This is a genomic window from Mesorhizobium sp. M0830, assembly GCF_040319965.1.
Taxonomy (GTDB): Bacteria; Pseudomonadota; Alphaproteobacteria; order Rhizobiales; family Rhizobiaceae; genus Mesorhizobium.
On the sequence record NZ_JAMYOR010000051.1, the window covers coordinates 1 to 48594 of the forward strand.

At 63.0% G+C, this 48594-nt stretch carries 47 protein-coding genes and 2 pseudogenes; 17 read left to right on the forward strand and 32 right to left on the reverse strand.

Features of this window, described 5'->3' with window-relative positions; translation table 11 throughout:
* Positions 1 to 208 precede the first annotated feature (208 nt).
* The 4 genes and pseudogenes from NKI20_RS24820 to NKI20_RS24835 form a co-directional block, all read right to left on the reverse strand.
* A pseudogene (locus tag NKI20_RS24820) lies at positions 209 to 457 on the reverse strand (ATP-binding cassette domain-containing protein); the annotation flags it as partial.
* A complete protein-coding gene (locus NKI20_RS24825) occupies positions 454 to 1284 on the reverse strand; it encodes an ABC transporter permease (protein WP_352835282.1) in 831 nt (276 codons plus the stop codon). The gene NKI20_RS24825 and the pseudogene NKI20_RS24820, both read right to left, overlap by 4 nt.
* Complete coding sequence (locus NKI20_RS24830; RefSeq protein WP_352835285.1) at positions 1281 to 2267, reverse strand: ABC transporter permease; 987 nt, start codon at positions 2265 to 2267, stop codon at positions 1281 to 1283. Before NKI20_RS24830 ends, NKI20_RS24825 begins: the two co-directional genes overlap by 4 nt.
* A 282-nt stretch (positions 2268 to 2549) precedes the next feature.
* The gene (locus NKI20_RS24835) at positions 2550 to 4160 is read right to left on the reverse strand and encodes an ABC transporter substrate-binding protein (protein ID WP_352835288.1); all 1611 of its coding nucleotides are present in this window, start codon (positions 4158 to 4160) and stop codon (positions 2550 to 2552) included.
* 375 nt (positions 4161 to 4535) lie between these two features.
* Between NKI20_RS24835 and NKI20_RS24840 the strand changes: the two genes are divergently transcribed.
* Positions 4536 to 5726: a M24 family metallopeptidase gene (locus NKI20_RS24840; RefSeq protein WP_352835290.1), complete on the forward strand. Its 1191-nt coding sequence runs from the start codon at positions 4536 to 4538 to the stop codon at positions 5724 to 5726.
* Between the two features lie 29 nt (positions 5727 to 5755).
* On the opposite strand, the gene NKI20_RS24845 is transcribed toward NKI20_RS24840, so the two are convergent.
* The 3 genes from NKI20_RS24845 to NKI20_RS24855 are packed head-to-tail and all read right to left on the reverse strand — an operon-like array spanning position 5756 to position 8251.
* Positions 5756 to 6175, reverse strand: coding sequence for a cupin domain-containing protein (locus tag NKI20_RS24845; RefSeq protein ID WP_352835293.1), 420 nt, complete (start codon positions 6173 to 6175; stop codon positions 5756 to 5758).
* Positions 6172 to 7044 (reverse strand): phosphoenolpyruvate hydrolase family protein, encoded by an 873-nt coding sequence (locus tag NKI20_RS24850; RefSeq protein ID WP_352835296.1) that lies wholly within the window; start codon positions 7042 to 7044, stop codon positions 6172 to 6174. Before NKI20_RS24850 ends, NKI20_RS24845 begins: the two co-directional genes overlap by 4 nt.
* 10 nt (positions 7045 to 7054) lie before the next feature.
* Complete coding sequence (locus tag NKI20_RS24855; protein WP_352835298.1) at positions 7055 to 8251, reverse strand: Tm-1-like ATP-binding domain-containing protein; 1197 nt, start codon at positions 8249 to 8251, stop codon at positions 7055 to 7057.
* An 83-nt stretch (positions 8252 to 8334) separates the two neighbouring features.
* Between NKI20_RS24855 and NKI20_RS24860 the strand changes: the two genes are divergently transcribed.
* The 7 genes from NKI20_RS24860 (at position 8335) to NKI20_RS24890 (ending at position 15041) form a co-directional block, all read left to right on the forward strand.
* On the forward strand, positions 8335 to 9030 hold the full coding sequence (locus NKI20_RS24860; RefSeq protein WP_352835300.1) for a TetR/AcrR family transcriptional regulator: 696 nt from the start codon (positions 8335 to 8337) through the stop codon (positions 9028 to 9030).
* Positions 9031 to 9389: 359 nt separating this feature from the next.
* The gene (locus tag NKI20_RS24865; protein WP_352604474.1) at positions 9390 to 10706 is read left to right on the forward strand and encodes an ABC transporter substrate-binding protein; all 1317 of its coding nucleotides are present in this window, start codon (positions 9390 to 9392) and stop codon (positions 10704 to 10706) included.
* A gap of 68 nt (positions 10707 to 10774) precedes the next feature.
* On the forward strand, positions 10775 to 11680 hold the full coding sequence (locus tag NKI20_RS24870; protein ID WP_352604476.1) for a carbohydrate ABC transporter permease: 906 nt from the start codon (positions 10775 to 10777) through the stop codon (positions 11678 to 11680).
* A gap of 1 nt (position 11681) precedes the next feature.
* Positions 11682 to 12641: a carbohydrate ABC transporter permease gene (locus NKI20_RS24875; RefSeq protein WP_352604478.1), complete on the forward strand. Its 960-nt coding sequence runs from the start codon at positions 11682 to 11684 to the stop codon at positions 12639 to 12641.
* A complete protein-coding gene (locus tag NKI20_RS24880) occupies positions 12638 to 12859 on the forward strand; it encodes a hypothetical protein (protein WP_352604480.1) in 222 nt (73 codons plus the stop codon). The genes NKI20_RS24875 and NKI20_RS24880 overlap by 4 nt, the downstream gene beginning before the upstream one ends.
* Positions 12856 to 13959 (forward strand): ABC transporter ATP-binding protein, encoded by a 1104-nt coding sequence (locus NKI20_RS24885; RefSeq protein WP_352835305.1) that lies wholly within the window; start codon positions 12856 to 12858, stop codon positions 13957 to 13959. The genes NKI20_RS24880 and NKI20_RS24885 overlap by 4 nt, the downstream gene beginning before the upstream one ends.
* Positions 13959 to 15041 (forward strand): ABC transporter ATP-binding protein, encoded by a 1083-nt coding sequence (locus NKI20_RS24890; RefSeq protein ID WP_352835308.1) that lies wholly within the window; start codon positions 13959 to 13961, stop codon positions 15039 to 15041. Before NKI20_RS24885 ends, NKI20_RS24890 begins: the two co-directional genes overlap by 1 nt.
* A 39-nt stretch (positions 15042 to 15080) precedes the next feature.
* On the opposite strand, the gene NKI20_RS24895 is transcribed toward NKI20_RS24890, so the two are convergent.
* The gene (locus NKI20_RS24895; RefSeq protein ID WP_352835311.1) at positions 15081 to 15992 is read right to left on the reverse strand and encodes an AraC family transcriptional regulator; all 912 of its coding nucleotides are present in this window, start codon (positions 15990 to 15992) and stop codon (positions 15081 to 15083) included.
* Positions 15993 to 16207: 215 nt separating this feature from the next.
* On the reverse strand, positions 16208 to 16555 hold the full coding sequence (locus NKI20_RS24900) for a GFA family protein (protein ID WP_352835314.1): 348 nt from the start codon (positions 16553 to 16555) through the stop codon (positions 16208 to 16210).
* Positions 16556 to 16666: 111 nt separating this feature from the next.
* Between NKI20_RS24900 and NKI20_RS24905 the strand changes: the two genes are divergently transcribed.
* Positions 16667 to 17962, forward strand: a complete 1296-nt coding sequence (locus tag NKI20_RS24905) for an amidase (RefSeq protein ID WP_352835317.1) — start codon at positions 16667 to 16669, stop codon at positions 17960 to 17962.
* A gap of 19 nt (positions 17963 to 17981) precedes the next feature.
* On the opposite strand, the gene NKI20_RS24910 is transcribed toward NKI20_RS24905, so the two are convergent.
* The 5 genes from NKI20_RS24910 to NKI20_RS24930 are packed head-to-tail and all read right to left on the reverse strand — an operon-like array spanning position 17982 to position 22236.
* On the reverse strand, positions 17982 to 18371 hold the full coding sequence (locus NKI20_RS24910) for a hypothetical protein (RefSeq protein WP_352604496.1): 390 nt from the start codon (positions 18369 to 18371) through the stop codon (positions 17982 to 17984).
* 42 nt (positions 18372 to 18413) lie between these two features.
* Entirely contained in the window at positions 18414 to 19394 is a 981-nt protein-coding gene (locus NKI20_RS24915) for a hydroxyacid dehydrogenase (RefSeq protein ID WP_352835321.1), read from the reverse strand.
* A 5-nt stretch (positions 19395 to 19399) separates the two neighbouring features.
* Positions 19400 to 20116 (reverse strand): FadR/GntR family transcriptional regulator, encoded by a 717-nt coding sequence (locus NKI20_RS24920; protein WP_352604500.1) that lies wholly within the window; start codon positions 20114 to 20116, stop codon positions 19400 to 19402.
* A gap of 2 nt (positions 20117 to 20118) precedes the next feature.
* Positions 20119 to 21288: a mandelate racemase/muconate lactonizing enzyme family protein gene (locus NKI20_RS24925; protein ID WP_352604502.1), complete on the reverse strand. Its 1170-nt coding sequence runs from the start codon at positions 21286 to 21288 to the stop codon at positions 20119 to 20121.
* Between the two features lie 60 nt (positions 21289 to 21348).
* Entirely contained in the window at positions 21349 to 22236 is an 888-nt protein-coding gene (locus NKI20_RS24930; protein WP_352835324.1) for a sugar phosphate isomerase/epimerase family protein, read from the reverse strand.
* A gap of 387 nt (positions 22237 to 22623) precedes the next feature.
* Between NKI20_RS24930 and NKI20_RS24935 the strand changes: the two genes are divergently transcribed.
* The 3 genes from NKI20_RS24935 (at position 22624) to NKI20_RS24945 (ending at position 25906) form a co-directional block, all read left to right on the forward strand.
* Positions 22624 to 23679 (forward strand): sugar phosphate isomerase/epimerase family protein, encoded by a 1056-nt coding sequence (locus tag NKI20_RS24935; RefSeq protein ID WP_352835327.1) that lies wholly within the window; start codon positions 22624 to 22626, stop codon positions 23677 to 23679.
* Between the two features lie 151 nt (positions 23680 to 23830).
* Complete coding sequence (locus tag NKI20_RS24940) at positions 23831 to 25018, forward strand: Gfo/Idh/MocA family protein (RefSeq protein ID WP_352835329.1); 1188 nt, start codon at positions 23831 to 23833, stop codon at positions 25016 to 25018.
* A 36-nt stretch (positions 25019 to 25054) separates the two neighbouring features.
* Positions 25055 to 25906, forward strand: a complete 852-nt coding sequence (locus NKI20_RS24945) for a sugar phosphate isomerase/epimerase family protein (RefSeq protein WP_352835332.1) — start codon at positions 25055 to 25057, stop codon at positions 25904 to 25906.
* 367 nt (positions 25907 to 26273) lie between these two features.
* On the opposite strand, the gene phnE (NKI20_RS24950) is transcribed toward NKI20_RS24945, so the two are convergent.
* The 12 genes and pseudogenes from phnE (NKI20_RS24950) to phnG all read right to left on the reverse strand — a co-directional run bounded on the left by phnE (NKI20_RS24950) (position 26274) and on the right by phnG (position 36774).
* On the reverse strand, positions 26274 to 27641 hold the full coding sequence (gene phnE, locus NKI20_RS24950; RefSeq protein WP_352835334.1) for a phosphonate ABC transporter, permease protein PhnE: 1368 nt from the start codon (positions 27639 to 27641) through the stop codon (positions 26274 to 26276).
* Entirely contained in the window at positions 27642 to 28598 is a 957-nt protein-coding gene (gene phnE, locus NKI20_RS24955; RefSeq protein WP_352835336.1) for a phosphonate ABC transporter, permease protein PhnE, read from the reverse strand.
* 55 nt (positions 28599 to 28653) lie between these two features.
* The gene (gene phnD / locus NKI20_RS24960) at positions 28654 to 29562 is read right to left on the reverse strand and encodes a phosphonate ABC transporter substrate-binding protein (protein ID WP_352835338.1); all 909 of its coding nucleotides are present in this window, start codon (positions 29560 to 29562) and stop codon (positions 28654 to 28656) included.
* Positions 29563 to 29654: 92 nt separating this feature from the next.
* Entirely contained in the window at positions 29655 to 30512 is an 858-nt protein-coding gene (gene phnC / locus NKI20_RS24965; protein WP_352835341.1) for a phosphonate ABC transporter ATP-binding protein, read from the reverse strand.
* Between the two features lie 277 nt (positions 30513 to 30789).
* Positions 30790 to 31407 carry a DapH/DapD/GlmU-related protein gene (locus NKI20_RS24970; protein ID WP_352835344.1) on the reverse strand — a complete coding sequence of 206 codons (618 nt, stop codon included), beginning with the start codon at positions 31405 to 31407 and terminating at the stop codon, positions 30790 to 30792.
* Complete coding sequence (gene phnL / locus NKI20_RS24975) at positions 31404 to 32111, reverse strand: phosphonate C-P lyase system protein PhnL (protein ID WP_352835347.1); 708 nt, start codon at positions 32109 to 32111, stop codon at positions 31404 to 31406. The genes NKI20_RS24970 and phnL overlap by 4 nt, the downstream gene beginning before the upstream one ends.
* A gap of 322 nt (positions 32112 to 32433) precedes the next feature.
* Positions 32434 to 33210 (reverse strand): phosphonate C-P lyase system protein PhnK, encoded by a 777-nt coding sequence (gene phnK / locus NKI20_RS24980; protein ID WP_127259763.1) that lies wholly within the window; start codon positions 33208 to 33210, stop codon positions 32434 to 32436.
* Between the two features lie 137 nt (positions 33211 to 33347).
* A pseudogene (locus NKI20_RS24985) lies at positions 33348 to 34175 on the reverse strand (alpha-D-ribose 1-methylphosphonate 5-phosphate C-P-lyase PhnJ); the annotation flags it as partial.
* Positions 34172 to 34591: a FosX/FosE/FosI family fosfomycin resistance hydrolase gene (gene fosX, locus NKI20_RS24990; protein WP_352835351.1), complete on the reverse strand. Its 420-nt coding sequence runs from the start codon at positions 34589 to 34591 to the stop codon at positions 34172 to 34174. The gene fosX and the pseudogene NKI20_RS24985, both read right to left, overlap by 4 nt.
* Entirely contained in the window at positions 34588 to 35700 is a 1113-nt protein-coding gene (locus NKI20_RS24995) for a carbon-phosphorus lyase complex subunit (RefSeq protein WP_352835354.1), read from the reverse strand. Before NKI20_RS24995 ends, fosX begins: the two co-directional genes overlap by 4 nt.
* Before the next feature lies 1 nt (position 35701).
* On the reverse strand, positions 35702 to 36313 hold the full coding sequence (gene phnH / locus NKI20_RS25000; RefSeq protein ID WP_352835356.1) for a phosphonate C-P lyase system protein PhnH: 612 nt from the start codon (positions 36311 to 36313) through the stop codon (positions 35702 to 35704).
* Entirely contained in the window at positions 36313 to 36774 is a 462-nt protein-coding gene (gene phnG, locus NKI20_RS25005; protein WP_352608749.1) for a phosphonate C-P lyase system protein PhnG, read from the reverse strand. Before phnG ends, phnH begins: the two co-directional genes overlap by 1 nt.
* Before the next feature lie 121 nt (positions 36775 to 36895).
* Here phnG and phnF point away from each other — a divergent pair, with 121 nt between their 5' ends.
* A complete protein-coding gene (gene phnF / locus NKI20_RS25010) occupies positions 36896 to 37645 on the forward strand; it encodes a phosphonate metabolism transcriptional regulator PhnF (protein WP_352835358.1) in 750 nt (249 codons plus the stop codon).
* Between the two features lie 328 nt (positions 37646 to 37973).
* Here phnF and NKI20_RS25015 read toward each other — a convergent pair whose 3' ends face one another.
* The 6 genes from NKI20_RS25015 to NKI20_RS25040 form a co-directional block, all read right to left on the reverse strand.
* Positions 37974 to 38993: a zinc-binding alcohol dehydrogenase family protein gene (locus NKI20_RS25015; RefSeq protein WP_352835361.1), complete on the reverse strand. Its 1020-nt coding sequence runs from the start codon at positions 38991 to 38993 to the stop codon at positions 37974 to 37976.
* A gap of 67 nt (positions 38994 to 39060) precedes the next feature.
* A complete protein-coding gene (locus NKI20_RS25020) occupies positions 39061 to 40026 on the reverse strand; it encodes an ABC transporter permease (protein ID WP_023760803.1) in 966 nt (321 codons plus the stop codon).
* A complete protein-coding gene (locus NKI20_RS25025) occupies positions 40023 to 41576 on the reverse strand; it encodes a sugar ABC transporter ATP-binding protein (protein WP_352835364.1) in 1554 nt (517 codons plus the stop codon). The genes NKI20_RS25020 and NKI20_RS25025 overlap by 4 nt, the downstream gene beginning before the upstream one ends.
* 170 nt (positions 41577 to 41746) lie before the next feature.
* Entirely contained in the window at positions 41747 to 42739 is a 993-nt protein-coding gene (locus NKI20_RS25030) for an ABC transporter substrate-binding protein (RefSeq protein ID WP_023760801.1), read from the reverse strand.
* 329 nt (positions 42740 to 43068) lie between these two features.
* Positions 43069 to 44067 carry an aldo/keto reductase gene (locus NKI20_RS25035; RefSeq protein WP_352608744.1) on the reverse strand — a complete coding sequence of 333 codons (999 nt, stop codon included), beginning with the start codon at positions 44065 to 44067 and terminating at the stop codon, positions 43069 to 43071.
* 61 nt (positions 44068 to 44128) lie between these two features.
* Positions 44129 to 45634 (reverse strand): UxaA family hydrolase, encoded by a 1506-nt coding sequence (locus tag NKI20_RS25040; RefSeq protein ID WP_352608743.1) that lies wholly within the window; start codon positions 45632 to 45634, stop codon positions 44129 to 44131.
* Positions 45635 to 45864: 230 nt separating this feature from the next.
* Between NKI20_RS25040 and NKI20_RS25045 the strand changes: the two genes are divergently transcribed.
* The 4 genes from NKI20_RS25045 (at position 45865) to NKI20_RS25060 (ending at position 48468) form a co-directional block, all read left to right on the forward strand.
* Positions 45865 to 46767 (forward strand): GntR family transcriptional regulator, encoded by a 903-nt coding sequence (locus NKI20_RS25045; protein ID WP_352608742.1) that lies wholly within the window; start codon positions 45865 to 45867, stop codon positions 46765 to 46767.
* Between the two features lie 149 nt (positions 46768 to 46916).
* Entirely contained in the window at positions 46917 to 47273 is a 357-nt protein-coding gene (locus NKI20_RS25050; protein ID WP_352608764.1) for a DUF2946 family protein, read from the forward strand.
* A gap of 97 nt (positions 47274 to 47370) precedes the next feature.
* On the forward strand, positions 47371 to 47910 hold the full coding sequence (locus NKI20_RS25055; protein WP_352608741.1) for a copper chaperone PCu(A)C: 540 nt from the start codon (positions 47371 to 47373) through the stop codon (positions 47908 to 47910).
* A gap of 39 nt (positions 47911 to 47949) precedes the next feature.
* Positions 47950 to 48468 carry a YcnI family copper-binding membrane protein gene (locus NKI20_RS25060; RefSeq protein ID WP_352608740.1) on the forward strand — a complete coding sequence of 173 codons (519 nt, stop codon included), beginning with the start codon at positions 47950 to 47952 and terminating at the stop codon, positions 48466 to 48468.
* The last annotated feature ends 126 nt before the right edge of the window (positions 48469 to 48594 follow it).

Here is a 48594-nt window from a genome sequence, read left to right on the forward strand (position 1 = left end):
GAGAGAAGACGGACAAACCCCGTTTTACGGGGCATGCACATGCGGCATTTCGATTCACTCAAAACTTTCCCCGGACAGCCCTGCCCTCAAGGGGGGAGATTGTGCCCTTATCTCTGCTTTCGCCAACTACGCTGGCAGTAGGGGAGGAACCGACAGTGGAACTGCCAATCTCCCCCCTTGAGGGGGAGATGTCCGGCAGGACAGAGGGGGGTGCCTTGGCACCAGCGGATTGCGACGATGGCAAAAACCAATCGATGCGGCCTCCAATACTGGCGCTTGCCGGCAACAGCCCCGCAATGCCCAGCGCCAGCGTGCTCTTGCCGGAGCCGCTTTCGCCGATGATGGCGAGGCGTTCGCCAGCGGCGATGTCGAGGCTGATACTCTTCAGCGCCGCCACCTCGCTGCCGTCTCGGCGGTAGGTCACCGTCAGGTCGCGGATCGAAACGAGCGCGGTCACGACAGGCCTCTTCTGACCGCTGTCGTCTCGACGATGCCTTCACCGGCGAGATAGACGCCGAGCACGGTCAGAACCAATGCTATGCCTGGGACGATCGACAGGAAGGGCGCGGTGCGCAGCACGGCGCGGCCTTCCGATATCATGCCGCCCCAGGTGACCCGGTTGGGGTCGCCGAGACCGAGGAAGGACAAGGCCGCTTCGGTGAGGATGGCGGCGGCGACGATCACCGATGACATCGCCAGCACCGGAGGCAAGGCATTGGGCAACACCTCGCGAAAGGCGATCGCCATAGGGTGCATGCCGATGACCCTCGCTCCGGCGACGTAGTCGCGTTCACGAATGGAGAGGACCTCCGCGCGGGCAACTCTGGCCGGTCCGGTCCAGGTGCCGAGCGCGATGGCAATCACGACGACGCCAAGGGAAGGCCCGACGACGCTGACGAAGGCCAGCGCCAACAAGAAACTCGGCACGGTCTGGAAGGCGTCGGTGATGCGCATCAGCACTTCGTCGACGAGGCCGCCGGCAAAGCCGGCCAGCGTGCCGATCACCGCGCCGACGACAAGTGCGGCCGCCGCTGCAGCGAGCCCGACGGCCAGCGATGTGCGGGCGCCATGAAAGAGCTCGGCCAGCACATTGCGGCCGAGCCGGTCGGTGCCGAGCGGCAACGACCAGTCCTGGAACGGCGGCAGCAGCGCCGGGCCGGCGATGGCCTGCGGATCGCCAGGGAACAGCAGCGACGCCGACAGCGCCATGGCTATCAGCGCCGCCAGGAGGATGGCGCCGGCAACCGCCTCACGCGTGCGCAGAAACCTGCGGAGCGAACTCATGTGCCGGTCTCGCTGGCGCCGACGCGCGGATCGAGGAAGGCATAGGCGATGTCGACGAGAAGGTTGATGACAATGACCAGGACGGCGCTGGTGAGGATAATGCCGAGCAGAAGCGGCGTGTCGCGGGAGGCGACCGCCTCTTGCGCCAGCCGGCCGAGGCCGGGCACGGAAAAGACGCTCTCGATGACGACGCTGCCGCCGAGCATCTGCGCCGATTGCAGGCCGAGCATAGTGACCAGCGGCAGTAGTGCGTTGCGGGCGACGTGGGCGAGAACGATGCGCCGGCGGGATAGCCCCTTGGCGCGGGCGGCCAAGACGAAATCCTGCCGCCAGACCTCGGCCATGCCGGCGCGCATCATGCGTAGATAGAGCGCCAGATAGATGAAGCCGAGAGCAGCAACGGGCAAGACGAGATGGACGGCGATGTCGGCGGCGCGATCAAGGCCGGTCTTGTCCGAGGCCAGGGTTTCGATGCCGCCGATCGGTAGCCAGCGCAGGTCGACGGCAAAGACGACGATCAGCACCAGTGCGAGCCAGAAACCCGGCACGGCATAGAGCGCCAGAGAGCCGATCGACAGGAAGCGGTCACGGAAACTGCCCGGCCGCGCGCCGGCATAGATGCCGAGTGCCGAGCCGAGCCCGAAGGAAAGTGCGGTGGCGCTGACCATCAGCAGCAAGGTGTTGGGCAGGCGCTCCAGGATCACGTCGCGGATCGGCCTGGAGAACGTCACCGATTGGCCGAGATCGAGATGCAGCAGCGCCCAGAGATAATTGGCCAGTCGCGTCAGTTCCGATTGGTCGAGGCCCCAGCGATGGCGAAGCAGTTCGATCATGCCGGCATCGCCGCCGGTCGAGACGATGTAGGCGTCGACCGCATCGCCGAGGGCCGCTTCGAGCAGCAGGAAGGTGCCGACGACGACGATCAGCAGCACGAAGATGCTGCCGACGAGGCGACGGCGGATGAGGGTGAGGGCGCGGGTCATGGTAAAGACTTAACGCCGGCCTGGCCGTTAGAGGTGTGGTGTCTAGGCACCCCCCTCTGTCCTGCCGGACATCTCCCCCGCAAGGGGGGAGATTGGATGTCGTTGCTGCTTCCGCCAATCTCCGATGCGGTGACGCGGAAAGGGGGGTGCGGTTGGTGACGCTGCTGATCTCCCCCCTTGCGGGGGAGATGTCCGGCAGGACAGAGGGGGGTGTGAAGGAACGCGGCCTTAGGCCATGTCTCGACACCGATTTCCTCGCGAACTCTCATCCGCGCAAATGTGTCACGATTCCAGATAAGTGTCCGCCCAGTTCGACACCGCCCAACGCGGGTTGTTGGCAATATTCCCAACGGTGTCGCGGGCGACGCTGATAAAACTCCATTCGGCGACGTTGATCAGCGGCAGGTCGGCGGCCACCTCCCTCTGGAACTCCTTGTAGAGATCGGTGCGGGTAGTGGTGTCGAGCGTCTCGGATGCCTTGGCGATGAGGGCATCGAGCGCGTCGTTCTTGTAGCCGCCCTGGTTGGAGAACGGCACGCCGTCGGGAATACCGCTCTGTACCAGGATGGTGGTGGAGATCGCCGGATCGCCGCGGAACACCGGCGGGCCGACGGCGAGGTCGAAGGCATGATCGGTATAGACGGCCTTGATGTGCGCGGCCGAGTCGTTGTTGACCAGCTCTGCGTCGATGCCGATGGCGGCGAGCGCCTGGCGCAGATAGTCGCCGAACTGCTTGGTCTCGTTGAAATAGGGCGCGGGCAAAAGCTTCAGCGAGAAGCGGTTGCCGTCGGCGCCTTTCTTGTAGCCGGCCTCGTCGAGCAGCGCGTTGGCCTTGGCGACGTCGAAGGCGTAGGTCGGCACGTCTGCGGTGTAGAACTGCGGATCGTTCTTCGGCACTGGACCGGTGGCGGTGGCAGCATAGCCGAGGAACACCGTCTTGACGACGAAATCCTTGTCGATGGCATGCGCGATCGCCTGCCGTACTTTCACGTCGGCCAATTCCTTGCGGCGATGGTTGATCTCGACGACGAGCTGATAGGTGAGCCCCTCATAGCCCTTGGAGATCACCTTCAGGCCCGGCACCTTGGAGATGCGGTCGAGATCGGCCAGCGGCACGGCGGAAAACGCTGCGAGCTGGATCTCTCCAGCCTCGAGCGCGCTCGCCGCGGATGTGCGATCCGGCAGCACCTGATAGATGATCTCGTCGAGATAGGGCTCATCCTTGCCCCAGTAATCGGTGTTCTTCGTCAACCGGTAGTACTGGCCGGCCTTGTACTCGCCGAACTTGAACGGCCCGGTGCCGATCGGCGCGTTGTTGGCCGGGTTGTCCTCGATCTTGCCGACCTCGTAGATGTGCTTCGGCACAACGCTGCTCAGCGCCGGCAGCGCGTTGCGGATCAGCTGGAACGGTGTCGGCTTGGCGAATTTGAACACGGCGGTGAGGTCGTCCGGCGTGTCGACGCTGGCCAGATCCTTGAACACGGTGCGGCCGAGGTTCTGCAGCGGCTTCCAGATCTGCAGCGCCGAGAACGCAACGTCGGCCGAGGTGAACGGCTTGCCGTCATGCCATTTGACGCCGTCGCGCAGTTTGAACGTCGCCGAGAGCCCGTCGGCAGACCCTTCCCAGCTCAGCGCCAGCCGCGGCGCGAGCCCGTCCTTGCCGTCGAATGAGGCTTCGGCCAGCGTTTCGACGATCTTGCTGGAGATGAAGAAGACGCCGTTGGAGGCGACGATCGCCGGGTTGAGGTTGCGCGGTTCGGAGTCGGCGGCAAGCACCAGCCGGCCACCCTTCTTCGGCGTCTGCGCCCAGCCTGATATCGGCATGGCAGTGGAGGCCAGCAGCATGGCCGAGCCGGCAAGCATGGTGCGTCTCGAAATCGTGAAACCTGACATGATCGAACTCCGTCCTCTCGGCGACCAAATCAGGTGCGCCAGTACCCCTCGCACGCTGACAAGCCCGCCAGCATCCGTGCGGTGGCGATTATGGGCCTTGCCGAGGGTTTCGCCAGAGACGGAATTGGCGCATCCTCGCTTGGCTTTGAAATTTTCATCCGCTGGACCAGTTTGGTGCAAGTGGCTCAATTCGCTCCATCTGGTAGGACCAGAACGATCTGATATGCGACCGATGATGGTATGGTGACATCGAACGGTGCTGTTTTTGCCATTTCTGGCTGGACCAGAGTGGGCAGAATGGTGCAGATTTGATCCGAGGCCAAGGGATCGGGAGCGGAACAGTCCGGCGATCCCGGGCAATTCAGGGAGAGAGAGATGAACATTGCTCCGGGCAAGAATGCCGTCGGCACTGTCCCGTTCGACCAGGCGCGGGTCGACCGGCTGATGGAGGAGGCCGGCATCGATGTGCTGCTCGCCACCTCCAAGCACAACACGCAGTATCTGCTGGGCGGCTACAAGTTCATCTTCTTCGCCGCCATGGATGCGATCGGCCACAGCCGCTACCTGCCGATCGTCGTGTACGAAAAGGGCGGGCCGGACCATGCCGCCTATATCGGCAACCGCATGGAGGGTGGCGAGCACCAGAACAACCCGTTCTGGACGCCGACATTGCACGCCGCCTGCTGGGGCACGCTCGATGCCGCCAACCTCGCTGTCGAACATCTGCAGAAGATCGGTAAGGCCGGCGCCCGCATCGGCATCGAGCCGGGCTTCCTGCCGTCGGACGCCTACACGCTGATCCGCAAGGCGCTGCCGGACGCCAAGCTGATCGATGCGACGGAGATGCTGGAGCGCATGCGCGCCATCAAGACCGATGCCGAGCTGGAAAAGCTGCGCACGGCCTCCGAACTGATCACCGATTCCATGCTGGCGACGATCGCGTGGGCGCGCGAAGGCACGACCAAGAGCGAGATGATCGAGCAGCTGCGGCGCGAGGAGACCAATCGCGGCGCGCATTTCGAATATTGCCTGCTGACACTGGGCTCCAGCCACAATCGCGCCGCCTCGCCGCAAGCGTGGAAGAAAGGCGAGGTGCTGTCGATCGATTCCGGCGGCAATTATTACGGCTATATTGGCGACCTCTGCCGGATGGGGATTCTCGGCGAACCAGATGCCGAGCTCGAGGATCTGCTGGCCGAGGTCGAGACTGTGCAGCAGGCAGCCTTTTCAAAGGTCAAGGCAGGCACGCTGGGCGGCGACATGATTTCGCATGCCGAGGGCGTGCTGAAGGGCTCCAAGGTTGCGGCCTACACGGATTTCTTCGCCCATGGCATGGGTCTGATCACGCATGAGGCGCCGTTCCTGATGACCAACCATCCGGTGACCTATGAAGGCACCTATGCGTCCAGGCCGCTGGAGAAGAACATGGTGCTGTCGGTCGAGACGACGATGCTCCACCCGACGCGCGGCTTCATCAAGCTGGAGGACACGCTGGCGGTCACCGACACTGGCTATGTCATGTTCGGCGACCGTGGCCGGGGTTGGAACAGGGGTGGCACCCTGTAGAGACGAAGGCTGGCGCCGCCCCGGACACGCTATTTGCCGCCCGGCGGGATCAGCCTGAAATCCGGCAGTTCCCGCAAAACCAATTCTGGGCCGGCCGGCGAATAGACGACGAAGAGCTGCATCGGTCCGTCGCCAGTATTGAGCGTCGAATGAAAGCGGCTTTCCGGTACATAGATGGTGCAGCCGGGGCCGACCTTCTCGACCACCGGATTGCCCTTCTCGTCCTCGACCATCTGCTCGCCATGGCCTGATATGACGAAGATGATTTCCTCGGCGCCCGGATGATTGTGGCGCGTGTGGCCCTTGCCGGGCGGCAGGTCGACGACGCCGCCGGAAAAGCGCGTCGCGCCATTGACCTCGGGCGCGACCGTCAGCGCCAGTCTGCCCCAGTCGAAGCCGAAGGCGCTGACGTCCTTCGGGTAGACAAACATCTTGCTCTTGTCGGTCATCTCATCACCCCTTCTTTTTTCTTCGTATTCTGGTCGCCGCCAAGCGTCACGGCCTTGAAATCCGCCGTCTGTCTTGCGATCGCGGCTTCCGCCGGCAGCCGTTCCATCGAGCTTGCGCCATAGAAACCGTGCAGGCCCTTGCAGCGGTCGAGGATGTAGCGGGCGTCGTCCGGCATCGAGATCGGGCCGCCATGGCAAAGCAGGATGACATCCTTGCGCACCGAACGCGCGGCGTTGGCGATGGCGTCGATCTCGAGCACGCAGTCGTCGAGAGACTTGGCCGATGTGGCGCCGATCGAGCCGCCTGTGGTCACGCCCATGTGGGCGACGACAATGTCGGCTCCGGCCTTTGTCATGGCGCGGGCCTCGTCCGGGTTGAAGACATAGGGTGTGGTCAAGAGGTCGAGCTTGCGCGCCTCGGCGATCATGTCGACCTCGAGCCCGAAGCCCATGCCGGTCTCCTCGAAGCTTTGCCGCATCTGGCCGTCGAACAGGCCGATGGTCGGAAAGTTCTGCACGCCGGAAAAGCCCATGGTCTTCAGCTCGGCCAAGAGCAGCGGCATGATGACGAAGGGATCGGTGCCGTTGACGCCGGCCAGTACCGGCGTCTTCTTGACCACAGGCAAAACCTCGTAGGCCATTTCCTTGACGATCTCATTGGCATTGCCATAGGCGAGCAGGCCAGCGGCCGAACCGCGGCCGGCCATCCGGTAGCGGCCGGAATTGTAGATGATGATGAGGTCGATGCCGCCAGCCTCCTCGGCCTTGGCCGACAGGCCGGTGCCGGCGCCGCCGCCGACGATCGGCACGCCCCTGTCGATCATTCCCCTGAATCTCTTCAATATGTCCTTGCGCGGTATGGCGGGCATGTCTTGGATCTCACTGTCTGGCGATGTCGAGAAAAGCCGCGACCGCGGCCTCGGCGAATTCCGGGTCGTTGATGTGGAGCGGAAGGCGCGTCACGCGCCGGGTGCCATTTGCCTTGATGGTGCGCTCGATGGCTTCGAACAGCACGGCGTCGGCTTCCGGATCAAAGAAGGCACCGCCTTTGATGTCGAGCGCCGAGACACCGTTTTCCGGAATGAGAAAATGTACCGGCCCCTCGCAGAGGGCGAGCCTGGCGCCGATCCATTCGCCGATCGCGCGGCATTCCTGCGCCGTGGTGCGCATCAGCGTGACGTTAGGATTGTGTTCGTAGAACAGCCGACCGCGATGGTGCTCCGGAATGGTCGAAGGCGCCCAGAAGTTGACCATGTCGAGCGCGCCGACCGAACCGACATAAGGCAGCCTGGTGCGGGCGATCGCTCCGAAACGATCCTCCGTCGCCGGTAAAACACCGCCGAACAAGAGATCGCAGACCTCGGTCGTGGTGATATCGATGACGCCGGACAGCAGGCCACTGTCGGCCAGCTTCTCCATGCTGCGGCCGCCAGTGCCGGTGGCGTGGAAGACCATGCAGTCATAGGCCGAACGGAGTTGGTCGGCGATCGCGGTTACGCAAGGCGTGGTGACGCCGAACATGGTGAGGCCGATCGACGGCTTGCCGTCGGGCGTTGGCGCCGGCGTTGCCGCCATGCCCGATATCGCCTGGGCGGCATTGTGCAGGATGACGCGGGACAGCCGGTTCAGTCCGGCCATGTCGGTCACCGCAGGCATCATGATGATGTCGGAAACGTCGACGTAAGGCGCGGTATCGCCGGAGGCGAGCGTCGAAACCATGATTTTGGGCAGGCCGAGCGGCAGTGCACGCATGCCCGACGTGATGATCGAGGTGCCGCCGCCACCGCCAATGCCGATCATGGCGGCGATATCGTTTCGCGATTGGGCAAAGCGGGCAAAGGCGATGCCCATCGCGGCGACCGCGGCGCCACGGTCATTGCCGCCGAGCACGGCGTCACGGCCGTCGGGATGATGGCCGGCAATTTCCTTTGCGGTGATGTCGACGGGAACTGTTGCTTCGCGTGTTCCGACATCGACGCGGGACACCGCGGCACCGGTGGCGGCGATCGCATCGGCCAGGAAGGCGAGTTCCTCACCTTTGGTGTCGGCGGTGCCCACCACATAGATGCGCTTCATCGCGTTTCCCCGCCGGCTGCTTGCCCGACCTTCCGGCAAGCGAAGGCCATTGCAAATTTTTGAGACGCGCGTATCGTATTGATATGGATGTCTCACGTCAACAATCCACAGCGATCGACAGCACTGAGCCGGGAAACGGCCAGGCGATAGAGCGCGGGCCGCGCGCGCGCACGAAACGACTGATGCTGGAGACGGCGACGAGGCTGATGCAGGCGGGCGTCACGCCCTCGGTCAGCGAAGTCGCCGAGGCGGCACAGGTTTCCCGTGCCACCGCCTACCGGTATTTCCCGAGCCAGGCGGCACTGGTGCAAGCGGTAGTCGACGAGGGGCTAGGGCCAATCCTCACCTGGCAATCGACCTCCGCGGATGCGGAGCGCCGGGTCGCCGATCTGTTCGACACGGCCATGCCGCGCATCGAGGCCTTCGAGGCGACGTTCAAGGCAGCACTGAAGCTGTCGCTCGATCAGTGGGCGAGGCGTCAGGCCGGCACGCTGGACGGTGAGCCGGCCTTCACGCGCGGCCACCGCATCGAGTTGCTGAAACAGGCGATCGCGCCGCTCAAGGGCCGTTTGCCGCCGCGCGAATTCAAGCGGCTGGCGCAGGCGCTGTCGCTGATCTTCGGCGTCGAGGTGCTGATCGTGCTCAAGGATATCTGGGGGTTGGACAGTCGCCGGACGATGTCGGTCGCGCAATGGGCGGCCGGCGCGCTGGTGCGTGCGGCGGTCGCGGAATCGATAGAAGAAGGAGACGGCAGCGAGCCGACGGCGGTTGTGGTATAGCGCCAATCTGGTTCGACCAGATTTGCATGCCGACTGCTAATATTAGTCGCAGTGCGGGGTAGTGAGCAAGAGTTGCGTGTATCACCGAGTAGGAAAATCTCGGGAAAACAGGCAGATAAAGCCGGAATCCGATAGCAATGGCCAAGTCAAGCTGCCAAGAAAGGGCTTGACGCGCATGCGGAATTGGTAATACCAGATCAGTAAAGAAAAGCGGATCGAAAGTGAGGGTTGCGATCCATTTTCCGGCAGGGCGAGGAGGCACGAAACCGGGAAGGTGCGATCATGGGAGGAACTACCAGGGCCGGCCCCGTTGCCGGCTCGCATGACAAGGTAGAGTGCGCACAAGGGAGGAAATCATTATGCGCAAGTTAGTGACCAGCGTACTTGCTGGTATCGGCTTAACGCTTGCCTGCGGAACGTCCGTTTACGCGCAGGAAAAATCACTCACCATCTTCTGGGCCGAATGGGATCCGGCCAATTACCTGCAGGAACTCGGCAACGAGTACGAGAAGGAAACCGGCGTCAAGATCACGGTGGAGACGACGCCGTGGTCCGACTTCCAGACCAAGGCCTTCACCGAGTTCAACGCCCATGGCGACGCCTATGATATGGTCGTCGGCGATTCGCAATGGCTCGGTGCCGGCTCGACCGGTGGCCACTATGTCGACTTGACCGACTTCTTCAACAAGCACAAAGTCGGCGAGGTGATGGCACCGGCGACGGTGAAGTACTACGCCGAATATCCGGGCGGAAGCGGCAAGTATTGGGCGATTCCGCTTGAAGGCGACGCCGTTGGCTGGTCCTATCGCAAGGACTGGTTCGAAGACCCCAAGGAGAAGGAGGCCTTCAAGGCCAAATACGGATACGATCTCGATGTGCCGAAGGACTTCAAGGCGTTGCGCGACATCGCCGAATTTTTCTACCGGCCGGATCAGAAGCGTTACGGCATCGCCATCTACACCGACAATTCCTATGACGCGATGGCGATGGGCTTCGAGAACGCGCTGTTCTCCTATGGCGGCGAACTGGGTGACTATTCGACCTACAAGGTCGACGGCTTCATCAACTCCGACAAGGCGGTCGCGGCGCTCGACGCCTACAAGGAGCTTTACAAGTTCACGCCTCCAGGCTGGGCCAAGTCGTTCTTCGTCGAAGACAACCAGGCGATCACCGAAAACCTGGCCGCGATGAGCATGAACTACTTCGCGTTCTTCCCCTCGCTGATCAACGAGGCGTCGAACCCGAACGCCAAGAACACCGGCTTCTTTGCCAATCCTCCCGGTCCGAACGGCGACCAGTTCGCCGCGCTTGGCGGGCAGGGCATCTCCATCGTTTCCTACTCGCAGAAGCAGGACGAGGCGATCAAGTTCCTGGAATGGTTCATCAAGGATGAAACCCAGAAGAAGTGGGCGGCACTTGGCGGCTATACCTGCAGTGCCGCCGTGCTCAAGTCACCTGAATTCCAGAACGCCACGCCGTATAACAAGGCCTTCTACGAGACCATGTTCAAGGTGAAGGATTTCTGGGCGGTGCCGGAATATGCAGAACTGCTGCAGCAGCTCAACCAGCGTGTCTATCCCTACATGATCGGCGGCGAAGGCACCGCCAAGGAAACGCTGGACGCCCTGGCGGCAGACTGGAACGCGACCTTCAAGAAGTACGGCCGCGGCCAGTAACAATCATGTCCTCACGGAGGGGGCATTGGTGCCTCCTCCGTTTCTTTTTCCGCAACGGGAGCAGGGTCTTGGCGACCACGATGATCACCACGCTGGACAGGTCTTCAAGGGCGGCCGCGCGCGGCCTCAGCGACATTTCGATCCGCAACCTCTTCATCATTCCGACGGTCCTGTTCCTGATCGTCTTCAACATCTTTCCGCTGATCTATTCGCTCGGCTACTCCTTCACCGACTTTCGCGCGTCGACCAACGCGCCGGCGAATTTCGTCGGGCTGCAAAACTATCGCGACCTGCTCAACGATCCTTATGTATGGTCCAACTTCGCCATTACCGCGAAGTACGTCATTGTCTCGGTCGCCGGACAGCTGCTTGTCGGCTTCGGCGTGGCGATGCTGCTCAATCGGGACATTCCGCTCAAGGGCCTCATCACCACGCTGCTGCTGCTGCCGATGATGCTCTCGATGGCGGTCGTCGGCCTCTTCTGGAAACTGCTCTATGACCCGTCATGGGGCGTCATCAACTATGCGCTCGGGTTTGGCAATTTCGAATGGTTGGCTGACCCCAAGATGGCACTCTACGCCGTTGCGTTGACCGACATATGGATGTGGTCGCCCTTCGTCATGCTGCTTTCTCTGGCCGGCCTCTCGGCGGTGCCGAAGCATCTCTACGAAGCCGCCGCGATCGATCGTGCCGGACCGTTCTATACTTTCTTCCGTATTACCTTACCGCTGGTCGCGCCGATCCTGATGATCGCGGTCATCTTCCGCACCATGGAAGCATTCAAGACCTTCGATCTCGCCTACATTCTGACCAGCCAGCCGACGGCCGAACTGATCTCGATCCGGCTCTACAAGATGGCATTCCAGGAATGGCAGACCGGGCGCTCCTGCGCGATGGCCTACATCGTGCTGATCATGGTGCTGGCGATCACCAACATCTACGTCAAATACCTCAATAAGGTGAAGGAGCGCTGAGATGGCCGCCGTCCGCACTTCTTCTGAAATCGGCTTCAACCGTGTCGCCATCGTCGCCGTCCTGTTGGTGACGATCATCTTCCTGGCGCCGATATACTGGATCGCCTCGACGGCGTTCAAGCCGCGCAGCCTGGCCACCACCATTCCACCGACGGTCGTGTTCCAACCGGAAATATCGCCTTTCGTGAAGTTGTTCACCAAGCGCTCGCAGTTGCGCAGCCCGCCGACGCCGGAAGAGTATGCGGCCGCCCCGTGGTGGGAGCGCGTCGTCTTCGACGGCGGCGAGAAGATCGTGCGCGACGGCAAGGGCCAGGTGCAGTGGTCGGGATATCCGAGCCGTTTCCTGAACTCGCTGATCATCGCCATCACCTCGACGGTGCTGGCGGTCGGCATGGGGACGTTTACCGCCTATGGCTTCTCGCGCTTCAAGGTAAAGGGCGAGGCGGACCTGCTCTTCTTCATCCTGTCGACGCGCATGCTGCCGCCGGTGGTGGTGGCGATTCCGATGTTCCTTATGTACCGGGCGGTCGGCCTCAACGATTCCCATGTCGGGCTGATCATCCTCTACACCGCCTTCAATCTGTCCTTCTCGGTGTGGCTGATGAAGGGCTTCATGGACGAGATTCCCAAAGAGTATGAAGAGGCGGCGCTCGTCGACGGCTACACTCGCTTGGAAGCCTTTTTCAAGATCGTGCTGCCCGAGGCCGCCACCGGAATCGCCGCCACCGCCGTGTTCTGCTTCATAACCGCGTGGAACGAATATGCCTTCGCGCTGATCATGACCAACCGACGCGCCCAGACCGCGCCGCCATTCATCCCGAGCCAGGTTGGTGCCGGCCTGCCGGACTGGACGGTGATCGCGGCCGGAACCTTCCTGTTTCTGCTGCCAGTCGCCATCTTCACCTTCCTGCTCCGCAACCATCTGCTGCGCGGCATGTCCTTCGGAGCGATCCGCAAATGAGCTTTCGCGCCATCAATCAAAAATATCTGGAACCCGGCAGCCAGGTGCTGATGGTGCTTGGCATCATCGCGCTCTGCCAACCCTGGAACATGCTGCTGCACAGCTATGGACTGACCATCATCCTGATCGGGCTGATCGGCTTCAACATCACGTCGAAGATCGCGCCGGAAGAGAAGGCCGGCACCGGACAGATGCGAAATCCGGGAGCACAGCATTGACCCAGATCGAGCTTCGCGGCGTACAGAAATTCTTTGGTGCCGTCCAGGTCATCAAGGACCTCAACCTGAAGATCAACGACAACGAGTTCATCGTTCTGCTCGGGCAATCGGGCTGCGGCAAGACGACAACGCTACGCGCCGTCGCCGGGCTGGAAACGATCGACGAGGGCGACATCCTCATCGACGGCAAACCGATCCAGCATCTGAAGGCCGCCGACCGCGACATCGCCATGGTCTTCCAGTCGTTCTCGCTCTACCCGCATATGAGCGTCTACGAGAATATCGCCTTTCCTTTGCGCGCCACGCGCAAGAGCAAGGCTGAGATCGACTCGGAAGTGCGCTCGGTCGCCAAGACGCTGCAGATCCTGGACCTGCTCGACAAGAAGCCGTCAGCGCTTTCAGGGGGCGACATGCAGCGCGTGGCCATCGGCCGGGCGCTGGTGCGGCGGCCGAAGGCGATGCTGATGGACGAACCGATCGGGGCGCTCGACGCCAAGCTGCGCGAAGAAATGCGGGCCGAGATCAAGCGCCTGCACATCAAGCAGGGCTCTACCACCATCTATGTCACGCACGACCAGATCGAAGCGATGAGCCTCGCCGACCGCATCGTGATCATGCATGAAGGCGTGCTGCAGCAGGTCGGCTCGCCGGACGAGGTCTATTCGCGCCCGGCAAACCTGTTCGTGGCGCAATTCGTCGGCAGTCCGGTGATGAATGTCGCCGATGCGGCGGTGGCTGAGACGGCATCCTCGGTCTCGGTGACGGTCGGTGGGGCTGCCGCCGGCTTCGAGTTCCCGCGAGCGCTGCTGTCGAAGCTCAATGGCCATGCTGGCGGCCAGTTGGCGCTCGGCATCCGGCCGGAAGGCGTCCTCATCCGCCACGATGCCGCCGAGGGGTTCCTGCTGGTCGAGACGCAGATTGTCGAGCCGCTCGGCTCCTTTGACATTGTCGACCTCAAGGTCGGCTCCAAGATGCTGCGCGCGCGCACCAAGAGCGGGTTCGTCAGCGGTCCCGGCGAGAAGGTGTTCGCCAGGATCGATCCGGCCCAGGCGCATTTCTTCGACACGGCAAGCGGCAAGTCGCTGGAAGTGAGATTGTGATGGCCCATATCCAGCTGAAAAACATCTCGAAGACCTTCGGCAACCACACCGCCTTGACGGGGCTCGATCTCGACATCGCCGATGGCGAGTTCTTCGTGCTGCTGGGCGAAACGGGTGCTGGCAAGACGACGACGCTGCGGCTGATCGCCGGGCTGGAAAAGCCGAGCGAAGGTCAGGTCTTCATCGACGGTGTCGACGTCGCCGACTGGGGTGCGGCTGAGCGCGACGTGGCGCTGGTGCTCCAGCAATATTCGCTCTATCCCCGCTATACGGTGCGCGAGAATCTCGAGTTCCCGCTGAGGCCGAAGATCCGCCGGCTGCCTGACGCCGAGATCAAGGATCGCGTCGACCGTGCCGCCAGAACTCTGCGGATCGAGCATCTGCTCGACCGCAAGACCGACAAGCTGTCAGGCGGTGAGATGCAGCGCGTATCGATCGGCCGCGCCATCGTGCGCAAGCCGCGCGTGTTCCTGATGGACGAGCCGCTGTCGGCGCTTGACGCCAAGCTGCGCGAGGCGCTGCGCACGGAACTGAAGAACCTGCAGATGCAGCTCGGCGCCACCTTCCTGTTCGTCACCCATGACCAGATCGAGGCGATGTCGATGGGCGACAAGGTCGGCGTGCTCAATCATGGCCGCATCGTGCAGACGGGTACGCCGCACGAGATCTACAACAATCCGCGCGATACCTATGTGGCGAGCTTCGTCGGCTCGCCGCCGATGAACCTCATCGACGGCAAGCTTGTGAACGGCCGTGCGGTGATGGCGCCGCTGAATTTCGAACTGCCTTTTTCGGGGGCTAAGACGAGTGCGGCGATCGACGGTCGCCCGCTCGTCTTCGGTGTTCGTCCCGAGGACGTCTATCTCGAGAGCGGCGCACCGGTAGAAGCACGCATCCATGATGTCGAGAACCATGGTGTCGAAAAGATCCTGACTCTGCGAGTCGGCGACGCCACCCTGCGCGCCACCGTGCCGGCCAGGACCGAAGTCGCGATCGAACAGTCCGTGCGCTTTGCCTGGAACCCGGACAAGGTGGTGCTGTTCGACAAGGGCAGCGGCGTCAGCTTGCGGCACGTTGTGTGAACTCCAGCTGAAGCGGGCGTGGAGGTCGGCTCAGCCGGCCTAGCGGATAGCAGCCTGTTCCTCGGCGCGAAGGTGGCTGGGCGCCGAGCCGATGACGCGTTTGAAGGCGCGGCTGAATGCGGCATCCGATTCGTAACCGAGACGCGCCGCAACGACGGATATTTTCATCCGGTCGCGGATCAGCCACTGTCTTGCCTGATGCATCCTGACCTGGGTGACATATTTTGCCGGCGTTTCTCCGACGATGGTGGCGAAGCGCTCGGCAAATCCCGATCGCGAGGCGCCCATCATCCGGGCCAGGGACTCAACTGTCCAGTCGTGGTTCGGCTCGAGATGGATGGCGGCCAGCACGCGGCCGATTTCGCGGTCCCTGACCGCGGCGATCCAGCCGGACGAATCGCCGCAGCCGCGTTCGACCCATGAGCGGATGACGGTGGCGGCAAGCACGTCGGCCAGCCGCGCCAGGATGCCGCCGGAGCCGACGCGCTCCATCGTCACTTCGCGCGCCATCGACTCCAGGAGATGCGGAATGCCAGGCTCGTAGGCTCCCAGCTCATGTGTGCGCATGACATCCGGCATCATGCCGAGCAGGGGATGCAGCCCGTCAAGATTGAAGTACATGCTGGCGCAAAACAGCAGGGTTCCCGGCCGGCAACATTCCGACATGCCTTCGTTCGACATGCAGTAGACGTCCTTGCAGACCTCCTCGACTTCGTAGCCGTGGATCGGCCGGGCCTGGGCGCTGGGCTCACTGGCCAGCACGTGCGCCGCACCGCGCGGCAGCAGCATAGCGTCGCCTGCATTGAGCTCCACCCATTCACCGGACGGCTGCTTCAGCCAGCAACCTTTGCGGCCGATGAAATGAAACCGCGCCGCCGGCTGGGCTGGGAACTGGATGCCCCAAGGCTCCTTCAGTTCGAAGCGGCCGTACTCGACGCCATCGAGCCGCAAGCCGCGGCGCCTTCGCCTATTGCGGCGCGGCGACCCTGCTGGCGGCCGTCGTGGTGTTCCTGCGCGGCCCGAAGCGCGCCGAGTAGCTTCCTATTGGCAGGACTAAGCTTCCCCCGACGCTGCGCACCGGCCCGACAACCCCCACGGTTTTCGGGCCGCTGCCGTAGTGATGGCAGCGACAAAGCTGCCCTCGACATAAGCCGCCACCAGGCCGCTCAGACGGCGCGCCCGTCGAAGTCGAATATCGGCAGGGTTGAGGGATCGAGATTCGCGACGCAGTTGATGTTGACGTAGGCACTCCGGTCACCGCCGTCGCGGACGTCCTCTGCAAAGGGGTGGATGCCGCAAGTGCGACAGAAGCGGTGCGCGATGGCATGGTTGCCGAATGTGTAGATGCCGAGGTCATCGCCCCAGGCCAGGACCTGCAGAGTTTCGTGCGGGATAGCGCACAATAGGGCGCCTTTGCGCGCGCATATCGAGCAATTGCACCGCACGGCCCCGGTCAGTTTGGCCTTGAACTCGAAGGCGACCTTGCCGCAGTGGCAGCTACCTTTGTAGAGCATCGGATTTTCCTCGTATTCGACAGGGTGCAAAACCGCCTGCGCCGGGTTAAGTCTCGGCAAGTCATGCCGCTGCACTGAGGACGTTCAAGGCGTCTGGAGTCCGACACCGAAATGCAATCAGTCCGGGATCATCTGGAAATCATCCTCGCGCGCCTTGCCGCCCGTGCCGGTGAAGAGCGCGTGTTCACCAAGGTTTATGCCGAGCCCGCACGAGCGGCGGCTGACGCCAGCGATGCCCGCAGGCGGGCCGGGGTGAAGCTCGGACCGCTCGACGGCACCATTGTCTCGATCAAGGATCTGTTCGATGTCGCCGGCGAAGCGACCACGGCCGGTTCGCTGATGCGCAAGACCGCCGCGCCTGCACTGCTCGATGCCGCGATTGTGAGCCGACTGCGGCAGGCCGGCGCTGTCATAATCGGCAAGACCAACATGACCGAATTCGCGTTCACCGCGATCGGTGACAACCAGCATTTTGGCACGCCCGGCAATGCGGTCGACGCCAGCCGCATACCCGGCGGGTCCTCCTCGGGCGCCGGCGTTTCCGTCGGTGAGGCGACGAGCGAGATATCGATCGGTTCCGACACCGGTGGTTCGGTACGCATTCCGGCATCGCTCAATGGCGTGGTCGGCTTCAAGCCGACGGCGCGGCGTGTGCCGCTGACCGGCGCCTTCCCGTTGTCCGCCACGTTGGATTCGATCGGGCCGCTTGCCAGAACCGTCGCTCAGTGTGCCGCTGCCGACGCCGTGATGGCCGGCGAGATACCGACCGCGCTGGCGCAGATTGCTCTTAGGGGGCTTCGTATTGGCATCCCGCGCGGCATTCTTTTCGAAGGGACGGAAGGCGAGGTGACGATCGCGTTCGACCACTGCGTTGGCAAGATCGAGCAGGCAGGCACGCAGGTCGCAGACCTGCCGATCGACGATCTGCTTGGAGAGATGCGCGCGGCCACCAAGCGCGGTTCGATCGCGGCGATGGAGGGTGCCGAAGTGCATGCCGACTGGCTGGCGACGGGAGCCTCGGTGCCTGTCGACCCGCACGTCAGCGGGCCTCTGTCACGGGCAGCAATGCTGCCGACGCCTGTCTATATCAGGGCGATACACCGTCGTGCAGCTCTCGCCGCCGCCATGGATGAGCGGCTGGCATCGGCCGATGTGCTGGTCTTGCCGACCACACCTGTGATGGCGCCGACCATCGCTTCGATGGCCGGAGATGCCGAACTGCGCGACCGCATCGAAGGCCTGCTGCTGCGCAACACGCAGGTCGCCAACCAATTCGATCTATGTGCAATCTCGCTGCCGATGTCAGGCATGGCGCTGCCTGCCGGATTGATGCTGGTGGCGCGCAATGGGCAGGACCGGCGTCTGTTGCGGATTGCTGCTGAAATTGAGTCGCTGCTTGGCACGTGACCGCGAACTGGGCCGACCATCAGTGTGACGAACAGTGCTTGCGTTCACTGTCCTTGGCGGTCCGCACGATGCGGGTCGCGACCAGCCAGGGGAGGGTGTATTCCTTGCCGGTGATGGTCTGGGTGCGTTGCTCGATCGATCCTCTGACGACGATCTTTCCGGCATAAAGCGCGTCGGAGAGATCCGTTATCGCCTTGTCGGCCTGCGGCAATCCGCTGGGGTCGATCGACACGCCCTTGACGATCGTGCCGGTGCCAAGGTCGAGCGCGCTGTTCGACGGGCAGGGCGCCTTGAAGCAGCGCAGCCCGTTATCGCAATAGACGTAGCTGCTCTGAGCCTCCGCGAATGACGGCAAGGCGCAGAGCGAAGACGCGGCAACAGTCAGGCATTTAAGGCGAAGACCGAACATGGTTTTCAACGTCGCGGAGAATTGGGGCGAAACCGCGATGCTTTAGCTGTCGGCCGGAAACCGCCGCCGGTAGTGATCGACCACCTCGGGATTGCGCAGGTTAATCGGCAATTTGCCCGCCAGCACCAGCAAGGCTTCGCCCGCCGCGCCAACGCCCATCCGCATCATCGACTCCTCGGTGATGCCAGCCATATGCGGAGTGATGATGACATTGTCGAAGCCGAAATAAGGATGATTTGACGGCAGCGGCTGCGTCGAAAACACGTCGAGCGCAGCACCGCCGATGCAGCGCTTCTGCAAGGCTTCGATCAGCGCGTCGTCGTCGATGACCGGTCCGCGCGACACGTTGATCAGCAGCGCATGCGGTTTCATGCGGGCAATCCGCTCGCTGTTGATCAGGCCGCGCGTCTCCGGTGTCAGCGGGCAGCACAGAACGATGATGTCGCTTTGCTCGACCAGGGCGTCGATCGACAGGAAGCCGACTTTCTCCGGCGCCGGCTGCATGCTGCGCGTCGTTGCCACCACCTTCAGGTCGAAGCCGTGCGCGGCGATATGGCCGACAGCCTGGCCAACGGCACCAAGGCCGACGATGCCGATCGTCTTGCCGGCGAGTTCGCCGTTGGAATTGGCGTGCTCGCGGCCGGCGAGCCAGCCTTTTGTCCGCAGGTCGCGGTCGACGACGCGGAAGTTGCGTAGCAAGGCAAGGGCCGCGAACATGACGTGTTCCGCCACCGAGCGCGCGTTGACCGCCGGCACGTTCGCCACCAGCACGCCGGCGGCGGTTGCAGCTTCCATCGGGATCATGTCGAGCCCGGCGCCATGGCGGATCGCCGCTCGCAGCTTCCAGGCGCCCTCGAACAGCGCCGGCGGCAGCGGCGCGCGGACGATGACGATGTCGGCATTCCTCGCCTCGGCGGCCAGCGTGGCTGGATCGATGGCAGAAGCGACGACGAGTTCGCCGGCGCCGGCCAGCATGGCCGAGGCGCGCTGATGTAGCGGGTGTGTCGTGAGGATGCGGGCCATGTCGATCAGGCTTTTTCGAGCGCCGGGCTTTGCGGTTCCTCGCCATGGCCCTCGATCAGGCCCTTCCAATAGCTCTCGGCGCCCTGCAGATGGGCGCTCATCAGCGCCTGGGCGAGATTGCCGTCGCGGCGCAGCAGCGCCTCATAGATCTGGATGTGCTCGGCATGCGAGCGCACGCTGCGCTCCAGGTCGTTGAAATAGATTGGCAGGCGCTGTTCGCCCATCATGTAATAGACGCTGCAGACATTGTGGAAGACGCTGTTCTTGGTGGCGCGCACGATCTCGAGGTGGAATTCGCGGTCCTCCTTGGCGAGGCCTTCGCCGGCCGCGATGCGCTTTTCCGAGGCTTTCAGGATTTCGCGCAGTCGCTCGAAATTCTCCTCGGTGGCGCGCGAACAGGCAAGCTCGGCTGCCTTGATCTCGTGGATCTTGCGCAGTTCGACCGTCTCGTAGATCTGGATCGGGTCGAGCGGCAGGCCCGCGCGGGCAAAAAGCGCCATGGCTTCGACGCTGGCCTGCTTGGTGTCGATATAAATGCCGGACTTGGCGCGGCGCTCGACGATGCGCATGGCTTCGAGGATGGCGAGCGCCTCGCGGATCTGGCCGCGGCTGACGCCGAAATGCTCCGCCAGTTCGCGTTCGGACGGTGTTCGGCCGGTCTCCTTGTCCGAATGGGAGAACAGATAGGCGGCGAGTTCCGCGAGAAGGTTTTTTTCTTTCATCGTCAATCGCGTTGCGCGTGCGCCTCCAGGAATCGCTCCGAAATCGTGAATCCCAGACCCGGCTTTTCGGGGATCGCTATCATACCGTCCTTGGCTTCGACAGTCTCCTCGATCAGATCGTGGATCATCGGGTTGGCGCCGAGCGAATATTCGACAGTGAAACTCGACGGCGAGGCAGCGCAGACATGCAGCCCGGCGAAGAAGCAGGGCGCGCCTGCCCACAGATGGGGCGCAAAGCGCAGGTTGAAGGCACTGGCGATGGTGCCGATCTTCATCGCCTCGCTGATGCCGCCGCAGAATGCAGGGTCGGGCTGGAAGATGTCGGCGGCCTTGAGCATGGCGAGGTCGCGGAAAGCATAGCGGGTGGCTTCGCTTTCGCCGGTTGCGATCGGAACGGCGCCCGATGCCCGCACTTCGGCCATGCCGGGCTTGTCATCGGCAATGACGGGCTCCTCGAACCAGGCGAGGTCGAGGTCGTTGACGAGGTGGATGAAGCGCTTGGCTTCGGCCACCGTGTAGGTGCCATGCGCGTCGACCATCAACTCGATATCGGGGCCGAGCGCCTGCCGTGCGGCATGGACACGGGCGGCAGACACGTGTGCTGCGCCGTCCATGGCACCAACCCGCATCTTCAGCGCCTTGAAACCGCCTCTGGCGATATAGGATTTCAACTGCTCGCCGATAGCGTCGGTGGCCGCCCAGCCGCCTGACGCGTAGGCCGGCATGCGGTCGAGCTTGCGGCCACCCAGCAGCCGCCAAACTGGAACCCCGAGCGATTTGCCCAGGATGTCCCACAGCGCGATGTCGACGGCACTGATGGCGGCGATGCTCATGCCGCGCCGCGCCAGTTGCGGCATGGCGTGGCCGGCTCGCGCGGCGCTGTCGTGACGCACGCCATTGTAGAGCATCTCCCAGATGACGCCGATGTCGGCCGGATCGCGGCCGATCAATTGCGGCCCGACCTCATGGTTCAGTATGTGGACCAGGGCGCCATAGCTGCCGGCGCTGCCGGCGGCGTTCTTGCCTTCACCCCAGCCGACCACCCCGTCATCAGTCTCGATGCGCAGGATGGCGGCGTCGAAGGTCGTCACCTGGCCGAAATCGCTGCGGTGTTGCCGAGCGGCTTCGATCGGGATGCGGACCCACCAGGCTTGGACGATCTTGATGCGCATATTCTTCCCCAGCCCTGCCGCCGGTCAGGGCGAAAGAGCAATTTTCCCAGAGGCAGTCCGCTACTTGATCAGCGGCAGCAACGTTTCGGCGGTGATGCGCATCTGGTCGGTGTAGAACTTTTCCGTCAGCACGCTGGAGCCGTGGTCCTGGATGAACTTCAGCTGCTCGGGCGAGATATCGACCGGGTGGCGCTCGACCATGTCGGGATAAGGTGCGGCCGGCGTCCGGTCGACGGGCGCAACGAACTCGTTGGTCAGCGCGCCGTCGTAACCGATCTCCCTCAGCGTGGCGACGATCTTCGGCCAGTCGATCTGGCCAAGGCCGGCGGCAAAGCGGTTGTTGTCGGCGACATGGAAGTCGAACAGGCGCTTGCCGACCTGGCGGATCGCGTCGTGAACGTTAAACTCCTCCATATGGATGTGGTAGGCGTCGAGGCAGACGCCGCATTCGGGGCTGACCTCGTCGGCCAGCGCGAGCGCCTGGGCGCCGCGATTGAACAGATAGGTTTCGAAGCGGTTGAGGGGTTCGACCGCAATCTTGACCCCGACCTTCTTGGCGTGGGTGAAGCATTCACGGGTGGCGTCGACAACCCACTTCCATTCCTCTTCCTCTGTGCCGTCAGGCACGACCTTGCCGACTGTCGCCGGAACCAGCGTGATGATCTCGCCGTCGAGTTCGCTGACCATCGTCAGCACGTCCTTGACATACTGGACGGAGCGCTCGCGCTGGCCCTGGTTCCTGGCGGCGAGATTGCGCTCGCCCAACATCAAGGTCACCGCACCCCAGCAGCGGATGCCATGCTCCTTCAGCAGTGCCCGGGTCTCCTCTGTCTTGTACTGCTCCGGCTCGCCGGAAATCTCGATCGACTCATAGCCGAATTTCTTGATGCGCTTGAGCGTCGTCTCCAATGGTTCCGCGCGCATCCAGTTGTGCGTCGAAAGGTGCATAGTCTGTCCTTCCCAAAAAATCGCCTGCAACATGCATCGCTAAAGGCGACGCAAGGGTTCCTCCCAGGCCATCCCCAGCAATTTCCTACAAACTGGTTCGACCAATTGGGCCTAAAACGAGGTCTACAGCAATTTCTTCTGGACGGCAAGAAGTGTGGTAGTGCTACCTCAGGTCCAGATTATTTCATTGATTACATTGATGTATATGCTGCCGCTTTCAACACCCGGAGGGGCTCCAAGGCGCATCGCGAGGCTTGACCAAATTCCCGCTTTTGGTAATACCAGAATTGTGGCGTACACAATGCGCCGATGTGTAGAGACCAAAGTGGCTGGCCCTGCTTCCAATCGGCGCTATGCTCGGTCGCGAGACAAATGAGGAGAATGCCGATGCCGACGACAATGAAGGGCCCGGGACTGTTTCTGGCGCAGTTCGCGGGCGATGCCGCGCCATTCAATTCACTGGCATCGATCACCAAATGGGCGGCCGGTCTCGGCTACAAGGGCGTACAGATCCCGACCTGGGACGCGCGGCTGTTCGATCTCGAGAAGGCGGCCTCTTCCAAGACCTATTGCGACGAAGTCAAGGGCATCTGCGTGGACGCCGGCGTCGAGATCACCGAACTGTCGACGCATCTGCAGGGGCAATTGGTGGCGGTGCATCCGGCCTATGATGCGCAGTTCGACGGTTTTGCACCGGCTTCGGTGCACAACAATCCGAAAGCGCGGCAGGAATGGGCGGTCGAACAGATGAAGTTCGGCGCCAAGGCCTCGAAGAACCTCGCCCTCAAGGCCTCGGTGAGCTTCTCCGGAGCGTTGGCCTTTCCCTACCTCTACCCCTGGCCGCAGCGTCCGGCCGGGCTGATCGAGGAAGCCTTCGCCGAACTCGGCAAGCGCTGGAAGCCGATCCTCGATGTCTATGAAGACAATGGCGTCGATGTCGGCTACGAAATCCATCCCGGCGAGGATGTCTTCGACGGGGCGACCTTCGAGATGTTCCTCGACGCGGTCGGCGGCCACAAACGCTGCAATATCAATTACGATCCGTCGCACTTCCTGCTGCAGCAACTCGACTATCTCGAATTCATCGACATCTATCACGAGCGCATCAAGGCGTTCCACGTCAAGGACGCCGAGTTCAATCCGACCGGCCGGCAAGGCGTTTATTCCGGCTATCAGAGTTGGACCAACCGAGCCGGCCGCTTCCGTTCGCTGGGTGATGGACAGGTGGATTTCGGCGGCATCTTTTCCAAGCTGACGCAGTACAATTATGATTCCTGGGCGGTGCTCGAGTGGGAGTGCTGTCTGAAGCATCCGGAAGACGGCGCGGCCGAGGGTGCGCCCTTCATCCAGCATCACATCATCCGGGTGACGGAAAAGGCATTCGACGATTTCGCCGGTAGCGCTACGGACAAGAAAGTGCTGCGCGGCATGATGGGAATTTAACGCTAATTTCCTCCCCCTTGAGGGGAGGGTGGCCCGAAGGGCCGGGTGGGGTCGGTCCATGCCGCGCTCTACGCCCGGCAAACCCCACCCGATCCGCTACGCGGATCGACCTCCCCTCAAGGGGAGGTGAGCAACAGCCAAGGAGAAAGACATGGTCGGCGCATCGAAGTCGGAAGCGGGAGGCGGCCCGATCCGCTATGGCATGGTCGGTGGCGGGCAAGGCGCCTTCATTGGCGCGGTGCACCGGATCGCGGCGCGCCTGGACAATGATTTCGTGCTGGTCGCCGGCGCTTTGTCATCCGACCCGGCGCGTGCAAAAGCCTCGGCCGCTGAACTCGGGCTCGACCCCGATCGCAGCTATGCGTCCTATGCCGAGATGGCCAAAGCCGAAGCCAAGCGGTCCGACGGCATCGAGGCGGTGGCCATCGTCACCCCGAACAATGTGCATGTGCCGGCGGCCAAGGTCTTCCTTGAGGCCGGTATCCACGTCATCTGCGATAAACCGCTGGCAACGACGCTGGCCGAAGCCAAGAAGCTGGCGGCGATAGTCGAGAAGACCGGCAAGGTGTTCGTGCTCACCCATAACTATACCGCCTATCCGATGATCCGGCAGGCGCGCGAGATGGTGGCCAAGGGCGTGCTCGGCGACATTCGCATCGTGCAGTCCGAATATCCGCAGGACTGGCTGACCGAGGACTTGGCCGCCACTGGCCAGAAGCAGGCGTCGTGGCGCGGCGACCCGAAACAGGCAGGTGCCGGCGGTGCGCTGGGCGACATCGGCACGCATGCCTACAATCTCGCCCGCTTCGTTTCCGGGCTGGAGCTGGATTCCCTTTCAGCCGATCTCGATGCCTTCGTGCCGGGACGGCTGCTCGACGACAACGTCAACGTCATGCTGCGCTTCAAGCCCGCGGGCAAGACGCATCCGGCCAAGGGTATGATCTGGGCAAGCCAGGTGGCGCCGGGCCATGAGAACGGGCTGAAGCTGCGCATCTATGGCTCCAAGGGCGGGCTGGAATGGGTGCAGGCCGACCCGAACTATCTCTGGTACACGCCGTTCGGCCAGCCCAAGCAGCTGCTCACCCGCAATGGCGCCGGCTCGTTGCCGGTGGCGGGCCGGGTCAGCCGCGTGCCGTCAGGCCATCCCGAGGGCTATCTCGAAGGTTTCGCCAACATCTACCAGGAGGCCGCACGCGCCATCCGCGCCGCCCGCAAGAAAGGCGGCAAGCCGGCAAAGGACGTCGTCTTCCCGACCATTCACGACGGTGTCGAAGGCATGGCTTTCATCGAGGCCTGTGTGAAGTCGTCGAAGAAGAATGGGGCGTGGACGAAACTCTAAATAAAAATCAGGGGGATCCAAGGGGAGGGGGCGTCGATGAAAATCGGCATGTGCATGTTCTTGTGGACGACGGCTGTGTCGAAGAAACACGAGCCGTTGCTCAGGGATATCAAGGCAACCGGCTTCGATGGCGTCGAGATACCGATCTTCGCCGGCACGCCCGACGACTACAAAAAACTCGGCGATCTGCTCGACCGCATCGGACTGGAGCGGACCGCGGTTTCAGCGATGGGCGATCCGGCGATGAATTTGATCGCGGCCGATGCGGCAACGCGCAAGGCCGGTGTCGATTATATGAAATGGGCGATCGACTGCGCCGATGCGCTTGGCGCGAATACGCTAAGCGGCCCGCTGCATTCGACGCTCGGCGCCTTTTCCGGCTCAGGGCCGACGGCCGCAGAGAAGAAGCGCTCCGTCGCCTCGCAGCGCGCTATCGGCGACCATGCCGGCAAGAAGAGAGTCACCATCGGACTCGAGGCGCTGAACCGCTTCGAATGCTATCTCCTCAACACGATGGCTGACCTGTCGGAGCATATCGACGCCATCGACCGGCCGCATATCAAGGCGATGTACGACACCTTCCACGCCAATATCGAGGAGGCCGATCCGATCGGCGCCTATACAAAACACCGCCGGAATGTCGTGCACATCCACATTTCCGAGAACGACCGCGGCGTGCCAGGGCGCGGCCATATTCCCTGGAAGGAAACTTTTTCCGCCATCCGCAAGAGCGGCTATGACGACTGGCTGACGATCGAGGCGTTCGGGCGTTCGCTGAAGGACCTGGCGGCAGCAACCAAGGTGTGGCGCGATTTTTCCGAAACGCCGGAAGCGGTCTATCGCGATGGGTACAAGCATATCAGGAACGGGTGGAAGAGGGCGGTTTAGGCGCCCTGATCGGGCGATAGTCACGCGAAGAAGACCTGCTTCGGCGACCCTAGGCGCGAGGCGAGACGATGATTGCGCCGAGTCCATTCGATTTGCGTTCGCGGCGGTTGCCACGTGGTTCCCCCACTCCGTCTCGGCTTCGCCGAGCCACCTCTCCCCCCTCCGGAGGGAGAGGAAAGAAAGAAAGCATGGTGGCGCGGGGAAAAGAAGAATGCCTCGGCCTTGGAGGACGGGTGCCGACTCGGATAGCCTTGCGCCCTTCCTCTACCCCGTCGATCGGGGGAGAGGTGTCGAGCGCAGCTCGAGGGAGTGGGGGTCGACCCTTTGGCGCCGGGCGAGACGATGCTTGCGCTTCTGCGTCACAAGACTACCCCTGCTCGGCCTGAAGCCTGTTGTAGTCGTGGATGGTTTGGCTCAGCCGGCGGCGCAGGAAGTTGGATATGTTGTCGAAGATGAAGACGACGAGCAGGATCAGCAGCACCATGTAGAAGACGTTGGCCCAGTTGGAGTTGGTGCGCATCGCTTCCCACAGTTTCAGGCCGATGCCACCGGCACCGACGGCCCCGATGATCGTGGCGCCGCGGGTGTTGGATTCCCACTGGTAGAGCGTCTGGCTGATGAACACCGGAACCACTTCCGGCAGCACGCCGTAGCGCTGCACCAGAAGGCCATTGGCGCCGGTCGAGACGACGCCCTCGCGCGGTTTGTCGTCGATGTTCTCCAGCGCCTCGGAATAGGTTTTGCCGAGCGTGCCGATTTCGGTGAAGAAGATCGCCGCGCTGCCCGCCAGCGGTCCCGGCCCGAAGGCGCGGGTGAAGAACAGCGCCCAGATCAGCATGTCGATGGAGCGCATGAAGTCGAAGAAGCGCTTGAGCACCTGGTTGACCAGCCGGCTGGGCGTGATGTTGCGGGCGGCGAAGAAGGCCAGCGGAAAGGCGACGATGCCGCCAAGCAGGGTGCCGAGAAAAGCCATGACGATGGTCTGTAAGAGTTTCGTCCAGACGTCGCCATGCTGCCACTGGGCGTTGTTCCAGATGTTGTCGCCGGCCAGCGCTAGGTTGGACGTGCCCGGCTTGAGTTCCGGCCCTGAGACGATCAGCGAGGCGACTTCGCCTGCCGATTTGCCGAAGAACGGCGAGCGCGTATCGAAGACGAAGTTTGCCCAACCTAGAAAACGCTTGCGTATCCTGACGCGATCAGCAGCGACGCGGGCCTCGCCGGCAAAGCCCATGTCGGCGACGACCTCATCCTCATGCGCGGTGATCCAGCCGGGAACCGATCCGGAGATCAGCGGCTTGCCGCTGCCTAGCGCGACAAGCACGGTTTCGCCGTTGGCAATGATCGTCGCTTGCGTCTTGGTGAAGGTGATCGATTTGGCGGCGCCGTCGATCAGGATCGTCACCGAACCATCGGCATTGGTCTTGACCCAGTCCGGATTGGGATTCGGGCCGAGCACCGAGAAGCGTGGGTATTTGGCGGTGATCTGCGGCTCATCGAGGCGGAAGATCGGCTGCACGTCGTAGCTGATCCACTGGGTCAGGAACAGCGGCAGGCGCTCCCAATGCGATTCCCGCATCACTTGCGGCAGGTTGAAGAACCACAGTGCGTAGAGGAGGTAGAAAAAGATGCCACCAAGCAACAGCAGCGGCCCGAAGCGTTTTTGGAACGGCCGCTTGAACACCTGCGGAAAGCGTTCCTCGATCGACTGGATTTCATCGGCGGTCATCGTCGTCATTCACGGGCTCATAGCAAAAGCCTGCTCGCCGACCAGCTTGCGGCGCAGCCAGGCGGAGAACTGGTCGACGATGAAGATCGTCGTGAACAGGAGCAGCACCAGGGCTATCGTCTTGGCGCCGAAGCCGCGCGATATCGACAGCTTCAGTTCCTCGCCGATGCCGCCGCCGCCGACGGCGCCCATGATGGTGGAAATGCGGACGTTTATTTCAACACGCAGCAGCGTGTAGGACATGAAGTTGGGCAGCACCTGCGGCAGGCCGGCAAAGCGCACCCGCTCGAACCAATTGGCGCCGACGGCTCGCAGGCCTTCCTCGGCGCGCATGTCGATGTTCTCGTTTATCTCGTAGAACAGCTTGCCCAGCGCGCCGATCGAATGCAGGCCGATGGCGATGATGGCGGCGATCGGTCCGATCGAGACGATGGCCGCGAACAGGCCGGCGATGACGATTTCGGGAAAGGCGCGCAGCAATTCCATGAAGCGCTTGACGATCAGCCGCAGCACCGGATGCGGCGTCAGGTTGCGCGCCGCGATGAAGGAAAACGGCACGGCAAAGACGAAGCCGATGAACGTCGAGACCAACGCCACGTTGAGCGTGGTCAGCATCAGCTCGAAATATTCAGGGATGTAGAAGCTGCCCCAGACATAGGCGCGGCCAAGCGGAAAGTTGAATTCCTGGGTACCGGTGTCGTGTGGGGAAGCGATGTCGAACATTGCCCGCCAGACATCGCTCCAGTCCTTGGGGACGAGCCAGCTCAGGAAATCCAGCAAATGTGGCAGCCGGTCGAAGAAATGCCCGGCATTGGCCTCGTCGGCGAACCACATGGTGCCGCCGAGCGCGACAACGAGCAGGCCGACGCCGATGGCGGTGTAGAGCCGGCGCAAGGACGTCTGGCGACGCCAGGCGTCGGCCATCTGGTGAGTGGCGCCGGAAGGGACTGTCACGGAATGGGTCATGATCGGAGATGCAAAAAGGGCGGTGTTCTGAACACCGCCCTTCCTAATTTTGCCGTTAGCCGCCGATGGCTGCCTTACGGGCTTCGACGATGACGTTGTAGAAGTCTGCCTTCACTGGAGCGTAGCCGGTAAAGTCGCCACCTTCGATGCCTTCGAAGCAGGCCTTGTCCTTCTTGGGCAGCTGCGTGAAGAAGTCAGTGAGCTTGGCGGTCATTTCGTTGCCGAGCGCGGTGCGCACGACCAGCGGGCCGTTCGGGATCAGGCCCGAGCGCCAGACTTCGACGAAGTCGTTGGGGTCGACGGCGCCCTTGGCGACTTCCTTGTGGAAGGTGCCGGAGGTGTAGCCGTCCTTGAAGTCGCCAATGCCGGACGAATCGTCCACTGCCACGTCGACCTTGCCGTCACGCACGGCCAGAACGTTGTTCTCGTGGCCGCCATTGAACTGGGTCGAAGCGAAGAAGGTCTCGTTCGAAGCGCCGGTGTCCTTCGGAATCTGGGTCAGCGGGATTAGATAGCCGGAGGTCGAATCCGGATCGGCATAACCAAGCTTCTTGCCCTTGGCCGACTTGATGTCGGTGATGCCGGAGGATTTCAGGGCGAGGCCGATCGAATAGTAGCCTGTGGCGCCGTCGGTCTGCTGGGTGGTGAGGATCGGGGTGACTGCCTTCGGGTCCTTGAGAGCGACGCTGGCATAGCCGGAAGCGCCGAGCTCGGCGAAGTCGAGCGTGCCACCGAGCAGGCCCTGGATCACGCCATCATAATCGGCGGCGGGGAACAGCGAGACCTTTTCGAAGCCGAATTCGGTCTTCAAGTGGTCGGCGAGGCACTGGTAGTTGCGCAGCCGGTCGGTTTCGTTTTCGCCGCCGAGAATGCCGACGCGAAATTCCTTCATGTCGGCCGCATGGGCCATGCTGGTCGCCATGGCGAGCACCGAAACGGCGCCAAAAACCATCTTTCTGGACATCTGTAATCTCTCCTGTAGGTTCCGGCCCCGCGCCGGCAGCGTTCTTGAGTTTGACTGGCGCCCTTGACGTGGGCTGGCGATCCCAACCGCTCTCAATACCCCGGGAATGCCGGTTCGAGCGGTCCGGCGGATGCGGCGATCTTTCGGCTGAAGGCAACGCTGGTCGAAGTAATGGCCTCTGAGATTTCCTGGCCATTGTTGTCTGCGCCGTAGACGAGGCGCACGGCTTCGCGGTTGAGCTCTTCCGGCGGCCCGTCGAAGACGACCTTGCCGGCGGCCATGCCGATGATACGGTTGCAGTAGGTGCGGGCGGTGTCCAGCGTGTGCAGATTGGTGACGACAGTGATGCCTTCGCGCAAATTGATGTCCTGCAGCGAATCCATCACCACCTTGGCGTTGAGCGGGTCGAGCGAAGCGATCGGCTCGTCGGCGAGGATCACCCTGGGCTGCTGCATCATGGCACGGGCAATGGCGACACGCTGCTGTTGTCCACCCGACAAGGTGCCGGCGGGCTGAAGTGCTGTACGGGCGATGTCGAGCCGCTCCAGGGCGGCGACGGCCTCGGCGCATTCGGCGCGGGAGAACATGCCGAACAGGTTTGACATGGTCGAACGGTGGTTCAGCTTGCCGAGCAGCACATTGGTCAGCACGTCGAGGCGCGGCACCAGGTTGAACTGCTGGAAGATCATGGCGCAGTCGCGCTGCCAGCGCCGCAGCGGCGAGCCGCGCAACTGCGAGACTTCGGCGCCGTCAAAGAAAATCGACCCCTGGCTGGGATCGATGAGACGGTTGATCATGCGAAGAAGGGTTGATTTGCCGGCACCGGAACGGCCGATAATGCCAACCATCTGACCCTGCGGGATCGCGATGTTGATGTCGCTGACGGCGGTGTTCTTGCCAAATCGTCGGGTGACACCGCGGATTTCGAGCGTGGCAGAGTTTGCTGACATGGGGCAGGTTCCAGTCCGGACCATATTGATCGTCAGGCACTCGCCTAACGCAGCCACATGAACCTGCCGTGTCGCGGTGATGTCAGTTTTGTTACGCTCCACAGGTGTGGAGTTGCGGCCGGCCCAGGACCAGCAATTCCTCGAAGTGCTCCATGTCCCGGAAGCTGCAGAAGGCCGGAGCTTTGATTTCGATCACGGGAGCCTGCTGCTCGAAAAGCTTGAGAGAGTCATCGAACAGGTCCCGCCATGCGGCTGCCCATGATGATGATGTGAAGAACTATCCTTCGTATTTTTCCAGGAAGGCCTCGGCCGATAGTTCCCGGAAATCGTCGAGCGAAGCGCGCAGCCTGGCATGATCCCAGTCCCACCAGGCAAGCGCCTGATAACGTTCGGCGGTGCGGCGGTCGAAGCGCTCACGGATCGGTTTTGCCGGCACGCCGGCGACGATGGTGTAGGGGGCGACATCCTTCGAGACGACAGCGCCGGCGCCGACCGCAGCACCATCGCCGACGGTGACGCCGGGCAGGATGGTCGAGCCATGACCGAGCCAGGTGTCGTGGCCGATGGTGACGCGCCTGGCGCGGCGCTGGGCGAAGAATTCGCTCTCATGTTCGGCGTCGTCCCAATAGTCCGAAGCGCGATAGGTGAAATGGTGCAGCGTCGGCCGCCAGGTCGGGTGGTTGGTGGCGTTGATGCGCACGCTCGCCGCGATGTTGGAAAACTTGCCGATCGTGGCGCACCAGACAGCGCAATCCTGCATCATGTAGGAATAGTCGCCGAGTTCGCTCTCCAACACCCGGCTGCGGTCGGCGATCTCGGTCCAGCGGCCGAGGGTGGAGTTCTGGACGTCCGCCGTGGGGTGGACCAGCGGGGTCTCAGACAATTTCCTGGTCATGCGGCGATTTTTCCGGGAGCGAAAGCGGTGACGTCGATGATGCGGTCGGCAACCGCCTCGCGCACGTCGTGGTCGTGGAAGATGCCAAGCAGGGCGACATCAGCCGCCTTCTTGGCGGCGATGAGTTCGATCACGACGTCGCGGTTCCTGGCATCGAGCGAAGCGGTCGGTTCGTCGAGCAGCAGGATCGGGTGCTCGGTGATGAAGCCGCGCGCGATGTTGACGCGCTGCTGCTCGCCGCCGGAGAAGGTCGCCGGCGGCAATGCCCAAAGTTTCTCCGGGAGGTTGAGCTGCGCCAGCAAGGTGCGTGCCTTGTCGCGTGCAATTTTGCGGTCTTCGCCGCGTTCGACCAGCGGTTCGGCGACGACATCGAGCGCCGAGACGCGCGGCACGGTGCGCAGGAACTGGCTGACATAGCCGATCGTTTGCCGGCGCACGGCAAGCACGGTGCGCGGGCTGGCGGTGGCAAGGTCGATCAGCCCGTCGTCGTGCGTGACGATGATCTGGCCTTCATCGACGGCATAGTTGCCGTAGAGCATCTTGAGGATCGAGCTCTTGCCGGCACCGGATGGGCCGCCAAGCACGGTGCATTCGCCGGCCCTGATCGAGAACGAGACTCCGGCGACGACAGGCAATTTGATGCCGTCGCGCAGATGCATGGTGAAGCTCTTGGCGACGTCCGAGACAACGAGGGGGGTGGCCATCAGAAGGTCCTCCAATCATCGTTCGTTTGCGGGCCAGCACCCCCCTCTGGCCAATGCAATTGCACGTGCGGAATAAAGGTGAAATCTCGAAGCGGGTGGTTGCGAGGTGTCGGCGCGAGGCACCCCCCTCTGTCCTGCCGGACATCTCCCCCGCAAGGGTGGAGATTGGCAGTTTCACCCGCAGCGCTTTTCTTGCAGCCTTGGTAATTGGTGAAAGCAGCAGGGACAGCCGATCTCCCTCCTTGCGGGGGAGATGGCCGGCAGGCCAGAGGGGGGTGCCTCGCGCCAAGGTTTCGCGAACACGCGCTTTGAGACTTCATCGTCAAACCTGCAGAATCGAGGAAACGAGCAACTGGGTGTAGGGCGCGCGCGGGTCGTCGAGCACGCGGTCGGTGAGACCGCTTTCGACGACGCGGCCGTCCTTCATCACCATCATGCGCTGCGACAACAGCCGCGCTACCGCGAGATCATGGGTGACGACGATGGCCGCGAGACCAAGATCGGTGACCAGACCGCGCAGCAGGTCGAGCAGGCGCGCCTGGACCGAGACGTCGAGGCCGCCGGTCGGCTCGTCCATGAACACCAGCCGTGGGCCGGTGACGAGATTGCGGGCGATCTGCAGGCGCTGGCGCATGCCGCCGGAGAAGGCGCGCGGCTCGTCGTCGATGCGGTCCTCGTCGATCTCGACGCGCGATAGCCAGTCGACCGCGGTGGCGCGGATCCTGCCGTAATGGCGATCGCCGACAGCCATCAGCCGCTCGCCGACATTGGCGCCGGCCGACACCGTCATGCGCAGGCCGTCAGCGGGGTTCTGGTGAACAAAACCCCAGTCGGTGCGCATCAGGAAGCGGCGCTCGGCCTCGCTCATGCGATAAAGCTCGCGGAACTGGCCGTCGCGCATGCGGTAGCTGGCGGTCCCGGAACTCGGCAGCAGCCGCGTCGATAGGCAGTTGAGCAGCGTCGTCTTGCCGGAACCGGACTCGCCGACGACAGCCAGGACTTCGCCCGGCCACAGGTCGAAGGAGACGTTGTCGCAGCCGACGCGCGAGCCGTAGAATTTGGAGAGCGCCGAGACGCGCAGCAGCGGTTCGTCGGTCATTGCTTCTCCTTACCCTCCCCGTTGTGGGGAGAGTCGGCGCGCAGCGCCGGGGTGGGGGTTGAGTGGAGCGTGGATTGGTCAAGCCCCCCACCCGCGCCTTCGGCGCGACCTCCCCATAAGGGGGAGGTAGGGGCGTTGCGTCGCTTCTCGCAGTGGTCGGTGTCGGAGCAGACGAACATGTGGCCGCCATGGTCGTCGAGGATGACCTCGTCGAGATAGACATTCTCGGCTGCGCACAGCGCGCAGGGCTGGTCGAAGGTCTGCACCTCGAACGGATGATCCTCGAAGTCGAGGCTGACCACTTCGGTGAAGGGCGGCACCGCATAGATGCGCTTTTCGCGGCCGGCGCCGAACAGTTGCAGGGCGGGCGAGCGGTGCATCTTGGGATTGTCGAACTTAGGCGTCGGCGACGGGTCCATCACATAGCGGCCCTCGACCTTGACCGGATAGGCATAGGTGGTGGCGATGCGGCCGTGCTTGGCGATGTCCTCATAGAGCTTGACATGCATGAGGCCGTATTCCTCCAGCGCATGCATCTTGCGCGTTTCGGTCTCTCGCGGTTCAAGGAAGCGCAGCGGCTCGGGGATAGGCACCTGATAGACCAGCACCTGGCCTGCCGTCAGCGGATGCTCGGGGATGCGGTGGCGGGTCTGGATGATGGTGGCGCTGGCTGTGTCGGTGGTCACCGCGACATTGGCGACCTTCTTGAAGAAGGCGCGGATCGAGACGGCATTGGTGGTGTCGTCGGCGCCCTGGTCGATCACTTTCAGCACATCGTCGGGACCGATGATCGAAGCGGTGACCTGCACGCCGCCGGTGCCCCAGCCATAGGGCATCGGCATTTCGCGCGAGGCGAACGGCACCTGATAGCCGGGGATGGCGATGCCCTTGAGGATCGCGCGGCGGATCATCCGCTTGGTCTGTTCGTCGAGATAGGCGAAGTTGTAGGTGGCGATGTCGGTCATTGCGCGACTTTCAGTCCCTTGGCGTAGCGTGCCAGCCGCTCCGCGAGCGTGCCTGTGTGCAGTTCGAACATGTGGTTGTCGTCGTCGTAGAAATAGATCGAGCGGCCTTCACCCTCGACGCGTGGGCGCGGCGGGCGCGTGTCGAGGCCAAGCGCTTTGACGCGCTCGGCGTAGCGGTCGAAATCGGCGTCATCGATCTTGAAGGCGATGTGGTTGTAGCTGCGTTCCGGCAAGGGATCGCCCTCCATGATGGCGGCCCAGATGTCGCCGATCAGGAAGAACTTTTCGCGCGACAGCGAGAACTGTTCGGCACCGCTGGCATAGACCTCTCGGGCGTCGAGTATGCCCTCGAGGATCTCGGTCATCCGGTCGAGATCGCGGACGATAAAGGTCATGTGGGAGAGGCCTTCGATCATTCCGCAGCCTCCCGCTTCTCTTCGGCCTTCGTAGGGTTTTCGCGGGCGTCGTATTCGGCACGCATGCGGCGCACGAGGTCGAGTTCGGCCTGAAAGTCGACATAGTGCGGCAGCTTCAGATGTTCGACGAAGCCGGTCGCCTGAACGTTGTCGGAATGCGAGATGACGAACTCCTCATCCTGGGCAGCAGCGACGACATCCTCGCCCAACTCGCTGGCGCGCAGCGCCCGGTCGCAGAGCGCCATCGCCATCGCCTTGCGCTCGCTCTGGCCGAAGACGAGGCCGTAGCCGCGGGTGAATTGCGGCGGCGCCTTGGCCGAACCCTTGAACTGGTTGACCATCTGGCATTCGGTGATGCGCACAGTGCCGAGCGGGACAGCAAAAGGCAGTTCGGGCACGTCGAGTTCCAGCTCGACCTCGCCGATGCGGATTTCGCCGACAAAGGGATGATTGCGGGCATAGCCGCGCTGTGTGGAATAGCCGAGCGCCAGCAGGAAGCCCTCGTCGCCGCGCGACAGCGCCTGCAGGCGGATGTCGCGCGCCATCGGGAACTCCAGCGGCTCGCGGGTGATGTCGCCGGGGACGTGATCCTGCGGCATGTCGCCGTCCGGTTCGATCAGGCCTTCGCGGGCAAGGATGGCCGAGACGCGCGGCATGGCTTGCGCTTCGGTCTCGCGCTGCAGCGGCTCGGCGACGTCGGCGCCGGCGGCAAGCTCGGGATCGAGCAGCCGGTGGGTGTAGTCGAAGGTCGGGCCGAGCAACTGGCCGCCAGGCAGGTCCTTGTAAGTCGCCGACACGCGCCGCTCGACCAGCATGGTGGCGGTGTCGATAGGCTTGGTGTAGCCGAAGCGCGGCAGCGTGGTGCGATAGGCGCGTACCAGGAAGATTGCCTCGATCATGTCGCCGCGCGCCTGGACGATGGCGAGTGCCGCCAGTTCCCGGTCGTAGAGCGAGCCTTCGCTCATCACCCGGTCGACGCCGAGCGCCAGCTGCTCGACGATCTGGTCGAGGCGAAGTGCGGGCACAGAACGGTCGCCGCGCCGGCGGTCGGCAAGCAGGGTGTGGGCATTGGCAATGGCGGCTTCGCCGCCTTTTACCGCGACATACATATTACGCCTCCATCGTCTTGATGCGCGTCGTGCGCGGCAGGCAGGCAATGCCATCAGTGGTGGCGAGGATGATGTCGACACCGCGCGGAAAACGCTTGATATTCTGCTTCCACTGCTCGACGAAATGACGCGGCATCTGCGCCGGCGCGATCGTGGCGCTGGTTTCGATGCCGGGACCTTCGAGCGACAGAGGCGTGCCGGAGACGAGATCGCTGACCTGCAGGACCAATGTGGTCGAACGGTCGGGATAGTCCTGCGTGCCTTGCGAAAAACCGTCGAGCGCCATCATCTCGGCCGGGGCTGCGATCAACGCGAAATGCGCATCGGCCGGCGTGTTGGCCAATGGCGCGCCGGTGTGGAAACCAAGCCAGGATTTGATGGCAGGGGAAGCCTGTAAAGCCGGGTCGAGCCAGAGCGGGGTGTCATTGTCGCAAAGCGCCAGCGCAATGGCACCGGCGGTCGCCGACAGCGGCGCCGGCGGACGGGCAAAGGCGGGCAACGGCTGCACGCTGCCAGGCCGCGCCATCGCCTCCATGACAGCGCGGAACACGGTCTGTGCGTTGAAGACCGGATCGGCGAAGCCGCCCTCGATCGATTGCGATGCGATGTCCATCAGTCTTCTCCGCGTACCATGGTGAAGAAATCCACCTTCGTTGCCGCCGTCTCGGCGCGGCGGCGTTCATGCGCCGTGGTCAGGGCCGACCGCAGAGGCGCTATCAGCCCGGTCTCGACCTCGGCGCGGCGGGCCGGGTCCTGCCACAGTGCGTCGGCGATGGCCGCCAGCTTCGCCTTCTGCTTGTCGCGGCCAAGCGCATAGCAATGGCCGACCTGTCCGGACGGCAGCCGGACGGTGGCGCGGGTGACGGTCGCCTCGCCGACATTGAAGGGCGCGCCCCCACCGCCGATGCGGCCGCGTACGGTGACCAGGCCGGTTTCGGGGCCGCGCAGCAGTTCTGCGTCCGAAGGCAGTCCGGCCTCGTTCCAGAGCCGAACGATGTCGTCGCCGCCGGATTGCGCCAGGGTTGCCATGGCGGCCTTGCGTTCGGCTTGATCGCGGGCTTCCTGTCCTCGCATCAGCAACATTCCTCTTCGCCAAATTTGTCTATTGATATAGACAACTATACAAATTATACCTATTATCTAGCGCGAGTCCATGACGGGTGGATGACAAGCACTTGAAGACTGGGGGCAATCAATGGTCGGGCGGCTGGCAGCGGACAGCATCGAGCGGCGCAGCGGCGTCTCGCTGTGGCGGCAGATCGCCGAGAAGATCCTGCAGGCGATCGCCGTCGGCGATTTCGCAGAAAGCGCCGCGCTGCCGCCGGAGATGGCACTGGCTGAGCGCTATGGCGTCAACCGCCACACCGTGCGCAGCGCCATATCGGCCCTTGTGCAGGAAGGGGTGCTGCGGGCCGAGCAGGGGCGCGGCACCTTCGTGCTGTCGCGCAGGCGGCTGTCCTATCCCATCGGTGCGCGCACACGCTTTTCAACGGGCCTGCAAGGGCAGACATCGGAACGGCATATCGTCCTGCTGGCGTCCTCGGTCGAGCCGGCCAGCCAGCGCGTCGCCGAGGGGCTGGGGCTCGCCAAGGGAGCCGATGTGATCCGCCTGGAAACGCGCGGCGAAGCCGACGGACGGCCTGTGTCGCGCGCTGCCGGCTGGTTCGATGCCCGGCGCTTTGCCGGTATCGATGCTGCAATGGCGGAGACCGGCTCGATCACCGCATCGCTCGCCCGGTTCGGCATCGACGACTATCTCAGGCAATCGACCGTGCTATCGGCGCGCCACGCCGATGCGGCGGACCTTGCAGACCTCGACCTGCAACCGGGCGCCATCGTGCTGGTTACAGTCGCTGTCAACGTCACGCCGGATGGCCAGCCGATCCAGTTTTCCGAGTCCAGGTTTCCGGCAGAACGGGTGGAGCTGAAGCTCTCGGCGCTGTAGGGAGTGCCGGCCTTATGCGAGACCGTGACTTCTGACTCGCGCTGATCGGTCGCGCGCTCCCCTGTCAGCGGCTTGGCGTTTGAGGACCGCCTTCCCCCACTCCGTCTCGGCTTCGCCGAGCCACCTCTCCCCCCTCCGGAGGGAGAGGAAGGAGCCCGCTGGCGGCGGGAGAAGGAGGGAGTCTGGTTGAGGAGCGTTGGCCGCAATAGGCTCGCACCTTCCTCTACCCCGTCGATCGGGGGAGAGGTGGCTCGGCGAAGCCGAGACGGAGTGGGGGTCGATCTGCGCGGGGCGTCGTCAATTCGGGCCGGGTTCACCGCCTGCTAAGTTATGCTCCCACCTCGATCACAGCCTTGATCAGTCCTGATTTCTCATGCGCCCAGCGGGACAGATCGTGTGGCGTGCCGGAAAGCGTGGTGCGGTGGGTGACGAGTTTTGCCAGCGGAACGGCGCCGTTGCGGATCGAGGCGGCGACATGGTCGAAATCGGCGCGCAACGCATTGCGGCTGCCGATCAATGTCATTTCACGTTTGTGGAATTCCGGATCGGAAAAGCTGATGTCGTCCTTGACGACGCTGACCAGCACCAATGTTCCGCCATGCGCGACATGGGCGAAAGCCGACCGCACCGACTGGGTGTTGCCGGTGGCGTCGAAGACCACATCGAAGCCTTCGCCAGAGGTTGCCTCCCTGACCAGATCTGGCACCGCGCCGCGCGAGCCGTCGAGGGTCTGGAACCCAAGCTCATTCTCGGCGAAGGCGAGCCTTTCACTGCTCATGTCGAGCAATGTCACGTCGAGGCCGGCGATGCGAGCGAAGATGGCGGTGCCGAGCCCGATCGGGCCGGCGCCGATGACCAGTGTGCGTGCGCCGGTTTCGGCCTTGGCACGCCGCACGGCATGTGCGCCGATGGCCAGGAACTCGACGGCGGCGGCGTCGGCCAACGACAGGCCGTTGGCAGGATAGAGATTTTGCGCCGGCACCAGGATGCGTTCGCACATGGCTCCGTCGCGATGCACCCCGAGCACTTCGATGCTGACGCAGCAATTCGGCTTGCCGTGCCGGCAGGCGATGCACTTGCCGCAGGAAAGATAGGGGTTGATGACGACCGGTTCGCCAACGGCCAGTTCGACACCTTCCCCGGGTTCCACCACGGTACCCGATACTTCATGGCCCATGATGCGGGGATAGGCGAGGAACGGGTGCTTGCCCTCGAAGATGTGATAGTCGGTGCCGCAGATGCCGACATGGCTGACGGACACCAGCGCCCAGCCGGGAGGCGGCGCGCCGGGGGCCGGACGGTCTTCCAGGATAAGATCGCCGGGCGAACGGCAGACGACGGCCTTCATGCTTCAATCCAGTCGGTAATGAATCGCCGGCCCGTCGATTGTGACGGGCCAGCGATTGATCGAGGGTTTACTTGCCGCGGCGGCGCAGCCCGTCGAAGTAGACGATGATGATGATCAGCGCGCCGGTGATGATGCGCTGCCAGAACGAGTTGACGTTGAGCAGGTTGGCGCCATTGTTGATGGTGGCCAGGATAAAGGCGCCAAGCAGCGGTCCGTGCACCGAGCCGACGGCACCGAACAGCGAGGTGCCGCCGATGACCGACGAGGCGATCGCCTGCAGCTCCCAGCCCTCAGCCTGGGTCGGATTACCGATGCCGATGCGGGCGGCCAGCAGCACGCCGACGAAAGCCGCGCAGAGGCCGGACAGCGTGTAGGCCATGTAGATGGTTCGCTGGACATTGACGCCGGACAGGCGCGAGGCCTCGGCGTTAGAGCCGACCGAGAACAGATACCGGCCCCAGCGGCTGTGATGCAGGAAGATATAGGCCGGAATGCCGACCAGGATCACCATCCAGAACAGGTTGGGGATGCCGATGAAGGAACTGCGCGAGAAGGCGGTGAAGGTGTCGCTGTTGATATTGATCGAATTGCCGTTGGTCATCAAAAGGCCGATGCCGCGCAGCGAGGTCAGCGTCGCCAACGTGATGATGAACGGCGGCAAGCCCATCTTGACGATGCCGAAGCCGTGAAACATGCCGATGGCAACACCGACCAGCAGCGTCACCAGAATGGCGAGCCAGATCGGGAAGCCGGCATTGATCATCATGGCGGCGACGACGGTGGCGAAGCCGACCACGGCGCCGACGGACAGGTCGATGCCGCCGGTGATGATGACGAAAGTCTGGCCGACCGCCATGATGGCGATCATCGAACCCTGCCGCAGCAGGTTGGCGATGTTATTGGAAGAGGCGAAGCTCGGCGTCGCGACCGACAGGACGATCCAGAGCAGAACCAGCAACGCCAGAAGCGTCAGCCCGAACAGGACATTGTAGTTCCGTTTCGGCTTTTCGACAGCAATCGCCTCGGTGCTCATATCTGTCCTCCCTGCTTTTCTTGTTTCTCGGCGAGCGCCTGCGTGAGAATGTCCTCGTGGCTGGCGCCGCGAAAACCATGAGTTGCCACCAGTTTGCCGCGCCGGAACACATGCAGCGTATCGGCCAGCTCGTAGACTTCCGGCAGATAGGACGAGATCAGGATGATGCCGGCGCCTTTCGACAGCAGCGCGCCGAACAACCGGTAGATCTCGGCCTTGGTGCCGACATCGACGCCGACTGTCGGTTCGTCGAAGATGAACAGCTTGGCGCCGTGCGCCAGCCATTTGCCGATGACGATCTTCTGCTGGTTGCCGCCCGACAGGCTGGACGCCAGAGCGCCGCGCGTCGGTGTCTTGATGCGCAGATCGGCGATCTGGCGATCGGCCTGCGTCTTTTCCTGCGCACTCGAGATCAGCAGATTGTTCGAGATGCGCTTGTAGATCGGCAGGTTGAGATTGAGGCCGACCGGCAGGTTGAGGCAGAGGCCCTGGTCGCGGCGGCTTTCCGGCGCCAGCGCCATGCCGAGCTTGATCGCGTCATGCTCGGATTTGACCTGAACCTCCTTGCCTTCCCAGAGAATCTGGCCGGCCGATTTGCGGTGGCGGCCATAAAGTGTCGTGACGAACTCGCTGCGCCCGGCGCCGATCAGGCCATAGAGCCCGACGATCTCGCCGGCGCGAACCGTCATCGAGACATTTTCAAACCCTTTGCCGGACAGGTTCCGCGCTTCGATGATCGCGGCGCCCGGCGTGAAATGCTCCTTGTGGTAGACCTGCTCGATAGAGCGGTTGATCATCATCTTGACCAGCTCGGCATCGTTGGTCTCAGCGATGTTGCGGGTGCCGACCAGCATGCCGTCGCGCAGCACGGAAACACGATCGGCGAGTTCGAACACTTCCTCCATGCGGTGGCTGATGTAGATGATCGTCACGCCTTCGCCCTTCAGCCGGCGGATCAGGGTGAAAAGCTGGTCGGCCTCCTTGCGGGTGAGGTAGGCGGTCGGCTCGTCGAAGATCAGGAATTTGGTACCGCGCACGGTGGCGCGGGCCGCTGCAATCAGCTGTTGCTGGCCGATGGTCAGGTCGCCCAGCGTGACATGCGCCGGCAGGTCGAAGCCGAGATCGTCGATGATCTTCTGCGCTTGCCTGACCATGGCGCGCTGCTGCAGGATGCCGAAGCGCGAATTCTCTTCGCCGAGGAACATGTTGGCGGCGACCGTCAGGTGACGGCACAGCACGACCTCCTGGTGCACGGCATTGATGCCGAGCGCCATCGCCTCATGCGGCGTCGCCAGGGCAGCCGGCTGGCCTTCCCAGATGACCTCTCCGGAGGTGCGCGGCATGACGCCGGTCAAAAGCTTGATGAGGGTCGACTTGCCGGCGCCGTTCTCGCCGACGATGGCGTGGATCTCGCCGGACTTGAAGGCGAGGTTGACCGGCTTGAGCGCGTGGGTGCCGGGATAACGCTTCTCCAGCCCGCGCAATTCGAGGATGGTCCTGCCAGGCTCCAGCACAGGGGCCGGATGCAGTTCCTGCGCCGTCGATGTCATGACAATCCTCCCAGATTGGCCTCCCAGATTGGCCTCACGATTGGCACGCGGCGAGGCAAGGATATGCCGCGAAGACAGCCTAGCTCAGGCTCGTGGATTGCCAAGCCGTTTGTGCCGGCAGCGAATGTTTCCGGGGCGCGAGGCCCCGGAAACGATTTGGATGCGAAGGCTTAGAGCTTCGGATTGAGCAGCGCGTCGATCTTGGGGTCCTTCATGTTGTCCTTGGTCACCAGATTGGCGCCGGTGTCGACATTGGCCTCGACCTTTTCGCCCTTCGAGGCGGCGAGTGCGGTCTTGATGCCGTCATAACCCATCCGGTACGGATCCTGGACGACGAGGGCGGAAATGACGCCGTCGTTGAGGAACTTGATCAGCTTCTCGTCGCTGTCGAAGCCGACCAGCGCCAGCTTGCCGCCAAGGTTGTTTTCGGCGACAGCCTGACCGACGCCCTGCGCCATGATCAGGTTGGAGGCGAAGATGCCCTTGAGATTCGGGTTGGCGGTGATCAGGTCGGTGGCGATGTTGAGGCCGGTGGTGGCCTGGCCGTCGGCATATTTGTCGGCGACCAGCTTCAGGCCCGGATATTTGGCGGCCAGCTGTTCGGTGAAGCCCTGCTTGCGCTGTTCGAGCGAGCCGGCGCCCGGTGCGTTGGTGATCAGAGCGACGTCGCCCTCGATCTTACCGCCGTTGGCGGCGCCGATAGCGGCTGCAAGGCCGTCGGCAGCAACGCGGCCGCCCTGCACATTGTCGGTGGTCAGGAACGATGTGAAGGCCTTGGAGTCGGCGCCGGAGTCGATGCCGATAACCTTGACCTTGGCAGCGGCTTCATCGATCGGCTTGCCAAGCGCCTTGAACTCGGTCGGCGCAATGACGATGGCCCCCGGGTTGCTGGCAACGGCGTTCTCGAGGATCGAGACTTGGCCGTTGACGTCGGTTTCAGCCTGGGCGCCAAGTTCCGGCACGTTGACGCCGAGATCCTTGCCGGCCTTGCGGGCGCCGGCCAGAACGATCTGCCAGTAGAAGGACGTGGTGTCCTTGACGATGATCGGAATGGTCACATCCGCCGCCGAAACCGGCGCCGAATGCATGACGCCGGTGAGCATCGAAGCTGCTGCCAGCGCCATGACAGCGCGGCGGTTGAGAATGCTGGTCACGAATTTCATGAGGTTCCTCCCTAAGTCGCCCGGTGAACGTTACGGAAGCTCCGTTCGGATAGGCGTAGCCCAAACAGAACTTTATCAATAAAAAACAGTTGCCATGTTTTGATAGTGCATCGAACCGGCCGATGCAAGCGGTGTTTGACCAGTTCTCGGGAAGCCTGGCAGAGGCAGAGCCACCGCACTGCTTTCCCTCGCCGTCATCGAATGCTCCCGTTTCCATTCCGTGAGCGTATGGAATATTAATTCCACCCGTTCGTCAATATGGAATGTTCATTCTCATATAAATTGCAAGGGTGTGAAACCGGATCGCCGTTCACCGAGCGGATCGCGTTTCACGCCAGCTCCTGCACCAGGGTATGGGGGCGATATCTGGGGTATTCCGTCTCCGGCACGTCGATGTCGAGCAATTCGAGGTTGCGGGTCAGGTTTGCCAGCTTGGCAGTACCGGTCAGCACGGTAGCGACCATTGGTTCATGGAGCGGGAACTGGAACGCGGCCGCGGCCAGCGGATAACCGCCCTCGGCTGCGATCCTTTCCATCGCACCGACGCGATCGAGCACGTCATGGCTGGCAGGGCGGTAATCGAAATGCGAGCCTTGCACCGGCCCGGTCGCCAGGATGCCGGAGTTGAAGACGCCACCAATGACCAAAGAGGTCTGTTGCGCGCGGCACAGCGGCAGCAATTCCGCTTCGGCGCTTCGGTCGAGCAGGGAATAGCGGCTGGCGAGCAGGATGCAATCGAGCGGCGCCCGGCGCATCACGTCGAGACAGATCTGCACCTCGTTGACGCCGAGCCCATAGGCGGAAATGACACCTGTTCTCTTCAGCTCTTCGAGCGCCTTGAGGCCGCCATCCATCAGATCGCGAAAGTGCAGCTTGGTCTTCTCGGCGCCATGCGTGTAGGCGCCGATGTCGTGGACGAACAGGATGTCGATCTTGTTCAGGCCAAGCCGCGCATAGCTGAACTCGACCGAGCGCATGATGCCGTCATAGGAATAGTCGTAATCGAGCGCGAAGGGCAGCGGATCGACATAGGAGTGATCGGGAACATGGTCATCCGGCACCGGGCGGAACAACCGGCCGACCTTGGTCGACAACACATAGGAATCACGCGGCTTGTAGCGCAGGAAGTCGCCGAAGCGTCGTTCCGACAGGCCGAAACCGTAGAAGGGAGCGGTGTCGAAATAGCGCAGGCCGGCTTCCCAGGCGCCTTGCAGCGTCTCCATCGCGGCTTCGCGCGGACAGGCGCGGTAGAGGCCGCCGAGCGCAGCGCCGCCAAAGCTGACCTCGGTGACCTCGAGCGCGGTGCGACCGATGCGGCGCTTGTTCATGCGAAAACCTCCCCGTTCCCGACCATTGTCCGGCCTGGTCATCTTCAGATATCAGTGGAAACTAAAGCGTCGCGCCCAGGTGCCAGGGCACGAACTCGTTGTCGCCGTAGCCGAAATCCTCGCTCTTGGTCTTGCGGCCGGAAGCCGTCTCGACGATCAGTTCGAAGATCTCGCGGCCCATGCCGGCGATGGTCTTTTCACCGGAGGCAATGACGCCGCAATTGACGTCCATGTCCTCTTCCATCTGATGATACATGGTCGAGTTGGTGGCGACCTTGATCGACGGTGTCGGCCGGCAACCGAAGCAGGAGCCGCGGCCGGTGGTGAAGACGATGATGTTGGCGCCGCCCGCCACCTGGCCGGTCGCCGAGACCGGGTCGTAGCCGGGGGTGTCCATGAACACCAAGCCGCTGCCGGTGACCTTTTCGGCATAGCCGAAGACACCATTGAGCGGCGTCTGGCCGCCCTTGGCGACCGCGCCGAGCGATTTCTCCAGGATGGTGGTGAGGCCGCCGCGCTTGTTGCCGGGCGAGGGGTTGTTGTCGATCGAGGCGCCGTGCTTGGCGACGTGATCTTCCCACCACTTCACGAAGCCGTCGAGCTTCTGCGCGATCTCCGGCGTTGCCGCGCGATAGGCTAGCAGATGTTCGGCGCCGTATATTTCCGTGGTCTCGGAGAGGATGCCGATGCCGCCGACGCCGGCCAGGATATCGACGGCAGCACCCAGCGCCGGATTGGCTGTAATGCCCGACATGCCGTCGGAGCCGCCGCATTGCAGGCCGACGACGATCTCGCTGACCGGGATCGGCTCACGCTTCAATTGGCCGACTTCCTCGGCAATCTCAGCCAGCACGCCCATCGCCTTTTCGACCGATTTGCGCGAACCGCCGGCGTCCTGGATGTTGAAATGGCGTTTGCCGGCAGCGACGCCCTTCTGGCCATAGAGCGTGAGCTGGTTGACCTCGCAACCGAGGCCGACCATCAGCACGCCGCCGAAATTCGGGTGGCGGGCATAACCGGCAAGCGTGCGGTGCAGCACCATCATGCCGTCGCCGGTGGCGCTCATGCCGCAGCCTTGGCCGTGAACGATCGGTACGAAGCCGTCAATGCCGGGATATTTCGGCAGCAGGGTTCGGTTGGCGGTGTCGGCGATCGAATGGCAGACGGTGGCCGAGCAATTGACGCTGGCGACGATGCCGATGAAGTTGCGCGTGCCTGCGCGGCCATCGGCGCGGCGATAGCCCATGAAGGTGCGGGCGCGGTCCGCTTCCGTCGCGTGCTCGGCCTCGCTCGGCGGCACGACCGGCAAGCGGCCCGATTCGAAAACCAGATTATGCGAATGAACATGCTCGCCGGCTGCAATATCCTGTGTCGCACGGCCGATCGCCTGCGCGTATTTGACCACGGCCTCGCCGGCGGCGATCGGCTTGATCGCCACCTTGTGGCCAGGTTCGATCAGAGCAGCGGCGACGGCGCCGCCCGGCAGCACGGTGCCGATCTCGATGCGGCCGTTAGCGACGGCGACATTGTCGGCGGGGGACAGGAGGATGCAGTTGGAGGCGTTCACGGGCGGTTTTCCTGGGTGATCCTGGGGTGCGCGGGCGGATTGACACGCGCTTGTTTAGATATAATGTCTTTTATCGTGAAAAAACAATTTTGCGTCAATTGTTTTTTCGCTGGGGAGTTCCGCATGTCCATCGGCGTTCAGGAAAGCGAATTTCGCTTTCAGGGGTCATGGGAACGTCATATTGCGCTTCCGGCCGACGGCCGCAAGCGACGGCGTGCAACGGGTCAGGGATGTCGAAGAGCAACAACGTCTATAAGGATGCCTACAACCGCTGCCTGCGGTTGCTCGACGAGACGCGCAGCCTGCCTTCGGAGCCGGAACTGGGCACCTTGCTTGGCGTCAGCCGCACCACGGTACGATCGATTCTTGCGCGCATGGAAGAGACCGGGCTGATCGCCTGGAACAAACGTGCCAAGACGGTGCTGCGCGAACCGCGTCCCGATGATTTCTTCCCCGAGGAAGAAACCGACACGCTGGCCGAGATCATCGAGCGGTCGTTCATGCGGCGCCTGCTTGCCGGCGGAGCGGAAGCCGGCATGCAGATCAACGAACTCGAACTGGCGCGCGAGATCGGCGTCGGCACCACCAGCGTGCGCGAGTTCCTGATCCGCTTCTCGCGCTTCGGCCTGATCGAGAAGCGCCGCAACAGCCACTGGGTGCTTAAGGGTTTCACGCGCGCTTTCGCGCTGGAGTTGACTGAAATCCGTGAGATGTTCGAACTGCGCTCGGCGGCAGCCTTCGCCGCTCTGCCGCAGGACAGCGCTGTCTGGGCCAATCTCGAACGTCTGGAAGACGAACATCGTCGGCTGGCAAGCGAGATCGCCACCCGCTTCAACGAATTCTCCGAGTTGGACGAGCGCTTCCACCGGCTCATCCACCGGGCGTCGCATAACCGGTTCATCGTGGATTTCTACGATGTCATCGCCATGATCTTTCACTATCACTACCAATGGAACAAGACGCGAGAACGCGAACGCAACGAAGTCGCGATCAATGAGCATCTGGTCTATATAGAGGCGCTGAAATCACGCGATCTCGGCAAGGTCGACGCCGCCTGCCGCAAGCACCTGAAGTCGGCGCGCCAGACCTTGCTGACCTCGATCCCCGAAATGCGGTCGCCCCAAAAATCATAAGGCGCGTCGCATCTGAAGGGCTGCGACGCGCTTCCTGCCGCGTTGCCGCAGCATCGAATTGGCGATTTTCCACCCGACGGCCTCGTGCTAGGAATGTTGCATTGCTGCGAAGAGGCAGGGTTTTGGGCGTATCGAGGAGACGGTGGAGCATACCGGTCGCGCTTGTCGCGGCCTATCTGCTGTTGCTCCAGTCGACGCTCGGCGCTTTCGCCTTCGGAAACGTGCCGAATGCGTCACAACTCGATGCCTTTGGCAACGTCATCTGCACCCATGGGGGTGCCACCCAGCTTCCCGGCGGCAACCAGCCGCCGTCCCATCAGCCGGCATGCTGCGTGCTCGGCTGCGGCATGTTTTCGCCGGCCTTTGCGCCGCCGCCCGATGCCGGGCTTGCGCTGGACAGTCGTTCCTTTGAAACGGTAGCCTTTGTCTTCCGGGCGGCCATCCATCTCGACTTCGTGCGTGAGCGCTCGCCGTCGAACCCGCGCGCGCCGCCGCTGACGGTCTGAGCCTGCTTGCCCGCCGGAACCTTTCGTGGGCGTACCCATCCAAAGATCAAACTGCTCGCGACCGGCAACGGCGCGACCATCACTTCATGGAGCAACCATGTTCAATTTCTTTCCTGACGCCGCGCGTCTTAAGCCCGGCACCATTCTACGCAGCATCGAAGAAGGTGTCGGCATTGCCGTGCTGGCTCTTGCGCTGCTGTTCATCGGCGTCCAGACCGTGTTCGCGCATGAGTTCAAGGTCGGCGATCTCGATATCGGCCACCCCTGGTCGCGCGCCACGCCGGCCGGCGCCAAGGTCGCCGGCGGCTATTTCACGATCACCAACAATGGCAGCGCGCCGGATCGGCTGGTGTCGATTTCCTCCGATATTTCTGAAAAGGCCGAGCTGCATGAAATGGGCGTCAAGGACGGCGTCATGACCATGCGACCGGTTGCCGGCGGCCTGGAAATTCCGGCCGGCGGCAAGGTGGCATTGGCGCCTGGCGGCTATCATCTGATGTTCTTCGGCTTGAAGCGGCAACCCAAGCAGGGCGAAAAGTTTTCCGCCACGCTGACCTTCGAGAAGGCCGGTGCCGTCAGCGTCGATTTCGCCGTCGAAGGCATCGGTGGTGGCGCCACGGACGATCACGCCAATTGATCCGGCCAGCTTCGCCAGTTTGAAATCAGAGGGACCATCATGAACAAGTATCTTTTGTCCGCCGCAGTCCTTTTCGTGCTCGGGACAAATGCCGCTTTCGCGCATATCACGCTCGAAACCCAGGAAGCGGCCGTCGGCTCGACCTACAAGGCAATCTTACGCGTGCCGCATGGCTGCGACGGCAAGGCTACGACTGCCGTACGCGTGCAGATCCCGGAAGGGGTGATCGCGGTGAAGCCGATGCCTAAGCCTGGCTGGACGCTGCAGGCCAAGAAGGGCAAGTACGACAAATCCTATCAACTCTACGGTCAATCGGTGAGCGATGGGGTCAAGGAAGTCGACTGGAGCGGCGGCAGCCTGCCGGATGAATTCTACGACGAGTTCGTCTTTCGCGCGACGCTGACGGAGGATCTCCCGGTGGGCCAGACGCTTTACTTTCCGGTGGTGCAGGAATGCGACGGTGCCACCGTCCGCTGGATCGAAATCCCGGCGGCCGGACAGGATGAGGACGCCCTCGAAAACCCGGCGCCCGGCATCAAGCTGCGGCCAAAGAAATGATCTCCCCGGCGGGGGGGGGGGGCACACGCCCCCCCCCGAGGGTGTGGGGGGGGGGGAGAGAGCGCGAGCAAGAAGGCGACGCGGCGAAAAAAGGGCCCCCCCCCCCCCCCCGGGGGGGGGGGGGGG

What these genes read in the sequence shown, in the direction of transcription:
- NKI20_RS24825 (WP_352835282.1), bottom strand. Translation starts at nt 1,284, where the DNA reads ATGAGTTCGCTCCGCAGGTTTCTGCGCACGCGTGAGGCGGTTGCCGGC.
- NKI20_RS24830 (WP_352835285.1), bottom strand. Translation starts at nt 2,267, where the DNA reads ATGACCCGCGCCCTCACCCTCATCCGCCGTCGCCTCGTCGGCAGCATC.
- NKI20_RS24835 (WP_352835288.1), bottom strand. Translation starts at nt 4,160, where the DNA reads ATGTCAGGTTTCACGATTTCGAGACGCACCATGCTTGCCGGCTCGGCC.
- NKI20_RS24840 (WP_352835290.1), top strand. Translation starts at nt 4,536, where the DNA reads ATGAACATTGCTCCGGGCAAGAATGCCGTCGGCACTGTCCCGTTCGAC.
- NKI20_RS24845 (WP_352835293.1), bottom strand. Translation starts at nt 6,175, where the DNA reads ATGACCGACAAGAGCAAGATGTTTGTCTACCCGAAGGACGTCAGCGCC.
- NKI20_RS24850 (WP_352835296.1), bottom strand. Translation starts at nt 7,044, where the DNA reads ATGCCCGCCATACCGCGCAAGGACATATTGAAGAGATTCAGGGGAATG.
- NKI20_RS24855 (WP_352835298.1), bottom strand. Translation starts at nt 8,251, where the DNA reads ATGAAGCGCATCTATGTGGTGGGCACCGCCGACACCAAAGGTGAGGAA.
- NKI20_RS24860 (WP_352835300.1), top strand. Translation starts at nt 8,335, where the DNA reads ATGGATGTCTCACGTCAACAATCCACAGCGATCGACAGCACTGAGCCG.
- NKI20_RS24865 (WP_352604474.1), top strand. Translation starts at nt 9,390, where the DNA reads ATGCGCAAGTTAGTGACCAGCGTACTTGCTGGTATCGGCTTAACGCTT.
- NKI20_RS24875 (WP_352604478.1), top strand. Translation starts at nt 11,682, where the DNA reads ATGGCCGCCGTCCGCACTTCTTCTGAAATCGGCTTCAACCGTGTCGCC.
- NKI20_RS24880 (WP_352604480.1), top strand. Translation starts at nt 12,638, where the DNA reads ATGAGCTTTCGCGCCATCAATCAAAAATATCTGGAACCCGGCAGCCAG.
- NKI20_RS24890 (WP_352835308.1), top strand. Translation starts at nt 13,959, where the DNA reads ATGGCCCATATCCAGCTGAAAAACATCTCGAAGACCTTCGGCAACCAC.
- NKI20_RS24900 (WP_352835314.1), bottom strand. Translation starts at nt 16,555, where the DNA reads ATGCTCTACAAAGGTAGCTGCCACTGCGGCAAGGTCGCCTTCGAGTTC.
- NKI20_RS24905 (WP_352835317.1), top strand. Translation starts at nt 16,667, where the DNA reads ATGCAATCAGTCCGGGATCATCTGGAAATCATCCTCGCGCGCCTTGCC.
- NKI20_RS24910 (WP_352604496.1), bottom strand. Translation starts at nt 18,371, where the DNA reads ATGTTCGGTCTTCGCCTTAAATGCCTGACTGTTGCCGCGTCTTCGCTC.
- NKI20_RS24915 (WP_352835321.1), bottom strand. Translation starts at nt 19,394, where the DNA reads ATGGCCCGCATCCTCACGACACACCCGCTACATCAGCGCGCCTCGGCC.
- NKI20_RS24920 (WP_352604500.1), bottom strand. Translation starts at nt 20,116, where the DNA reads ATGAAAGAAAAAAACCTTCTCGCGGAACTCGCCGCCTATCTGTTCTCC.
- NKI20_RS24925 (WP_352604502.1), bottom strand. Translation starts at nt 21,288, where the DNA reads ATGCGCATCAAGATCGTCCAAGCCTGGTGGGTCCGCATCCCGATCGAA.
- NKI20_RS24930 (WP_352835324.1), bottom strand. Translation starts at nt 22,236, where the DNA reads ATGCACCTTTCGACGCACAACTGGATGCGCGCGGAACCATTGGAGACG.
- NKI20_RS24935 (WP_352835327.1), top strand. Translation starts at nt 22,624, where the DNA reads ATGCCGACGACAATGAAGGGCCCGGGACTGTTTCTGGCGCAGTTCGCG.
- NKI20_RS24940 (WP_352835329.1), top strand. Translation starts at nt 23,831, where the DNA reads ATGGTCGGCGCATCGAAGTCGGAAGCGGGAGGCGGCCCGATCCGCTAT.
- NKI20_RS24945 (WP_352835332.1), top strand. Translation starts at nt 25,055, where the DNA reads ATGAAAATCGGCATGTGCATGTTCTTGTGGACGACGGCTGTGTCGAAG.
- phnE (WP_352835334.1), bottom strand. Translation starts at nt 27,641, where the DNA reads ATGACGACGATGACCGCCGATGAAATCCAGTCGATCGAGGAACGCTTT.
- phnE (WP_352835336.1), bottom strand. Translation starts at nt 28,598, where the DNA reads ATGACCCATTCCGTGACAGTCCCTTCCGGCGCCACTCACCAGATGGCC.
- phnD (WP_352835338.1), bottom strand. Translation starts at nt 29,562, where the DNA reads ATGTCCAGAAAGATGGTTTTTGGCGCCGTTTCGGTGCTCGCCATGGCG.
- phnC (WP_352835341.1), bottom strand. Translation starts at nt 30,512, where the DNA reads ATGTCAGCAAACTCTGCCACGCTCGAAATCCGCGGTGTCACCCGACGA.
- NKI20_RS24970 (WP_352835344.1), bottom strand. Translation starts at nt 31,407, where the DNA reads ATGACCAGGAAATTGTCTGAGACCCCGCTGGTCCACCCCACGGCGGAC.
- phnL (WP_352835347.1), bottom strand. Translation starts at nt 32,111, where the DNA reads ATGGCCACCCCCCTCGTTGTCTCGGACGTCGCCAAGAGCTTCACCATG.
- phnK (WP_127259763.1), bottom strand. Translation starts at nt 33,210, where the DNA reads ATGACCGACGAACCGCTGCTGCGCGTCTCGGCGCTCTCCAAATTCTAC.
- fosX (WP_352835351.1), bottom strand. Translation starts at nt 34,591, where the DNA reads ATGATCGAAGGCCTCTCCCACATGACCTTTATCGTCCGCGATCTCGAC.
- NKI20_RS24995 (WP_352835354.1), bottom strand. Translation starts at nt 35,700, where the DNA reads ATGTATGTCGCGGTAAAAGGCGGCGAAGCCGCCATTGCCAATGCCCAC.
- phnH (WP_352835356.1), bottom strand. Translation starts at nt 36,313, where the DNA reads ATGGACATCGCATCGCAATCGATCGAGGGCGGCTTCGCCGATCCGGTC.
- phnG (WP_352608749.1), bottom strand. Translation starts at nt 36,774, where the DNA reads ATGCGAGGACAGGAAGCCCGCGATCAAGCCGAACGCAAGGCCGCCATG.
- phnF (WP_352835358.1), top strand. Translation starts at nt 36,896, where the DNA reads ATGGTCGGGCGGCTGGCAGCGGACAGCATCGAGCGGCGCAGCGGCGTC.
- NKI20_RS25015 (WP_352835361.1), bottom strand. Translation starts at nt 38,993, where the DNA reads ATGAAGGCCGTCGTCTGCCGTTCGCCCGGCGATCTTATCCTGGAAGAC.
- NKI20_RS25020 (WP_023760803.1), bottom strand. Translation starts at nt 40,026, where the DNA reads ATGAGCACCGAGGCGATTGCTGTCGAAAAGCCGAAACGGAACTACAAT.
- NKI20_RS25025 (WP_352835364.1), bottom strand. Translation starts at nt 41,576, where the DNA reads ATGACATCGACGGCGCAGGAACTGCATCCGGCCCCTGTGCTGGAGCCT.
- NKI20_RS25030 (WP_023760801.1), bottom strand. Translation starts at nt 42,739, where the DNA reads ATGAAATTCGTGACCAGCATTCTCAACCGCCGCGCTGTCATGGCGCTG.
- NKI20_RS25035 (WP_352608744.1), bottom strand. Translation starts at nt 44,067, where the DNA reads ATGAACAAGCGCCGCATCGGTCGCACCGCGCTCGAGGTCACCGAGGTC.
- NKI20_RS25045 (WP_352608742.1), top strand. Translation starts at nt 45,865, where the DNA reads ATGTCGAAGAGCAACAACGTCTATAAGGATGCCTACAACCGCTGCCTG.
- NKI20_RS25055 (WP_352608741.1), top strand. Translation starts at nt 47,371, where the DNA reads ATGTTCAATTTCTTTCCTGACGCCGCGCGTCTTAAGCCCGGCACCATT.
- NKI20_RS25060 (WP_352608740.1), top strand. Translation starts at nt 47,950, where the DNA reads ATGAACAAGTATCTTTTGTCCGCCGCAGTCCTTTTCGTGCTCGGGACA.